Raw genomic sequence first — 56,930 nt, forward strand, 5'->3', positions numbered from 1 at the left:
TCGGGCGGCCAGCGCCAGCGCGTCGCCATCGGCCGCGCCATCGTGCGCGATCCCAAGATCTTCCTGTTCGACGAACCGCTGTCCAATCTCGACGCCGAACTGCGGGTGGCGACGCGCAAGGAGCTGGCCGCGCTCCATGCCGAGATCGGCGGGACGATGATCTACGTCACCCACGATCAGGTCGAGGCAATGACGCTGGCCGACCGCATCGTCGTCCTGAACGGCGGGCGGATCGAGCAGATCGGCACGCCGCTGGAGCTTTACAACCGCCCGGCCAACCTGTTCGTCGCCGGCTTCATCGGCTCGCCGCGGATGAACCTGCTGCCGACGGAACTGGTGCGGGGCGAGGCGGCCGGCGGTGAGACGGGCCGGGCGGCGACGCTCGGCATCCGGCCCGAACATGTCGAGCCCTGCGGTGAGGCCGACGCCGACCTGACCGTCCGCGTCGATCTCGTCGAGCAGTTGGGCGGCGAAACCTTTCTCTACACGTCCGCCAACACGGGCGGCCCCAACGGTTTGCCGCTCACCATCCGTTGCGACGGCCAGAGCCGCCTTGCCCGCGGCGACCTGCTGCCGGTGCGGCTGCGCCGCGACCATCTCCACCGTTTCGACGCCGCGGGCCTTGCCTGCCGTCCCGACCCCCTTCCCGCCCGGAGCCATTCATGAAGGCCCTGACCCGAGCCCGTTTCCGCGGGCGTGACGGCATCTATGCCCTGTTTGAACTCGACCATGGCGTCGATCTGCGCATCGGTTTCGTCGAGGACGATGTCGGCCGCATCCTGATGCGGCGCGACGGGGGCTACCGCCTCGACCGCGGCTGGTCGGTGGCGCCCGGCGGCGGCGATCCGTCCTATGAGGGCCGTGACCGCGACGATCTGAGCGGCTTCGCCTGTCCGGCAGCCGATGTCGAGGAGGGCGAGGGCACGGTCACGCTGCGGGGGGCAAAGCTCCGCGCCGTCGTGACGCTGGAGCCCTTCGGCGTCGCCTGGTACCGGGCGGGGGAGGAGGTGCCCTTCCTGCAGGACCGCCGCACCCAGGCCTATTTCGTCTCGCGCAAGACCCACGCCTTCTCGCATTTCGTCGAGCGCGGCGGGGACGAGCGGCATTACGGGCTGGGCGACAAGGCCGGTCCGCTGGACCGCACCGGCCGCCGTTTTCGCGTCGATGCGGTCGATCCCTGCGGCTTCGACGCCGAGCTGAGCGACCCGCTCTACAAGATGATTCCGTTCCTGCTGGTCGCCGGGCCGGCGGGGGCGCACGGGGTCTATTACGACAATCTCGCCACCGCCGAGATCGACGTCGGCGCCACCATCGACAATTACCACGGGCTGTTCCGCTCCTACCGCGCCGACGACGGCGACCTCGACGCCTATGTCTTTGCCGGTCCCGGCGTTCCGGATGTGGTGCGCGCCTTCTCGCGCCTGACCGGCGGCCATGCCTTCGGGCCGAAATGGACGCTGGGCTTCGCCACCACCTCGATGGCGATCGCCGACGCCGCCGATGCCGATGCCCGCATCGCCGACTTCGTCGACCGCTGCGCCGAGCATGCGATCCCCTGCGACAGTTTCCATTTCGGCTCCGGCTACACCATGATCGGCGGCCGGCGCTATGCCTTCCACTGGAACCACGACAAGTTCCCCGATCCGGCGGCGACGCTGGCCAAGCTGAACGCCGCCAGGCTGCATCCGGTTGCCAACCTGAAGCCCTGCCTGCTCGACGACCATCCGCGCCTGTCGGAGGTGACCGGGGTCGGCGGGCTGGTGACGGACGGCGAGACCGGCAAGCCGGCGGTGGCACAGTTCTGGGACGGGCTCGGCTACCATCTCGACTTCACCAACCGACAAGCCCGCGACTGGTGGCGCAACGGGATCGAGACGGCGCTGCTGACCCCCGGCATGGTGTCGGTGTGGAACGACAACAACGAGTATGAGATCTGGGACGAGGACGCCATGGCGGCCGGCGATGGCCGTCCCTTCCCGCAGACGCTGGCGCGCTCCGCCCAGGCGCTGCTGATGACCAAGCTGGCCTATGAGACGCAGGCGGCCTGGGCGCCGGACAAGCGACCCTACACCATCACCCGCGGCGGCCCGGCCGGCCTGTGGCGCTACGGCCAGACCTGGTCGGGCGACAACGCCACCGCCTGGAAGACGCTGCGCTTCAACCTGACGCAGGGGCTCAACATGAGCCTGTCCGGCATGTTCGACATCGGGCATGACGTCGGCGGCTTCCACGGGCCGAGCCCCGGGCCGGAGCTGCTTTGCCGCTTCGTCGAGTTCTGTTCCTTCTGGCCGCGCTTCGTGATGAACAGCTGGAACAGCGACGGCATCACCACGCTGCCCTGGATGCATCCGGAAGTCATCGACCCGATCCGCGAGGCGATCCGCCTGCGCTACCGCCTGATGCCCTATCTCTACACCCGGATGTGGCGGGCGGCGGAAGCGGACGAGCCGGTGGTGCGTCCGCTGTTCTACGATTTCCCCGACGATCCCGGTGCCGCTGCGACCGAGGACGCCTTCATGCTCGGCCCCGACCTGCTGGTGGCGCCGGTGCTGGAGCCGGGGGCGGACAGCCGGTCGGTCCGGCTGCCGGATAACCCCGGCGGCTGGTACCTGTTCCATGACGGCTCGCACCATCCGGGCGGAGCGGTCGCGACGGTGGCGGCGCCGCTCGGCCGGGTGCCGCTGTTCGTACGGTCCGGCGCCCTGCTGCCGCTGGCTGCCGCCGGACTGCGCGTCGATCCGGCGACCGACACCGAGCGCGAACTGGTCGCTTACGGCGATGTGGAGGGCGCCACGGCCCTGCTCTATGACGACAACGGCGACACCACCGGCTGGCGCGATGGTGCCGGGCTGGTGACCCGCCTCAGCGCGGTGCGGTCGGGGGATGCCGTGGCGGTCTCCGCCAGGGCGACCGGCGGTTACCAGCCGGCATGGCGCAGCCTGCGCCTGCGCAGCGTGGGCGGGCCGCAGCTGCGGCCCGGCACGGTCGAGGGGGCCGCGCTGACGCTGGAGGCCTGAGCCACCGCTTCGCCGGGGCGGGGCCGATGTCTTACTGCCGGTTGCGGTATTCCACCGGCACCCAGCGGTAGCCGTCACCGTCGCGCCGCAGGCGGCCGAGGCCCGGGAAGCTGAGATGGACGGCGGCGGTCAACTGACCGCTGTCGGCCTCCTCGGCGAAGCGGTCCCGGCGCTGGGCGCGGGCGGCATCCTGGTCGATGTCGAAGGCGACGGTGGCCTCCGGGTGCCGGAACTGCACCGGCCCGACATGGATGATGTCGCCCCAGAACTCGATGGTCTCGCCCCGGCTCGTCACCCGGTAAAAGGCATGTCCGGGAGTGTGGCCGGGGGTGGGGATCGCCGTGACACCCGCCAGGATTTCCGACCTTTCGCTGAAGGGCTTCACCTTGCCGGCCTTGAGATAGGGGCCGACGGTGGCGACGGCCTCGTCATGGAGGCGGGGCTGCAATCCGTTGGCGATGTTGTCGCGGTTGAGGAAGAAATCGAGGTCGGGCTGGCCGACATGGACGGTGGCGTTGGTGAACACCATCCGCCCGTCCAGCGCCAGCCCGCCGGAATGATCGGTGTGGATGTGGGTGAGGAGGATGTCGGTCACCTGATCGGGCCGGTAGCCGGCGGCGGCGAGGCTGAGCGGAAGCTTGCCGCCATAGGGGCCGAACAGCTGGCCGGCGCCGGTATCGACCAGCAGCACGCGTGACCCGGTGTCGATCAGGAAGGCGTTGATGGAGGTTTCCAGCGGGTCGCGCTCGAACCGCTCGGCCAGCAGCGCGTCGATCCGGTCCGGCGGCAGTCCCTTCACCAGCGGCTTGATGCCGAGCGGCAGGGTGCCGTCGCTGAGTGCGGTGATGCGGAGGTCGCCGACGGTGAAGCGGTAGAGCCCGGCTTCCGACGGTTGGGCTGCCGGTTGGGGAATGGCCTGGGCGGTAGCGTGGCCGGCGGGCTGGCCGGCGGGCTGGCCGGTGGCTTTGTCGGCGGCATGGCCCGTCGGGATGGCCGCGAACAGCAGGCCGGCGGCCAGCAGGAGCGTGTGCGGTTTCATTCTGCCTGTCCTTGGAACGGTTCGGGTATCGGGTGCCGCGGCGGTGGAGGTCTTCCGCCGCGGCGCATGCCCACCAGTTAGCACCGGGCGGCGGGCTTGATTACCCGGCAAGCTCGGGCAACATTGTTCCGGAAACCGATCCAATCGCCGGGTTGCGGATGCAGGACCTGAACGACACCATCGCCTTCGTCAAGGTCGTGGAGGAGGGGAGCTTCACCAAGGCCGCCCGGCGGCTGCGGCTGCCCAAGACGACGCTGAGCCGCAAGGTGCGCGATCTCGAACAGCGGCTCGGCATCCAGCTTCTGCATCGGACCACCCGCCGCATCGGGCTGACGGAGGCGGGGACGGTGTATTTCGACCGCTGCCGCCGGATCGCCGAAGAGCTGGAGCAGGCGGAAAGCGCCGTTGCCCAGCTTCGCGACGCGCCGCGCGGCTGGCTGCGGATCACCACCCCGCCATCCTTCGGAATGAAAGTCATCGCACCGCTGCTGCCCGGCTTCCGCAGCCGCTATCCCGATGTCCGAATCGATCTGGTGCTGAGCCACGAGAACCTCGATCTGGTGGCGCGGGACATCGATCTGGCGATCCGCATGGGAACGTTGCAGGACTCCAGCATGGCGGCGCGCAAGCTGGGCGTCCTGCACCGCCATGTCTATGCCGCACCGTCCTATTGTGCCGCCCATGGGCTGCCGGGCCATCCCGACGAGTTGATCAGCCATTCGACGCTGGCGAACATGACTGCCCGCCGTCCGTCGGGCTTCGCCTGGCGGCTGTTCCGCACCGACGGGGGCCAGCCGGGGGAGGTGGATGCGGTCATCGACCCGGTGATGTCGGCCGACGATCCGGAGATGCTGGTCCCGACGCTGCTGGCTGGCGGCGGGCTGGTGCTCGCCACCGACTTCGCCATGCGATCCTACCGGGCGGCCGGCCAGGTGCAGCGGGTGCTCGACGGCTGGAAAGGGTCGGATGTCGATCTGCATGCGGTTTTCCCCGGCGGGCGTATCCAGCCGCCGAAGGTGCGGTCCTTTCTGGATTTCCTGGCGGAACGCATCGATCTCCGGAACGGTGCCGACCATTGGAGTGCGGCGGAGGGCTGAACGGCCCGTGTCGTCGTTCCAGTATTCGCAACAGTCTTCTTTGATGTGCTCTATTTATCGCGATCGGAGGAACGGTTAGCGTCCCTGCATTGACCGGCACGGCATTCCGTTCGCGTCCGGCCTGATCCCAATCTCTCCCCCGGATCAAAGGACGCGGGTCATGAACCGATCCATCTCCCTCTGCGCCGCCTCCGGCGATACCCTGTCGACCTTGGCCTGCAAGCTGCAAAGCGCCGGCTGCTCCGTCGTCCGCGGCGTGCTGGACCTGCTGATGCTGCCTTCGGGCTACCAACGCCTTCTCGGTTGGCTGGCCAGCCATCTGCTGTCGATTGTCGGACAGTTCGGCAACACGGCGCTGGACCTGATCCCGGCTCATCCGACCGCCTCTACCGCCTTTCTGGCCGTCATCGTGTGTGCGGCGCTGGCGCCCCTCCTGCCGACCGCCGCGAATTCGGCCATTTGGATGCCGGCCCGCATGGCGGGAATGCGGTGATGGACCGCTGGGGGGCCGCGGGGGGACTGCCGGCCGGTTACTGACGGGGACGACGTCCGGTGACCGGTTCTCCGGTGCGGATCGGGGGCTCAGGGCGGGTGTCCGGCCAACACGATGTCCGGAATCGTTGGATCTTTGACATTCCAGACAAGCCGGCCGCCGCATAGTCTGGTTCCAGCCACCGGCCATCGGGCCTGACGGCTGCGGACGGGATAAAGGTCGAGCCGGAGAAGAAGATGCTCACCATCGGGTTCGTGGTGTTCGACGATTTCCAGGTGATGGGGATGGCCGCGCTGTCGGCCTTCGAGATGGCGAATCTCGTGCTCGGCCGTCCTGCCTACCGGGTCCATGTCCTGTCGGAGCAGGGTGGACCGGTGCGCAACTCGCTGGGCTTCGCCATCGACACCGCCCCGTTCGGCGAGGATTTCTTCGACACGACCGTCACCATCGGATCGCTGCGGGTCAAGCCGAGCACGCCGGGGCTGCTGACCTATCTGCGCGATGCCGCCGCCGCGTCGCGCCGGGTCGCCGGCATCTGCACCGGCGCCTATGTGCTGGCGGAGGCCGGGCTGCTCGACGGCCGCCGCGCCACCACCCATTGGAACCACGCCCGCAATCTCCAGCGGCTCTACCCGGCGGTGAAGGTGGAAGAGGACCGCATCTTCAGCGTCGACGGCAATGTCTGGACCTCCGCCGGGATGACCGCGGGCATCGACCTCGCCATGGCGCTGGTCGAAGACGATTTCGGGGCGGAGGTCGCCAAGGCGGTGGCGCGCAAGCTGGTGGTCTATCTGCGCCGGCCCGGCGGCCAGTCGCAATTCTCCGCCCTGCTGGAGCTGGAGCCGTGCTCCGACCGTGTCCGGCGGGCGCTGGTCCATGCCAAGGAAAATCTGAGGAACGAGCTGTCGGTGGAAGAGTTGGCGGAAACGGCCAATCTCAGCCCGCGCCAGTTCAGCCGGCTGTTCCGCCAGGAAACCGGCCAGACCCCGGCCAAGGCGGTCGAGCATCTGCGGCTGGAGGCGGCACGTGTGATGATGGAGGAAGGGCGCCATCCGATGGATGTCATCGCCCGCGAGACCGGCTTCGCCGACCGCGAGCGCATGCGCCGCGCCTTCCTGCGCGCCTACGGCCAGCCGCCGCAAATGGTTCGCCGCGCCGTCGAAACCGGCCGCGCCTCAGCACCGGATTAGTCAGCGGCCGTGATCTGCCCCTTTGTCGGGGCCATTAACACCTGGATACGGCTCCATCGGCACGGCGGGTGCGGTGGATTTCCACATCGTCCGGCACCGAGATTCCCCGGGGAATGCTTCCATTCCCCGAACGCCTTCACTTGCCCACTTTCAAACAAGGACGGACATCAGGCCATGCAGCTCACCGGAAACACCATCTTCATCACGGGCTCGACCTCCGGCATCGGCCGCGGTCTGGCCGAGGCGTTCCACAAGCTGGGCAACCAGGTCATCATCGCCGGCCGGCGCAAGGCCCTGCTGGACGAGGTGACCGCCGCCAACCCCGGCATGACGGGCATCGAGCTGGACATCGCCGACCCGGTCAGCATCCAGGCCGCGGCCGAGCGGCTGGTTGCCGAGAATCCGACGCTGAACGTCCTGATCAACAATGCCGGCATCATGCCGTTCGACGACGCTTCCGGTCCCATCGACGATGCGCAGGCGCAGTCGATCATCGCCACCAACCTGCTTGGCCCCATCCGCATGACCTCGGCGCTGATCGAGCATCTGAAGGCGCAGCCGCGCTCGACGATCGTCAACAATACCTCGGTGCTCGCCTACACGCCACTGGCCACCACCGCGGTCTATTCCGCCACCAAGGCGGCGCTGCACAGCTACACGCTGTCCCAGCGCTTCATGCTGCGCGACACCAGCGTCACCGTGCAGGAGATCGCGCCGCCTTGGGTCAACACCGACCTGATCAAGAAGGGCGACGATCCGCGCGCCATGCCGCTGGACGCCTTCATCGAGCAGACGATGGCGGCACTGGGCACCGACGCCGAGGAGGCCATCGTCGAGAGCGCCCGGCCGATGCGCGACAATGCCGGCCCGAACGAGCATGCGCTGGTCATGGGATTCAACAGCTACATCGCCGAGAATCCCATTCCGGTTTGATTGGCCCTATCCGGTCGGGCACGAAGCAGACCAGGCCGCCGGGCTTTCGTCCGGCGGCCTGGTCCGTTGCGGCGATCGTTGGGGTGATCGTTGCGGATACGAGGCGATGCAGGGATCGGTGGTGAACTGCGCAATTCCTACCTGCCCAAGGGTTGCCCCCGCAACGCCGTCCCAGTCCCGGTCCTGCGGGGGCGGGGGCTGGATCAGGTTTTGAAGAAGGCCAGCAGGTCGGCGTTGATCGTTTCGGCATGGGTGGTCGCCATGCCGTGCGGGAAGCCCTTGTAGACCTTCAGGGTGCCCTTCGGCAGCAGCTTGGACGACAGCAGCGCGGAATCGGCGATCGGCACGATCTGGTCGTCGTCGCCGTGCATCACCAGGACCGGAATGTCGATCTTCTTCAGATCCTCGGTGAAGTCGGTCTCGGAGAAGGCCTTGATGCAGTCGTAATGGGCCTTGGTCCCGCCCATCATGCCCTGCCGCCACCAGTTGTCGATAACGCCCTGCGAGACCTTGGCACCGTCGCGGTTGAAGCCGTAGAAGGGGCCGGAGGGGATGTCGCGGAAGAACTGGGCACGGTTGGCGGCGAGTGCCGCGCGGAAGCCGTCGAACACCTCCAGCGGCAGGCCGCCGGGATTGGCCTCCGTCTTGACCATGATCGGCGGAACGGCGCCCAGCAGCGCCGCCTTGCCGGCCCGCGAGGTGCCGTGGCGGCCCAGATAACGCGCAACCTCGCCGCCGCCGGTCGAATGGCCGACATGGAAGACGTTCTTCAGCCCCAGCCCGGCAACGACGGCCAGCACGTCGTCGGCATAAGTGTTCATCTCGTTGCCGGTCGCCGTCTGGGTCGAGCGGCCATGGCCGCGCCGGTCATGGGCGACGACGCGGTAGCCGCGGTTCAGGAAGAACAGCATCTGGGCGTCCCAGTCGTCGGCGCTGAGCGGCCAGCCATGGTGGAACATGACGGTCTGGCCGTCGCGCGGTCCCCAATCCTTGTAGTAGATCGACGCGCCGTCCTTGGCGGTGACGAACCCGTCTTCGGTCTTGCCGCTGGTCATCGTCCGTTTCCCTTCGCTCTTGTTGCCCGCAGCCTCTCCGGCATGGCGACGCTCGGCCGCGGTGGCATCGGCGGCTCCGATCACGGTTGCGCCGGCGACCGCAGCACCGGCGGCAGCCGCGCCGACGATCAGGCTGCGGCGGGTGGCGCCCGGCGCCAGGACTTCTTCGGATGGCATCGTGATGCTCCCTGTCAATGCGTTGGCTGTCAATGCGTTGGTGGTCGGCCGGCCTGGATCCGGTCGCTTGGCGCCGCGGAACGCCGATGCCTGCATTGAGCACCGGAATGAACCGTCTTTCAAAGCTATCCCTAGGTATTAAAGAACCATCCCGAGAAATATCCGCAAATGAACAGGGGTTGAGCGGGGGCGTTCATGTCTTCATTTGCGGAAATGCTGCAAATTGGGATGTGTCCCCCCTCTGTCCGATAGTCCGAATGTGCGGACTCACTTGGCTCGTGAAGTCTAATTGACTGAATTCTCATGAAGGCCTCCGCGCTCTTTGGGACGAAGGAGGACGCCCGCGGCGAGGTCGGAAATCGGTCGCTTGACAGATTTAAATAGGAGTCCTAAGTTAAATTCATGGACCACGCATCGCACCCCGACCCTGTTCCGCACCGCCTTCGGGAGGGCTTCGAGCGCATCGCGCTGGTGCTGCGCGCCGATCTCTGGTCGGCTGCCGGCACGGCGGGGCTCAATCCCACCCAGGCGCAGGTGCTGGCCCTGCTGGCGGCCCGGCCCGCCGGCCTTCGCCCCAAGGAGATTGCCGCCCATCTGGCGGTTTCCGCCGCCAGCATGGCCGACACGCTGGCGGCGCTGGAGCGCAAGTCGCTGCTGCGACGCACGCCCGATCCCAGCGATGCGCGGGCGCAGATCGCCCGCCTGACGGAAGAAGGGCTGGAACTGGGCCGCAGCCTTGCGTCATCCGCCTCCCAGATCGCGGCGGCGCTTGCACAGCTGACCGCCGCTGAGCAGGCCGGGCTGCTGCGGGCGCAGATCAAGATCATCCGGTCGCTGCAACAGGCAGGGGCCATTCCGGTCCAACGCCTGTGCGTCAGTTGCCGCCATTTCCGGCCGAACGCCCATCCGGGCGAGGCCGCTTCCCATCACTGCGCTTTTGTGAACGCCGCCATCGGCGACCGGGATCTCCGGCTCGATTGCGGCGAGCATGAAGAGGCTGATCCTGCCATCCAGGCTGCCACCTGGACGGCCTTTGCCGAAGGATAGCCACCCCTCCAAGCACGTCTTCAGAAAGGAAAGCACCATCATGATCGTCTGCACTCCACGGGGCCTCGGCCTCGTGGCAACGGCGCTCTGCTGCCTTGCGTCCGGTCTCGTGTCCGGCCCGTCTACGGCTGCCGCGCATGGAATAAAGACCGCCCCCGATCAGGCGGTGATGGCCTCGTTCGACATCGTCGAGACGCGCATCGTCACCGATCACGGCCATGCCGTCTTCAGCACCCGCGTCCGCGCCGATGCCGGCAAGGCGACGCCGTCCGCCACCGGCAAGTTCGCGGGATCGGAGGTCTACGCCTATGTCTGGCCGACCTCCCTCAACTCCGCCGATGTCGGCTTCGAGAAGGACCAGGGCATCGTCGCGCTCGCGGTGACCTTCCACCCCGATTTCGACGATGCCGCCTATGGCGGAAAGAACCGCGAACGCTGGCATTCCCACTGGGTCGTCCTCAACGAGGACAAGACCTGTCCGGGAGGATTGAAGGTCAAGGACATTCCGGAGGGCACCAAGCCCAGGCTGCCGGAAACCTGGCCCGGTGCGCCGATCCTGATCGACAGCCCGGACTACCGAACCGACCTCAAGGCCGATCTGGTCGAGGTCCACATCCCGCTCGAAAAGATCGGGGCGATCGCCACCGCGTCCTTCGACGGCGTGACCGCCGGGTTGCGGGTCAATGCCAACCTGCATGCGCCGCTGCTGTGCGTCACCAACATCCACAAGGTCGCCTCCGGCACCCTGTCGCTGCCGGGCAAGGTCGCGCCGGCCAAGTAACGCTGGCCAAGTAACGCCGGCCAAACAGCGTGCAAAAGTGAAAGCGGCCCGGCGACTGCCATCGCCGGACCGCCCGAATACCCCCCTCCAAGCATCAGAGAAGGATAAAACATCATGGCACACGTCAATCTCGTCGATCCAGCCTCGTCTGCCGCAGCGGTCAAGCCGACGCTCGACCGGATCAAGGGCGCCTTCGGCGTCGTCCCCAACATGTTCAAGGCCGTTGCGAATTCGCCGGCCGCACTCGCCAGCATGTGGGGATCGTTCGGTGCGCTCGGCCAGGGCAAGCTCGGGGCCAAGCTGGGCGAGCAGATCGCGGTGGCGGTCGCCGACCGCAACGACTGCAACTATTGCCTCGCCGCCCACACCCTGCTCGGCCAGAAGGCGGGGGCGAGCGGAGCGGAGATGGCTGAGGCGCAGCATGGCCGCTCGGCCGATCCCCGGACGGCGGCTGCACTCGCCTTCGCGGTGAAGCTGGTGGAGAACCGCGCTGCGGTCGATGCCGCCGATGTCGCCGCCCTGCGCGCGGTCGGATTCGACGATGAGGCCATCGTCGAAATCCTGGCGCATGTCGCCCTGAACCTGTTTACGAACTACGTGAACGTCGCCCTCGATGTGCCGGTCGACTTTCCCGGGGTGAAGCTCTCCCGCCGCAGCTGACGGATGGGGTGCGGCCGGAACGACGACGTTCCGGCCGCGTCCGTCACAGGGCCGCCAGCACCTCGTCGAGCGTGCTCAGGAACAGGGTGGCGTCGGCGGCGGAGAAGACCAGCGGCGGGCGGATCTTCAGGATGTGCCCTTCCTGGCCGGTGGCGCTGATCAGCACCCGGCGGCGGCGCATGTCGTTGACCACGCGGCCGGTTTCTTCCGGCGCCGGGGTCTTCGCCTTGCGGTCGCGCACCATCTCGACGCCGATGAACAGGCCGCTGCCGCGCACGTCGCCGATCAGGTCATGCTTGGCGGCGAGTGCCTGGATGCCGTCGATCATCTGCGTGCCGACGGTCAGGGCGTTCTCCTGCAGGCGCTCCGTCTTGATGACGCGCAGCACGGCATGCGCCACGGCGCAGGACACCGGGTTGCCGCCGAAGGTGTTGAAATAGCGCTGGCTGCGGCCGAACGCCTCGATCACCTCCGGGCGGAAGATGGCGCCGGCCACCGGGTGGCCGTTGCCCATCGGCTTGCCCACCGTCACGATGTCGGGCACCAGCCCGTGGCGCGCGAAGCCCCACATGTGGGTGCCGAGCCGGCCGAAGCCGGGCTGCACCTCGTCGGCGATGAAGATGCCGCCGGCCTTGCGCATGACCTCGACCGCCGGGGCCAGGAAGCCGGCCGGATCGGTGAAGACGCCGCTGCTGGAGAAGATGGTGTCGACCAGCAGCGCCGCCGGGGCGATGCCCTTCTCGCGCAGGTCGGCGATGGCCTCCTCGACGGACCGGGCGAAGGCGGCGCCGACCTCCGCGGCCGGAATGCGGTAGCTGTCGGGCGACGGCACGACGCGGACATGGTCGCCCAGCTTCACCGCGGCGCCCAGCGAGGGCGACATCTCCGCCAGCGCCGAGGTGACGCCATGATAGGCGTTGTGGGCGATGACGACGCCGGTACCGCCGGTGTGGACGCGGGCGACGCGCAGCGCCAGATCGTTCGCCTCGCTGCCGGTGCAGGTCATCATCAAGTGCGACAGCTCGGCCGGGAACTCCGCCAGGAAGGCTTCGGCGAACTCGACGATGCCGTCCGTCAGGTAGCGCGTGTGGGTGTTCAGCACCGCCGCCTGCTTGGCCATCGCCTCCACCACCTCGGGCCGCGAGTGGCCGACCGAGGCGACGTTGTTGTAGGCGTCGAGATAGCGGTTGCCGTCGGCGTCATAGAGGGAGGAGCCCTCGCCGCGCACGACATGGATCGGATCGGCGTAGAACAGGCGGTAGGCCGGGCCGAGCAGCCTTTCGCGGCGGGCGATCAGGGCGCGCTCGCGCTCCGGCAGGGAACCGGCGGCGTCGGGGGCGTAGGCGTTGATCATGGTCATGGCGGGTCACACTTCCTGGCAGGCGAGGTGGAGCAGAGTGCGTGCGGTGGCGGCCTCGTCGCCGGTCAGCTTTTCCAGCCCGGCGAAGGCACGTTCGGCATTCCGCAGGATGTAGGCGGCGTTTTCAGGATATTCGGCCGCCCGCCAGCCGGTGATCGAGATGGTCAGGGCGAGGCGGGCGGCGATCAGGTCGGGCAGCAAGTCCTTTTCATCCGCCGTCAGCGGCAGCACGGCGTTGTAGGCGCGGGTCATCTCGACGATGGAGCCGAAGGGCGTCTCGCCGCTGGTGACGTGGTAGGCGAGCGCCGTCGCCAGATCGTTGATCAGCGGCGCCTTCAGCGCGTCGCCGAAATCGATGATGCCGGTGACCGCCTGATGCCCGGCCGGATCGACCACCGCATTGTGCGGGTTGAGGTCGTTGTGGATCACCTGATGGCGCAGGGCGGGCAGGCGCGGGGCGACCCGGTCGGCGAAACGGGCGATGAAGCGCTCCACCATCCGGCGGCGCGGACCTTCGGCCAGATAATGCAGCTTGTCGGCGACGCTGGCGGTGCGCGTGATGTCCCACAGCAGGTCGCGCTGCGAGCCCGGATGCTCGTAGTCGGCCAGCGCGAGGTCGAGCCGGGCCAGCGTCGTTCCCAGCGCCCGCATCAGTCCCGGTGAGGCCGGTGCCGCATGGAGCGGCGTACCGTCGAGATAGGTCAGCAACCGCAGGATCATCGGATGGCCGTCGATCAGGACCGTCGTCTGCGCTTCGCCCTCCCGGGTCGGCACGACGCGCGGCACCGGCAGGGACGGGTCGCGGGAGGCCACATGCTGCATGGCGCCGGTCTGGAAGGCGGTGACCGGTTGCGGTTCGGCCGGGTTGGTGAACTTCAGCACATAGCCCCGCCCGTCGGGCGTGGTGATGTGGAAGTTGCGGTCGCGCTCGCTGCTCAGTTCACGGACGTCGCCGGCCAGCCCGAAATGCCGCAGCATCATGGCGCCTGCCTCGTTCCCGGAGATCGGCGGCGCGACCGTGGTCAGTACGTTACCCTGTGTCATGGCCGCGCTCTCCTCGTCAGTCGAAACGTCAATGTTTGATGCATCATCGTCATGCGGGGGCCCGGCTTCGGGTGCCGGTGGAATGTATCAGGAAACCAGGGTTCCCGGTTGGGCTTGCGGTTGGGCGTCCCGGCGCTCGGCATCGATCCTTTCCAGGATCGGTCCGCTGGCCAGTTGGATGTCGTCCTGGATGGCGCGGGCGGCGGCCGGGCCGTCATGACGGCGGATGGCATCCATCAGCGGGTAGTGATGGTCGATCATCGTGCGGCCGGCTCCGCCATAGACGTCGGCGATCAACGGCCCCATCTGGAGCCAGAGCCGCCGCAGAATGTCGCCCAGCACCGGCATGTCGGCGATTTCCGCCAGCTTGAAGTGGAAGATCTGATTCAGTTCGGTCGCCAGCGCGGTGTTGCCGGCGGCCATCGCCTCCTCGTTGTGCGTCAGCAGCGCTTCCAACTGCTCGATCTGGGCGGGTGTAGCCCGCTCGGCGGCGCGGGCGGCGGCCAGCCCTTCCAGATTGACGCGGATGTCCCGGATTTCCAGATAGGCGGCGCGGGTCAGCATCGGGACGCGGATGTCGCGCGGCGAGCGCAGCACCAGCGCCTGATCCTGCACCAGCCGCAGGATGGCGTCGCGCACCGGGGTGACGCTGGTCCCCAGCCGTTCGGCCAGATCGCGGATCTTCAGCCGGTCGTTCGGCTTGAACACGCCCCGCATCAGCGCCTCGCACAATTTCTGGTAAATTGTGCTGCCGAGATTGTCGTGTTCAAGAAGGCTGAGGTCGAACCCGCTCATCGTCTGCCCGCCACCCGGCCATCTTGTGTTGCTGTATGATGCATCATATTGACCCGGTCGCGGAGGAAGGTCAAGCTGTCCCTGCCGCGCGCCTCCGTGCCCGGCCGTCTTTTCGATCCTTTTGCGCAGGAGTGCTCCCGCAATGCCGCCACCTCCGCCGTCCGCCACGCCCGTTGCCGTGCTTGGCTGCGGGTTGATCGGCGAAAGCTGGTCGGCTCTGTTCCTGGCCCACGGGCTGGACGTGGTCGCCTGGGACCCCGACGGCGCCGTGCTGGCCGCCTTGCCGCAGCGCGTGGAGCGGCTGTTCGGCCAGTTGCAGGCGCTGGGGGCCGCCGCCGCTCAACCCGGCCGCCTGTCCGTCGCGCCGTCGGTTGCGGCGGCGGTCGGCGATGCCGGCTGGATTCAGGAGAACGCGCCGGAAAAGACCGCGGTCAAGCACAGCCTCTATGCCGAGGTGGAGGCGGCGGCAAGGCCGGATGCGGTGATCGCCAGCAGCACCTCCTCGCTGACCTGGAGCGATCTGGCGGCGGGCGTGGTGCGGCGCGAGCGCCTCATCACCGCCCACCCCTTCAATCCGCCGCACCTGATGCCGCTGGTCGAGCTGTTCGCCGCCGATGCGCAGGTTCTGGCGCGGGCCGAGGCCTTCTATCGCGGCCTTGGCCGCGAGACGGTGGCGCTGAAGAAGGATGCGGTCGGCCACATCGCCAACCGGCTGGCGTCCGCCCTGTGGCGCGAGGCGGTCAACATCGTGGCGGAGGGCATTGCCGATGTCGCCGACGTCGATGCGGCGCTGGTCCATGGTCCGGGATTGCGTTGGTCGGTGATCGGCGCCCATATGGCCTATCATCTGGGCGGCGGCCCCGGCGGCATCGCCCATTACCTCGACCATCTCGGACCGAGCCAGGAGCGGCGCTGGGCGACGCTCGGCAGCCCCAGCCTGACGCCGGAGGTCCGCCAACTGCTGGTCGATGGAATCGCAGAGGAAGCCGCCGGCCGCTCCATCGCCGCGCTGGAGGCCGAACGGGACCGCGGGCTGATGCTGGCGCTGGCCGCCCGACAGACTGCAAAACAGGGAGAGGATGCATGACCGCCGAAACGGGTGCCGCCATGCCGGGGCCGCGCATCGCGCTGATCCATGCGCTAGAGGAATCGGTGGCGCCGGCACGGGCCGCTTTCCGGGCGCATTGGCCGGAGGCGCGGATTTTCGACCTGCTCGACACCTCGCTGGCCGTCGATCTGGCGGAGGCCGGCCGGCTCGACGAGGCGATGATGGGGCGGTTCCGGACGCTGGCCGACTATGCCGCCGGCACGGTGGGCGCGAGTGGACGCACGGCGGGCATCCTGTTCACCTGTTCCGCCTTCGCCCCGGCCATCGACGCGGTCAAGCGGCAGCTGCCGATCCCGGTGCTGCGGCCGAACGAATCCGCCTTCGAGGCGGCGATGGCGGTCGGCGACCGGATCGGCATCGTCGTCAGCTTCGGCCCGTCCGCCTTGTCCCTGCGCACCGAGCTGCTGGCGATGGCCGCCGCTGCCGGCCGCCGGATCGAGGTCACCGTCGCGGTTGCCGACGGCGCGCTGGCGGCGCTCAAGAGCGGTGACGGCGAGGGGCATGACGAGCGCGTCGCAGGGACCGTGGAGCAGCTGCGCGGCTGCGATGTCGTCATTCTCGGCCAGTTCTCGATGGCGCGGGCGCAGCCGAGGCTTCAGCCCCTGCTGTCCGTCCCGGTGCTGACCACGCCCGCGGCGGCGGTGGAGGCCCTGCGCCGCCTGACGCAGCCGGCGGGCGTGGTCCCATAACCGGGCAGGTCTTGGTGCAGACCTAGCGCAGACCGATGGCGCGGTCGCGGGCGCTGAGGATGTGGGTGCCGATGGCATCTTTGGCCCGCTCCGGGTCGCGGGCCTGGATGGCGTGGATGATGGCCAGATGCTCGCGCATGGTCGGCACCAGCACGGCGGTGTTCAGCCTGGTCTTCGACTGCTTGATCAGCCGGATCTTGATCTGGTTGACCCGGTAGGCGTCGGAAATGATGGCGTTGCCCAGCGCGTCGATGATCGTCAGGTGCAGCGCCCAGTCGATGTCCTGCGCCTCCTGCAACAGGGCCGGCCGGATGCCGCCGGCGCCCAAGTCGGCTTCCGCTTCGGCGCAGGCGGCGATGATGCGCTCGTGATCGTCCAGCAGCGCGCGGACCGTCGCCTCCGGCGCCTCCCGGGCGAAGACCGCCACCGCTTCGCGTTCCAGGAACAGGCGGAACTGGAAGGCGTCGCGGATGAGGTTCAGGTCGACATGGGCGACCTGCATCCCCCGCTGCGGCACGGTCTTCACCAGCCCTTCGGCCTCAAGCCGGGGGATCAGTTCGCGGATCGCCCCCAGCGGCAGTTCGGTCAACTCGACCAGCTCGCGCTGCGAGATGAACTGCCCGGGGCGGATCTCGTCCGCCAGCAGCCGCTGCGTGAAGCTCTCGTAAGCCCGGCTGCGCAGGTTGACCGAGTCCCGGTCTCGCTTGGCCAGATCCGGTTTGGCCCGGTCGCTGTTGGCGGAGGTCGTCATCCGTGTGCTGTCCCGTCAGGAGGGCCCCATCAGGCGGCCCTATCCGCGAACACCCGGTCGAAGAGATGCCCGAGCGTCGCGGTGTCCGCCACCGACATAGGCAGCAAAGGCGCCCTCACCGTCAACCATGCGCTGTCGCCGGTGGCGTGCGACACCAGCGCCTTGACCGCCGGGGTGACCGGGTAGCGCAGCACGGCGTCCACCAGCTCGACCAATGCGGCGTCGTCGCGGCCCTGATGGACCACCGTCCGCAGCCGTCCCGGCACCAGATTGGCCATGCCGGAAATGGCGCCCTGGCCGCCGTCGCGCACCGCCTGGGCCAGCACCCGCTCGTCGCCGATCAGCACGGCGAGATCGTCGCGGTGGGCGGCGAGAAGCTGCTGGCTGTAGCCCCAGTCGCCGGCCGAATCCTTGACACCGGTGATCGCCTGCGGGAAGGCGGCCTTCAGCCGGCCGATCAACTCGATCGACAGCGGAACCGCGGTGACCGACGGGATGTGGTAGAGGATGATGTCGCGCGCCCGGTCGCCCAGCTTGGCGATGAAGCTGGAGAACCACGCGAACAGCCCGTCGTCCGACACGCCCTTGAAGTAGAAGGGTGGGGCGACCAGCAGCGCCCGCGCGTCCGCATCGAGCAGCTGGTTGGCCTGGGCCAGCGCGTCGTGCAGCGACGCGGCGATGACGCCGCCGACCACATGGCTGCGGAAATCTATGCCGGCGCCTTTCAGCGCGCCGATCATCTGCTCGCGCGCCACATGGCCGAGCAGCGGACCCTCTCCCGTGGTGCCGAACAGGGTCACCGAGTCGCAGCCGCTGGCGAGGCACCAGGCGACATGCCGGGTCAGGCGGGCCAGATCCACGCTGCCGTCCTCATGGTAGGGCGTGGTCAGCGCGCAGGACAGACCGAAGCGGCCAGTGGATTGATTCACTTTGCATTTCTCCCAGGGGCGGCTGGACGGACGGCCGAACGGCCACCGCGTTACGACTAACATGTTACTAGGATGTTTTTCGTTTGCAAGGGGGCTGCGCTGGATTTATACGTTGACCAAGCAATCAAATCGGTGGCGGCGCGGATCCGTGTCGCTCACAGTATCCGCCGGTCAGGACAAGGCCGGGCATCAAAGGCCCGGGCGATAACGGGGAGGAGTGCATGTCGATGTCGAACGGAATGTCTTTGTCGCGCCGCCGGCTTCTGGCGTCGGGCGCCGCGGCCGGTGCGCTGGGCCTCAGCGGTATCGGCTTGCCCGCCTTCGCCCAGACCGGCGGGGTCAACTGGCGCAAATATGCCGGCACCAAGATCGAGGTGAACCTGATCAAGAGCCCGCGCGGCGACACGCTGACCAAGTACCAGAAGGAATTCGAGGAGCTGACCGGCATCACTGTGGTGTCGGAACAGACCCCGGAGCAGCAGCAGCGCCAAAAGGCGGTGATCGAGCTGACCTCCGGACGGCCGAGCTTCGACGTCGTGCACATCAGCTACCATGTCCAGAAGCGCCAGTTCGAGAAGGGCAAGTGGCTTGCCGACCTGACGCCCTTCATCAAGGACCCGGCGCTGACCGACGCCGGCTTCCTCGACGACTTCTCCGAAGCCGGCGTGACCTTCGCCCGCAATCCGGAAGGCGGGATCGGTGCCTTGCCCTTCTCGGTCGATTACTGGATCGTCTATTGGAACAAGGACCTCTTCGCCAAGAAGAACCTGTCCTTCCCCAAGACCTTCGACGAGATGGTGGCCGCCGCCGCGGCACTGACCGACCCGCCGAGCCAGACCTACGGCTTCGTCGCCCGCGGCATGAAGAACGCCAACACGCCGGTGTGGACCAGCCTGCTGCTGGGTTACGACCAGTACAGCGTCGACGCCAACCGCAACCTGCTGACCGACACGCCGGAGGCCATCGAGGCGGCGAAGCTCTACCAGACGCTGATGACCAAGTCGGCGCCGCCGGGCGTCACCGGCTTCAACTGGGCGGAATGCCAGTCGGCCTTCCTCCAGGGCCGCGTCGGCATGTGGTTCGACGGCGTCGGCTTCGCCCCGCCGCTGGAGGATCCGGAGAAGTCGCGCGTCGTCGGCAAGGTCGGTTACGGCCTGATGCCCAAGGGGCCGAAGGCGCATGCCGCCGCCACCACCGGCGACGGCATCGGCGTCACCGCGGCGTCGAAGAACAAGGAAGCCGCCTATCTCTATTGCCAGTGGGCGACCGGCAAGCTGATGGGCGCCCGCCTGTTGCAGGCCGGGGCCGGCGTGCCGTTCCGCACCTCCGTCCTGTCGGACGCCGAGGTGCGCAAGGGCGTCAAGATGCCGGCGGCCTGGGTCGATGCCGTGGTCGAATCGGCCAAGATCAGCCGCCTCGCCTTGCCGGTCATCATCCCGGTCACTGAATTCCGCGACGTGCTGGGCGGGGCGCTGACCAACATGATCTCCGGCAGCGACCCGGCGGCGGAATTGAAGCGCGCCACCGCCGACTTCAAGCCGATCCTCGAGCGTAGCGAGAAGACGTGAGCATCCTGACCTCGTCTGACCGTGTGGTCGGCGCCGCTTCCGTCGGCAGGACGAAGCGGCTCCGGCCTTCCTACTGGCCCTTCGTGGTGCCGGCGCTGATCGTCGTCATCGGGGTCATCGTCTTTCCCTGGGTCTTCACCCTGTGGATGAGCGCCATGGAATGGCGCATCGGCGAGGAACAGCGCTTCGTCGGTTTACAGAACTATGCCCGGCTGTTCACCGACGTGCGCTTCCTGGAGGCGATGCTCCACACGCTGGTCTACACCGCGCTGTCGGTCCTGGCCCCGCTGGTGCTCGGCACCGCGGCGGCGCTGGCCTTCAACACCAAGCTGCCGGCGAGAGGCCTGCTGCGCGGCATCTTCGTCATGCCGATGATGGCGACCCCGGTCGCCATCGCGCTGGTGTGGACGATGATGTTCCACCCGCAGCTGGGCGTGCTGAACTACCTGCTGTCTCTGGTCGGAATCGGACCGCTGCAATGGGTCTACCACCCCAGCACGGTGATCCTGTCGCTGGTGCTGGTGGAAACCTGGCAATGGACGCCGCTGGTGATGCTGATCGTGCTGGGCGGTCTGGCGGCGCTGCCGACCGAGCCGTACGAGAGCGCGCAGATCGACGGCGCCACCGCCTGGCAGCGCTTCCGCTATCTGACCCTGCCGATGATCAAGCCCTTCCTGATGGTGGCGGTCATCATCCGCACCATCGACGCGCTGAAGAGCTTCGACATCCTCTACACCATCACCCAGGGCGGGCCGGGCACGGCGTCGGAGACGATCAACCTGTATCTCTACAGCGTCGCCTTCACCTATTACGACATCGGCTACGGCTCGGCCATCGCGGTGGTGTTCTTCGTGCTGATCATCCTGCTGTCGCTGATCCTGCTGTACCTGCGCCAGCGTAGCGCCTGGAATACGGGAGACGGGCAATGAGCCGGCCGCTGAGAAAGCTCCTGGACAAGGCCGGCATGGCCGTCTGCGTCCTGCTGCTGGTGTCGCCGGCGCTGCTGTTCTTCATCTGGATGCTGTCGCTGTCGCTGAAGTTTGAGATCGACAACGGCGCCTACCCGCCGATCCTGATCCCGGACCGCTTCGCCTGGAAGAACTACACGACGATCTTCGAGGGCAACAGCTTCCTGCTCTATTTCTGGAACAGCCTGATCGTCACCGGGGCGGCCACCCTGTTCGCGCTGGTGGTCGGCGTGCCCGCCGGCTACGGCATCGCCCGGATGCGGGCGCACAAGTCGGCGGTGGTCATCATGATCGCCCGCATGACGCCCGGCCTGTCCTTCCTGATCCCGCTGTTCCTGCTGTTCCAGTGGCTGGGCTTGCTCGGCACGCTGTGGCCGCAGATCATCATCCATCTGGTCGTCACCGTGCCCATCGTGATCTGGATCATGATCGGCTATTTCGAGACGACGCCGATGGAGCTGGAGGAGGCGGCGATGGTCGACGGTGCGACGCGCTGGCAGATCTTCGCCAAGGTGGCGCTGCCGATCGCCAAGCCCGGCATCGTCGTCGCCTTCATCCTGTCGGTGATCTTCTCCTGGAACAACTTCGTCTTCGGCATCGTGCTGGCCAGCCGCGAGACGCGGACCCTGCCGGTCGCCGTCTACAACATGCTGTCCTTCGAGCAGGTGAGCTGGGGCCCGCTGGCCGCCGCAGCCCTGGTGGTGACGCTGCCGGTGCTGATCCTGACCGTGGCCGCCCAGCGCCAGATCGTGGCGGGCCTGACCGCCGGCGCCGTCAAGGGCGGCTGATCCATCCCAAGAAAGAGACGACCCCATGGCCTCCGTCAGCATTCGGAACGTCCGCAAATCCTACGGTCCGGTCGAGATCATCAAGGGCGTATCCATCGACATCCAGGACGGCGAGTTCGTCATCCTCGTCGGCCCGTCGGGCTGCGGCAAATCCACCCTGCTGCGCATGATCGCCGGGCTGGAGGAGATCAGCGGCGGCACCGTCGCCATCGACGACCGCGTCGTCAACGACGTGCCGCCGAAGGACCGGGACATCGCGATGGTGTTCCAGAATTACGCGCTCTACCCGCACATGACCATCGCCGACAACATGAGCTTCGCGCTGCGGCTGAAGAACACCGCCAAGAGCGAGATCGCGGCCAAGGTTGAGCGGGCGGCCGGCATCCTCGGCCTCGGGCCGCTGCTCGGCCGCTTCCCGCGCCAGCTCTCCGGCGGCCAGCGCCAGCGCGTGGCGATGGGGCGCGCCATCGTCCGCGACCCCAAGGTCTTCCTGTTCGACGAGCCGCTGTCCAACCTCGACGCCAAGCTGCGCGTGCAGATGCGCACCGAGATCAAGGAGATGCACCAGCGGCTGAAGACCACCACCGTCTATGTCACCCACGACCAGATCGAAGCCATGACCATGGCCGACAAGATCGTGGTGATGCATGACGGCATCATCGAGCAGATCGGCGCACCCCTCGACCTCTACGACAATCCGGCCAACATGTTCGTCGCCGGCTTCATCGGTTCGCCGGCGATGAACTTCATCCCCGGCAGCATCGGCGGCGACGGCTTCACCACCGACGGCGGCGACCGCCTGCCGCTTGCGGGCCGCGTGCCGGCGGCGTCGGACGGGCGGCTTGCGGTCTATGGCGTGCGGCCGGAGCATTTCCGCCTCGCCGACGAAGGGATGGCCGCCGAGGTGGTGGTGGTCGAGCCGACCGGGTCGGAAACCCAGATGGTGCTGCGCCCGCTCGGAGGGAAGGCCGGTCAGGTGGGAGTAGGCCGGGAGGATCGCAAGCGCGAGCTGACCTGGGTCCTGCGCGAGCGCACCGGCGCCAAGCCCGGCGAGGTGGTGCGCATCGCCCCCGATCCAGCGCTGGCCCATCTGTTCAACCCCGACACCGGGCTGCGCCTGTGATGACACCGATAGCAGAATCCTTGCCAACCAGAGCCCTGGGCCGCACCGGCATCGCCGTTTCGGAGATCGGCTTCGGCGCCGCGCCGCTGGGCGACCTGTACGGCCGTCTCGACGAGGCCGTCGCGGTCGGCACCGCGGTCGCCGCCCTGTCGGCGGGCGTCACGCTGCTCGACACCTCGCCGCTCTACGGCCACGGGCTGGCGGAGGCGCGTTGCGGTGCCGCCCTGCGTCAGGCCGGGCGCGACGGCGTCGTGCTCTGCACCAAGGTCGGGCGCTGGATGGACCCGCGGCAGGGCCGGGGCGACGGGTCGGGCTATGCCGGCGGACTGCCGCACCGGGCGGTGATCGACTATTCCCATGACGGCACGATGCGGTCGGTGGAGCAGTCGCTGCTGCGGCTGGGCACCGACCGCATCGACGTGCTTCTGATCCATGACGTCGATGTCTGGACGCACGGCGCCGACCGCATCGAGGCCCGCTTCGCCGAGGCGATGAACGGCGCCTATCGCGCGCTCGACCGGCTGCGGGCCGACGGCACGGTCAAGGCCATCGGCGTCGGCGTCAACGAGGCGGAGATGTGCGTCCGCTTCGCTCACGCCGGCGATTTCGACGCCATGCTGCTGGCCGGACGCTATTCGCTGTTGGAGCAGCCGGCGTTGGACGAATTCCTGCCGCTGGCCGAGGCCAAGGGCATCGGCGTGATGCTCGGCGGCGTCTTCAATTCCGGCATCCTCGCCAGCGGCGCCGTTCCTGGCGCCAAGTACAATTACGGTCCGGCGCCGGTCCATATTCTGGAGCGGGTGGAGCGGATCGAGGCGGTCTGCCGAGTCCATGGCGTGCCGCTCGCCACCGCGGCGCTGCATTTTGCCCTGGGGCATCCGGCGGTGTCGTCGGTGGTGCTGGGGGCGGTGACGGCCGGGGAGGTGAGCCGCAACCTCGCCGCCATGGCGGCGGTTGTGCCGGCTGCGCTGTGGTCCGATCTGAAGGGCGAAGGGCTGCTGGCGGCGGACGTGCCGGTGCCGGCCTGAACCGATAAGGATAAGAGCCATGCTGAAAGGACTCGACCCGCTTCTGTCCCCCGACCTGCTGTGGGTGCTGGCCGCCATGGGCCACGGCGACGATCTGGCGCTGGTCGATGCCAACCATCCGGCGGAGACCATCGCCCGCGCCACCATCTCGGGCCGGCTGATCGTGCTGCCGGGGGTGACGATGGCACGCGCCGCCCGCAGCATCCTCAGCGTCTTCCCGCTCGACGGCTTCGTGCCCGACCCGGTGCGCCGGATGGAGGTGGTGGGCGATCCCTCCGCAATCCCCATCGTGCAAGAAGAGGTGCAGGCGGAGGTCGACCGCGCCGAGGGCCGTCCGCAGCCCTTGCAGGGGATCGAGCGGTTCGCCTTCTACGACGCCGCCCGCTGTGCCTTCGCCGTCGTGCAGGTCGGCGATCCGCGGCCCTATGGCTGTTTCCTGCTGCGCAAGGGCGTCATCGCCGGCGACGTGCCGTAACCCGACCCAATTTCAAGATTCGGACTTCGACATGATCCAGTTCCCCGTGGATGTGACCCGAACCCTTCCCAACGACGGCTATGCCGGCACCCTGGCCGGGCGGGTCTGGCGGCCGGGCATCGGCCCGTCGGTGGTGGCGGTGCGCGCCGACGGCGTGTACGACGTGACCGCGACCTTCCCGACCATGAGCGAACTGGCCGCCCGGCCCGATCCGGCGGCGGAGCTTGCCGCGGCGGCGGGGGAGCGCATCGGCGCGCTGGCCGACATCCTCGCCAACACGCCGCCGGACACGCGCGATGCGAACGCTCCCTGGCTGCTGGCGCCGACCGACCTACAGGTGCTGAAGGCGGCCGGCGTCACCTTCGCCGTGTCGATGCTGGAGCGGGTGATCGAGGAGCGCGCCCGCGGCAACCCCGACGCCGCCGAGGCGATCCGCGCCGAGGTGCAGCGGCTGGTCGGCGACGATCTGGCGGCGCTGAAGCCCGGCTCCGACGCGGCGATGAGCCTGAAGGAGGTGCTGATCGCCCAGGGCGCCTGGAGCCAGTATCTGGAGGTCGGCATCGGCCCGGATGCGGAGGTCTTCACCAAGGCGCCCGTCCTGTCGTCGGTCGGCACGCTGATGGACGCCGGGCTGCACCCCAAATCGACCTGGAACAACCCGGAGCCGGAGGTGGTGCTGATCGTCGCCCCCGATGGCCGCATCACCGGGGCGACGCTGGGCAACGACGTCAATCTGCGCGATTTCGAAGGCCGGTCGGCCCTGCTGCTGTCGAAGGCGAAGGACAACAACGCATCCTGCGCCATCGGTCCCTTCATCCGCTTCTTTGACCAAACCTTCACGCTGGACGATGTGCGGAGCACCGACGTCGCCCTGACGGTCGAGGGGCCGGAGGGCTTCCAACTGGCCGGCCTGTCCTCGATCTCGCGGATCAGCCGCGATCCGGAGGATCTCGTCGCCCAGACGGTCGGGCCGGTCCATCAGTATCCCGACGGCTTCGCCCTCTTCCTCGGCACCATGTTCGCGCCGACCCAGGACCGCGACAACCCCGGCGGCGGTTTCACCCACAAGGAGGGCGACATCGTCACCATCGCCGCCCCCAAGCTTGGCGCGCTGGTCAACCGCATGCGGCCGAGCGACGCCTGCGAACCCTGGACCATCGGCATCGCCGACCTGATGCGTTCGCTGGCACGGCGGGGGGCGCTGAAAGGCTGAGCAGCGCCCCCGGTCGAGCGCCGTCACATGACGGCGCCGATCTGCCAGGGCACGAACTCGTTGTCGCCGATGCCGTTCTCCTCGCTGCGGGTGCGGTGGCCCGACGCGGTGTCCAGCATCAGGCGGAACAGGGCAGCCCCCGCCTCCGCCACGCTGGTGCCGCCGTCCAGCACGGCGCCGCCGTTGAAGTCCATGTCGTCGCCCATGCGGGCATAGAGCGCGCTGTTGGTGGCGATCTTCAGCGACGGCGTCGGCTTGCAGCCGTAGGTCGATCCGCGGCCGGTGGTGAAGGCGATCAGGTTGGCGCCGCCCGCCACCTGTCCGGTCGCCGACACCGGGTCGTAGCCGGGTGTGTCCATGAAGACGAGGCCGTGGTCGGTCACCGGCTCGGCGTAATCGACCACCGCGTTCAGACGGGTGCCGCCGCCCTTGGCGACCGCACCCAGCGATTTCTCCAGGATGGTGGTGATGCCGCCGGCCTTGTTGCCGGGCGACGGGTTGTTGTTCATGTCGCCCTTGTGCAGGCGGGTGTAGTCCTCCCACCAGCGGATGCGGTCCATCAGCCTGTCGGCGACGGCCGGGGAGGCGGCGCGGGCGGTGAGCAGATGCTCGGCGCCGTAGATCTCCGGCGTCTCGGACAGGATGGCGGTGCCGCCATGGGCGACCAGCAGATCGACCGCGGCACCCAGCACCGGGTTCGCGGTGATGCCGGAATAGCCGTCGGAGCCGCCGCATTGCAGACCGACCGTCAAATAACTGGCCGGCACCGGCTCGCGCCGGACATCGTTGGCGATGGGAAGCATGGCGCGGACCAGGGCGACGCCGCGGTCGATGGTCTCGCGGGTGCCGCCTTCCTCCTGGATGGTCAGGGTGGCGATCAGCCCGTTCGGGCGCGGCGCCAGGGTCTGGGCCAGCGGTGCGATCTGGTTCATCTCGCAGCCCAGCCCGACCAGCAGAAGCCCGGCGAAATTGGCGTGGTCGGCATAGCCGCGCAGCGTGCGGCGCAGGATCGCCATGCCCTCGCCGGTGCCGTTCATGCCGCAGCCGCTGCCGTGGACGATGGCGACCACCCCGTCGACGTTCGGATAGTCGGCCAGCGCGTTGCCAGTGAAGGCATCGGCGATGCGTTTGCAGACGGTGGCGGAGCAGTTCACGCTGGCGATGACGCCGATGTAGTTGCGGGTGGCGACCTGCCCCGACGGCCGGCGGATGCCGAGGAAGGTCGCCTCCTCCGCGCCGCGGTCGGCCTCGACGATGCGGGTGGCGCCGTGGTCCAACCGGGCCTCGCCCATGCCGAGATTGTGGACGTGGACATGCTGGCCGGGTTCGATGGGCTGGGTGGCTGTGCCGATCACCTGCCCGTACTTGACCACCGGCTCGCCCAGCGCCACGGCGCGGATGGCGATCTTGTGGCCGCTGGGGATGGTGGCGGCGGCGGTGCCGGCGAAGCCGCCGACGGCGACCGGGCTGCCCGCCGGGATTTCACGGGTGGCGACCGCGACGCTGTCCGACGGGTTCAGCAGGAGAAGTTCGGGAACGGAAGACGGCATCGGTCTGGTCCTTGAGGATAGAATGGGACGGCGGACGTGGGATCAGCCCAGCCGGTAGAAGGTTGCGGCATTGCCGCCGAACACCGCGTCATGCGCCGCTGCGGGGACCAGCTGGCGGCACATCTCCAGCCAGCCGGGATAGTCGCCGGCCAGCCGCAGGACCGGCCAGTCGCTGCCCCAGAGCAGCCGGTCGGTGCCGAACAGGGCGATCAGGCGGTCCACATAGGGCCGGATGTCGTCGATCCCGGTGCGCTCGCCCGCTTCGGTCAGCAGGCCGGACAGCTTGCACCGGACATTGGGCAAGGCGGCGAGGGCGGCCATGTCCTCCGCCCAGCCGGGAGTGCCGCCGTGGGCAATCTCCGGCTTGGCGGCGTGATCGATGACGATGGACAGGGCCGGATGCCGACAGGCGAAGCGCAGCAGCGACGGCAGGTGAGGCGGCAGGACCAGCGCGTCGAAGCTCAGTCCCCCTTCGGCCATCGCGGTGGCGGCCGGATCGATGGCCGGATTGTCCAGCCAGTCGGCGGCCTCGGTCTGCACCATCGGCCGCAGGCCCTTCAGCTTGGGATGGGCGGCCAGCGCCTGCACCCGCTGCGGGGCGTCCGGTGCCTTCAGGTCGGTCCAGCCGACGACGCCGCGGATGAAGCTGTGCTTTGCGGCGAGGTCGAGCATGAACAGGGTGTCGGCCTCGCTGGACAGGGTCTGCACCAGGACGGTGCCGTCGATGCCGTTTTCCAGCAGCAGCGGCAGCAGGTCGGGCGGCAGGAAGTCGCAGTAAATGGGACCGAGCTCCGGCGGCGGCCATTCGCCCCGGCGGGCGGCCATCAGCCAGAAATGCTGGTGGGCGTCGATGCGCATCGCTTACCCCTCCACCGGAACAGGCGCCGCTTCATTCAGCAGTCCGCGCGCCTTCAATGCCTGCAGGAAGGCGGCGGGGATCGGTGCCTGCAGCCAAACGAGATTGGTCACCAATTCGCCGGCGTTGCGCACCCCGGTGACGCAGGAGGCCACCGCCGGATGGGCGAGCGGGAATTGCAGGGCGGCGACGAGGCGGTTGGCCTCGGCCGGATCGGTCGGGCGGTAGAGCCCGCCAAGCTGCGCGCAGCCCAGCCCGATCATCGGGAGCGACAGGCCGGAGCGTGGCAGGGTGCGGCGGTCGGTCAGGTTCATGCGGGACGCCTCGACTGCGGAAACCAACTGTGAAAACTCGATGGCGAAGAAAATGGCGCGCGCGGCGAGGGACCGGGCGCCGTGCACGCCCAAGGTCAGGAGAAGGGGGCGCTGCTCAGTACAGAACGTTCTGCGCCTCCGGCGTCGCCAGATTGGCCTTGGTCACCAGCACGACGCCGGTGTCGAGCGCCTTTTCGACCTTCTCGCGCTTGGTCAGCTTGACCGCCGTCTGCACCCCCAGATAGCCCATCTGGTAGGAGCCCTGGACGGCGATGGCCTCCAGCGTGCCGTCCTTGACGAAGCCCTGGAGGTCCTGGTTGCCGTCGAAGCCGACCGCGGCGATGTGGCCAGCCTTGCCGTTCTGGGCCAGCGCGCGGCCCATGCCGATGGCGGTCGGCTCGTTGGCGCCGAAGATGCCCTTCAGGTCAGGGTTGGCGGCCAGCACGTCGGTGGTCTGGTTCAGCGCGGTCGCCATCTGCGACTGGGAATAGAAGGGACCGACGATCTCCAGCTTGGAATGGTCCTTGATGTATTTGGTGAAGCCGCCGACCCGGCCGATCTCCGAACCCGCACCGGCGACATAGGACATGACGGCGATCTTGCCGCTGGTGCCGACCTTGTCGATCAGCGCCTTGGCGCACAGTTCGCCCGCCTTGACGTTGTCGGTGGACAGCATGGCCTGGTAATACTGCTTGCCGGCGTCCGAGACGGGTGAGTCGATCAGCACCACCGGGATCTTGGCCTCCCATGCCTTTTTCAGCACCGGGACCAGCGCGTCGGGGTCGGAGGGAGCCAGCACGATGCCGGCGACCTTCCGGTTCACCGCGTTCTCCACCATGTTGACCTGATCGGCGATGGCCGATTCCGCCGCCGGACCCTGGAAGGTCATGGTGTAGCCGTCCGCCTCCTTCTGAGCGGTGGCGGCTCCCTTCTGCACATTCTGCCAGAAGGTGGAGTTCACCGTCTTCACCACCACGGCGATTTCCTTATCCGCGGCGAGTGCCGAACCGGCTGCGAGAGCGATGGCGGACGCCAGACAGGCCGAAACGAAGCGCTTCATGGTTTCACTCCCTGTTGGATTATTGGGGTTGGTTTGTTTGCTTTTCGGGAAACGCCGGTCAGCGCCGGTTGCGGATCTGGTCGATCCAGACGGTCAGCAGGATGACCAGACCGATGATGATCTGCTGGGTGAAGGCCGACACGCCGTTCATGTTCAGCCCGTTGCGCAGGATGCCGATCACGAAGGCGCCGATGGCGGTGCCGGAGATCGTCCCCACCCCGCCGATCAGCGAGGTGCCGCCGATGACGGCGCTGGCGATGGCGTCCAACTCGTACATCACGCCTTCGTTGGGCTGGGCAGTGACGAGGCGGGACATCAGGACGCAGCCGGTCAGCCCGGCCAGCGTGCCGGACAGGACATAGGTGAACAGGGTGACGCCGGCGACATTGACGCCGGATAGCCGTGCCGCTTCCGCGTTCGATCCCACGGCATAGATGTGGCGGCCCAGCGTGGTGCGGCTCAGCATGATCGCCACGGCGATGGCAATGACCACCATCAGCACCACCGGATAGGGAATGCCGGGGAAGACCACGTCGGGGAAACCGTCCTCGCCGATGCGGACGATGCGGAACATGGCGCCATTGCCAAGTTCGCCGAAGGAGTCGCCCAGGCCCGACACGGCGCGCGCGCCGGTGATCTGCAAGGCGACGCCGCGCGCCACCATCATCATGCCCAGCGTGGCGATGAAGGGCGGCAGCTTCAGCCGCGTCACGCACAGCCCGTTCAGCAGGCCGCAGAAGGCGCCGACCAGGATGCCCAGCCCCATGCCGAGCGGCACCGGCGCGCCGGCCTTGACCGCCAGCGCCGCCACCACGCCGGACAGCGCCAGGACGGAGCCGACCGACAGGTCGATGCCGCCGGTGATGATGACGCAGGTCGCGGCGATGCCGAGATAGGCGATGGAGGTCACCTGCAAGGCGATGGTCATGCCGTTGCCGACGCTGAGGAAGGCGTCGCTGGTCGCGGAGAAGACGGCGACCAGCACCAGCAGCCCGGCGAGTGCCGCGAATTTCTGGATCAGATCCTTGCGCCGGTCGTTCATCACCCGGTTGTTCATGGTTTGTGGACCGTCGCTCACCGGCTGGCGCGGTGCGGCGGACGGCGCGGCGTCGAGGGTCTTGGTGGTGGGATTGCTCATGGCGTTCCGGCTCCCGGCGCCGCCGGGCGGCCATGGCCCGAGGCGAAATGCATGATCTCTTCCTGGCTGGTCGCGCGCGTGTTCAGAACGGCGGTGATCCGGCCTTCATGGAAGACGGCGACGCGGTCGGTCAGGCCGAGGATCTCCGGCAGTTCGGAGCTGATCAGCACCACTCCGATCCCCTCGGCGGCCAGCCGGTCGAGAAGCTGGTAGATCGCGAACTTGGCGCCGACGTCGATGCCGCGCGTCGGCTCGTCGAAGAACAGGATGCGCGACTGGCGGAACAGCCACTTGGCGATGACGATCTTCTGCTGGTTGCCGCCCGACAGCAGGCGCGCCACCTGATGCGGCGACGGCGTGCGGATCGACAGCATCTGGATGTAGCGCCAGGCCGCCTGCTCCTCCGCCTTGCGGTCGATGAAGCCCAGCGCGCTGGACACCGCCCCCATGTTGGCGAGCGTCAGGTTCTGGCTGACCGACATCTTGACCGCCAGCCCGTGGCTCTTGCGGTCCTCCGACAGATAGGCGATGCCGTGGGCGATGGCGTCGCGCGGGGTCTTCACCGCGATCTCGCCGTCGCCGAGCCGGATGGTTCCGGCATCCAGCGGGTCGGCGCCGAAGATCGCCCGCGCCACCTCGGTGCGGCCGGCGCCCATCAGTCCGGCGAAGCCCAGGATCTCGCCGCGCCGCAGTTCGAAGCCGACATCGTGGAAGACGCCGCGGCGGGTCAGGCCGCGCACCTCCATCAGCACGTCGGCGGTGGGAACGGAGGTGCGCTCCGGGAATTTGTCGTCCAGCGAGCGGCCGACCATCAGCGCGACGATCTCGTCCACGCAGGTGTCGGCGAAGGCGCGGGTGTCGACGTAACGCCCGTCACGCAGCACCGTCACCCGGTCGACGATCAGCGCCATCTCGTCCAGCCGGTGGGAGATGTAGACGATCCCCACCCCCTGCTCCTTCAACTCCCGGATCACCTGGAACAGAAGGGCGGTTTCGGATTCGGTGAGGGACGAGGTCGGCTCGTCCATGATGACGATCTCGGCGTTCAGCGACAGCGCCTTGGCGATCTCCACCATCTGGCACTGGGCAACCGACAGGGATTTGACCTGCGCGTCGGGGCGGATGTCGACGCCGAGACGATCGAGGCAGGACTGGGCCTGCCGGCGCAATGCGCTGCGGTCGATGAACCAGCCGCGTTTCGGTTCCCGCGCCAGGAAGATGTTCTCGGCCACGCTCAGATGCGGGACGAGGTTCAGCTCCTGGTGGATGATGGCGATGCCGGCCCGTTCGGCGTCGAGGGAGGAGGCGAAGCGCCGCATCTCACCCTTGTAGGCGATGCTGCCCTCGTCGGGATGGTACTGGCCGCTGATGATCTTCATCAGAGTCGATTTGCCGGCCCCGTTCTCGCCGCACAGCGCATGGACCTCGCCGCGGCGCAGGTCGAAGCCGACGCCGTCCAGCGCCAGCACGCCGGGGAACCGCTTGGTGATGCCGTCCAGCCGCAGCAGCTCGGCCCCCGCCACCGCTGCGGGGAACCGGCCGGGGGCCGTGTCGAGCGACGCTTGCTGCATGGCGCCTCCCCATCCGGTGCGGCCCCTCGTACCAGGGCGCGCCGTTTGGCTGCTTTGTCGAGCAAACCACTGATCCTGCCGGCCGCCCCGTTGACCGGGTCACGGCCGGGCTGGTGTCACTCCGCCGCGTAGACCTGCTGGCGCTGGCGGCCGAGGCCCTGGATCTCCAGCTCGATCCGGTCGCCGGGCTTCAGATAGGTCGGCGGCTTCAGCCCCAGCCCGACGCCCGGCGGCGTGCCGGTGGAGATGACGTCGCCGGGATGCAGGCTCATGAACTGCGACAGGTAGGAGACGATGTGGGCGACGCCATAGACCATCGTCCGGGTCGAGCCGTTCTGATAGCGGTGGCCGTTGACCTCCAGCCACATGTCGAGCGCCTGCGGGTCGGGAACCTCGTCCTTGGTCACCAGCCAGGGGCCGATGGGTCCGAAGGTGTCGCAGCTCTTGCCCTTGGACCACTGGCCCTGGCGTTCGATCTGGAATTCCCGTTCCGACAGGTCGTTGACGACGCAATAGCCGGCGACATGGTCCAGCGCCTCGGCCTCCGACACATATTTCGCCGTCTTGCCGATGACGACGCCCAGTTCGACCTCCCAGTCGGTCTTGGTCGAGCCGCGCGGGATTTCCACCGGGTCGTCCGGACCCTGGATGGTGGAGGTCGCCTTCATGAAGATCACCGGCTCCGACGGGACCGTTGCCCCGGTTTCCGCCGCATGGTCGGAATAGTTGAGGCCGATGCAGACGAACTTGCCGGTGCAGGCCACGCAAGGACCCAGCCGGGTCGAGGCGTCGACCGGCGGCAGGCTGTCCACCGGCAAGGCCGCGATCTCCGCCAGCCCTTCCGGCAGCAGCCAGCGGCCGGCGATGTCGTCGACATGGGCGGACAGGTCGCGGATACGCCCTTGGGCATCCAGCAATCCCGGCTTCTCGGCCCCTCGCGGGCCATGGCGCAGAAGCTTCATCGAGCGTTTCCCCAGATCTAGGAGTTTCTTGTCGTTTGCGCGGCCCGGCCAAAGGGGCCGTTGCCGGTCGGAGCCTTGGCGGTCAGGTGCCCGGCGGTCAGGTATTCGTCCAGCCGCCGTCGATGGCGATCGCCTGTCCGGTCATGAAGGAGGACTCGTCCGACGCGAGGTAGACGGCGAGCTTCGCTACCTCCTCCGCCGTGCCCAGCCGGCCCATTGGCTGGCGCGCGATGAAGGCGGCGCGCGCGGTGTCGTAATCGCCGAGCGCCCGCATGCGGTCGTGCAGCGATGGGCTGTCCACCGTGCCGGGGCAGATGGCGTTGACGCGGATGCCGCGGGTGACGTAGTCGGCTGCGACCGACTTGGTCAGGCCGATCACCGCGGCCTTGGTGGTGCCGTAGATGAAGCGGTTCGGCGCCCCGATGATCGACGAGGCGACGGACGACATATTGACGATGGAGCCGCCGCCGGCCTCCAGCATTCCTGGCAGCAAGGCGCGGATCATCCGGTACATCGACCGGACATTCAGCGTAACGGCGAAGTCGAAGGCGTCTTCGTCGCACTCCAGCACCGTGCCGGCATGAACGAAGCCGGCGCAGTTGAACAGAACCGACGGAGCCGGCACCTCGGCGGCAAAGGCGCGGATCGCCGCCGGATCGCAGACGTCCAGGCGGCGGGTGACGATGCCGGGTATCCCCGACAGCTCCGCCAGCAGCCCGTCATTGATGTCCGTCGCCACCACGCTGGCGCCTTCCTCCGCGAAGGCGAGGGCGGCGGCACGGCCCATTCCCTGTGCCGCAGCGGTGACGATGGCGGTCTTGCCCTGCAATCTGCCGGTCATGGCGGTGTGTTCTCCCCAGGCGTTGTTCCCCAGGCGCGATGTCCGGTGCGGTTGCCGATCCGCCGGTTGCATCGCCGTTGCCACAATCCGCAGCGCGGATCGTATATTTTATATACACATCGCCATTGCGCCTGTAAATCGATCCGTCAGTCCAACGAAAAGATTTCCGATATACGCCGGCTGGCTTCGTCGAGCGCGGCCAGGATTTCCGCCGGTTCCTTGGGAACCTGCCGGGTGCGCAGATAGGGACAGGTCAGGGCGGCGGCGGCGCCGCCTTCCCGCCGGTCGATCACGGGACAGGAGAGATCCACAACCGCTTCGGTGATGCCGCTGGGGCGGGCGACATGGCCGGCGGCGCGGACGGCATCCAGGTTGCGGTCCAGCGCATCCAGGTCGATCCACGGATCCTCCCGCCGCAACTCCTCATACAGGCCATGGCGGCGGCGGGCGCCGATGAAGGCCATCAGGCAGTGGCCGGACCCGGTCAGCACCAGGGGCTGGCGGTAGCCGATGCGGACGGTGAAGCCGATGTGGCTGGTGCTTTCCACCCGCGCCACCACCGCGATCTGCGTGCCCGACATCACGGCGAGATGGCAGGAATAGCCGGTCTTCTCGGCGAAGGCGTTCATGAAGGGCAGGGCGATTTCGATCAGGGAGCGGTTGACCGGCCGGTTCATCCCCAGGCGGAACAGCCGGTCGGTGACGCGGAAACGGTCGTCGCCCTCCAGCCGCTCGATGTAGCCGCGCTGTGCCAGCACCGAAACCATGCGGAAGATCTCGCCCTTGGTCCGTCCCACCCCGTCGCCGATCTGCTGCAACGACTGGGGATCGCGGCACTCGGACAGGAATTCCAGGATGTCCAACCCCTTTTCCAGCGCCGGGGCGGAGTATCGCCGCTCGCGGTCCGGTGTGTCCGGCAGATCGGCGGACAGGTCGGTCGGGTCGGCGTCGGTTCCGGTCATGGTGGCGTGCCCTCTTTTGCCGGTGCGGCTTCGTTTTATATATGATTCTCCCACTTCACCGGAAAAACAATGGAGGAGTTGGTCGCCGGCGCCATACTCTAGAAGCAACGGGAGCCTCGGGTCTCCGAGGCTCCCGACTTGCCTGACCGGTGCTCCGTTCCCTTATTTGACGGTGGTGTTGGACACCTTGACCGCTGTCGGCTGTGCCGCCGAAGGCTTGGCCAGATCCTGGCGCAGATCGCTGGGCTTCAGCGGTTCGCCCTTGCGCCAGGAAATGTGGTAGTAAAGGCTCGCGACCTCCGGGTAGGTTTCAAAATTGTCGAGGTTCGCGCGGGCCTTCGTCTGGTTGCGCTGGGCGCACACCACGTCCCCCCGCTCCGTGCACAGTTCGGCACGCAGCGACGGCACCAAGGCGCTGGTCGGATCCCAATATTCGGCATCGTCGAGCGCCGTGATCGCCTGATCGTAGCGGCCCGTTGCCATGAAGGCGCCGGCCCGCACCAGATCCCCGGCGGCGAGCAGCGTGTAGGCGCGCTGATAGCGGGCGGACTCCATCGCCGGCTTCAGATAGGTTTCCACCGACTTCTCATCGTCCTTCACCAGCATGACGAAGGCGCGGTTCACGCGGGGGAAGAGCAGGGCAGGGTCGGTCTGGTCGGCCTCCTCGAACAGGCGGGCGGCCTCGTCGGGCTTCTGTTTGTGAAGGGCGACGATGCCCGCCATGTTCAGAATGCTGGCCCGCTCCCTGTAGTAGGTCTTCGAGGCGTAGGTCTTCAGCTCGCGGGCGATCAGCTCGTCGACCTCGGTGTAGTCGTGCTGGCGGTCGGCGCTCTGGAGCGCGTAGACCACCGTCACATAGGGGGCGAGATGCTCCATCACCTCCTGTGCCGCGCGGCCCATCATGTCGGGCAGCGACTCGCCGTCCTTGCGCTTGACGATCACCGGGAAGGGCGGCTCGTCCGGGTCGCGCACCATGGCGACGAGCTGGAGCTTGCCCTCCTTCTCGTCCTTGGCGAAGCTGCCGTTCACCGTCGCCGTCTTCATGCCGAAGGTGTGCTGAACGGCGGCGGTCATATCCTCCAGCTTCAGCGTCTTGGCCAGGACCGCTCCCATGGTCTTGGCCTTGGTCGAGCGCACGCTCGGGCTGCCGAAATAGGACTTGGTGTCGCCGATCTCCTGCATCTTGGCGATGAACATGTCCTCCATCACGTCGCCCTTGGCGGTTCCCTTGGACAACTCGTCGGGCATGTACAGGCTGACGGAGACGCTGTCGGCATGCAGGACGGCATCGGTCGAGATGATGCCGAAGGCGGCCATGAAGGCGACCGCGAGCGAAATGGGATCCATGGTGTCACCTCTTCCTTGGCGTTTTCGTTGAAATTGTCCGGCGGTGCCGGGTGTCGGTGGTGTCGGTGGTGTCGGCCGGTGTTCGTCAGCCGGTGTTCGCGACCGGGCCGATGGCTGAGCCCTGCCGCCCGACAGGGGCGGGAAACAGGTGCCGCATCTGCCGCAGGGTGTCGGCGACCCGTTCCTCATCCTCGGTGGAGCGGTTGGCGGAACCGGCGACGAGGTTGCGGGCCACGCGCTCCATCGCGCCGGCACCGGCGCCGAACTCCATTCCGCCGGCACCGGCGCCGAACAGGGATTGCAGGGCGTCGGGGCCGAATTCGCACAGCAGGACCGCCGTGCGGCAGCGCACGGTGCTGCCATGGGCTTCGCCGCGCAGGATGGCGGGATCGAACAGGTCGCCGGGGCGCAGCGTCGCCGGCAGCGGATCGCGGACCGACCGGCGCCCGGCATCTGCCGACAACAGCCCCTCCAGCACGAGATAGAGCGAGGTCCCGGCCTCTCCCGCCTGGATCGCCACCTGACCGGCCGGCAGTTCCCGCATCGCCGCGTGGGAGGCCAGCAGGCGCAGCGGCGCATCCCCCACCCCGCGGAAGAGGGCGGTGGCGCGCAGCAGGGCAGTCAAGGCCGCCGTATCGGGGCCGGCGCCCCCCGCCTGCCGGAGCGTGCCGTCCGCAGCGGATGGGCCGTCCGCCAGGACGGTCGCGGTCTCCAGCCCGGCGAAGGCGAGATGGGTCAGCACCGTCTGCAGGATCGTCGGCGATGCGTTGCCCAGATGACGCCATTCCGCCTTGTAGAAGATGGCGTACTCGACGCCTTCCAGCCGGATCGCCTTGACCTCGACCCAGGGGACCGGCGTGTCGGGGCCGGCAAGTCCGGTCATCGCCTCCAGCGCCGCCGCCTGGAGGATGCGGGTGGCGCGGGCGAGCGGGACGCGCGCGTCGAGAGTCAGGGTCACGAAGCGGAAGCTGTTGGCCTCCGGCTGGCTGAAGTTGGTGATGGTGAAGGCGCTGAACTTGCTGTTGGGGAAGATCACCAGATCGCCCATGAAATCGCGCACGCGGGTGGTGCGCCAGCTGATCTCCAGCACCTGGCCGCTGATCTTGCTGTCGCCCGACCGGTGGATCTGGATGTATTCGCCGATGCGGATCGCCCGGTCGATGTTGAGCGCGATGCCGGCGAACACGTCCTGCAGCAACTCGCGCAGGGCCATGCCGAGCACGAGGCCGGCGACGCCGGACGCCGCCCACAGCACCGTCAGATCCTGTTCGAACACGATGCCGGCGCAGGCGGACACGGCGATGCCGAAGATCACCAGACCGGAAATCTGGCTCAGCAGCTTCGGTACCGGCGACCCGGTGGCGGACGCGACGATGCCGTCGAAGATCACATACTGGACGATCCGCTGCACCAGCACGGCCAGCGACAGGAAGGCGGCAACGCCGAGCACGTATTTCAGCACGCGGCGCGTGCTGTCCATCGCGGCCAGCCCGAACCCCTGGAAGCTGTCGCCGCCGAGATAGAAGCCGAACAGCACCACCAGCGTGATGACGAACGGCGCGGTCAGTTTGCCGGCCGCACGGCGCAACCCTTCCTTCATGGCGTTCCCGTTGCCTCCTCTCCGGTGCGGCTGTGGTCAGGCGGTGCGGATGCGGGCGGTTTCCGCCTTCAGGCGCTGCGCCATGTCGGTCAGCGCGGCCATGGTCGCGGAGATCTCCTCCGCAGCGCCGGCCGTTGCCTGCCCGGTCATGGAGAGCTGCTCGACCCGGTCCTTCAGCAGGCTGGCCATGGCGTTCTGCTCGTCGATGGCGGCGGCGATGGACTGGGCGGTGGAGCCGCTGTCGCGCGACGCCTCGACGATGCGTCCGATCGCGTCCGCCGCTTCGCCGGCGGCCCGCACACCGGTTTCCACCCCCGCCGACGCCTCGCGCACCAGCGTGCCGATGTCGCGGGTGGCGGCGGTGACGTCCTCGGCCAGCGACGAGATCTTGGCGGCGATCAGGCCGAAGCCGCGGCCGCTCTCGCCCGCCCGGACCGCTTCCAGCCCGGCGTTGAGCGCCAGCACATAGGTCTTGTCGGCGATCCCGGCGATCAGCGCGCTGATCCGTTCGATCCCCGCCGTCCGTTCGGCGATGCCGTCGACCGCCCGGCTGAGCGAGATCAGCGTCCGCTGCCCGTCCTCGGCAAGGTCGGCTGTGCCGCGCGCCAGGGTGCTGCCGCGTTCGGCGTTGCGGGCGATCTCGCCGATGGCGCCGGCGGTCTGCTCGATGGCGCCCGACACGTCGGCCAGCGTCATCATCTGGCCGGCCGCCTGGCGCGACACGTCGATGGCCGCCGCCGCCGTCTCGGTCGCCGACGTGGCGACCTGCTCTGTCGAGCCGTTCACCGCGCGCAGCACGGCGGCGAGCTGCTCGACCGCGCTGTTCAGGTTGTTCTTGATGGCGGCGAAGTCGCCCTGGTGCGCGCCGTCGACGGTCCGGGTCACATCGCCCTGGGCCAGTGCCCCGGCGAAGCCCGAGATCTCGTCGAGCAGCAGGGCCAGCGCGTCGATGCTGCGGTTGACGTTGCCTTTCAGCGCCCGCAGGTCGCCGTCATAGGAACCGGTCATGCGGCCGCGGATGTCGCCGGAGGACAGCCGCGCCATCACCGACGCCACCTCGAACAGCGGGGTGGTCAGCACCTCCACCAGCTCATTGGCGCCGCGCACCAGAACGGCGAATTCACCGGCATGGCGTTCCGGCTCCACCCGCACCGACAAAGCACCGCCGCGGGCCGCCTCGATCAGGTCGCGCAGGTCGCCGGCCACCGCCTTCAGCGTCGCGGCGATGCCGGCGGTGGCGCGCAGCATATGGCCGATCTCGTCCCGGCGGCCGTCGTCGGTGACGGTGACGGTCAGATCGCCCCGCGCCATGCGGTCGATCACATCGCGGGCCTGGCCGAGCGGCACGGTGATCGAGCGGATGATCGCCACCCCGAGCGCCACCCCGACCAGCACCGCACCGATCAGCAGCCCGATGGTCCGGTGGACCGTGAGGTCGTACAGGGCGTCGTTCTGCTGGTAAACCGACTTGGCGACCGTCAGCTGCAACTCGATCAGGGCCGACATCGCGTCGGACACCGGCTCGATTGCCGGATACAGCTCGTCGATGACGAAGCGGTCGAGCCGTTCGGAACGGCCGGCGGCGAGGATCCCGCGCAGCCGGTCGGCGGCGCGGTCGGCGTCGGCCATCAGCGGTTCGGCCTTCGCCACCAGCGCCTTTTCCTCGTCGACAAGATAGGTTGCCAGATAGGCGCGCCATTTCTCGCGAATGCCGGTGCGGGCGGCGTCGATGGCAGAAAGTGCTGTTTCTGTCGGCACATTTCCGTTGCGGGCCTTGTGCGCCATATCGACGATGTTGACCGCATAGAGGTCGGCGATCACCTTCAGATCGCGCAGCGGCACCACCCGGTCATTGTAAACCGTGTCGAGCGCGTCGTTTCCCATCTTCATGCCATGCAGGGCGATGAGGCCGATGATGGCGGTGAATCCATTGAGGACGACCACCAGGACCGCCAGTTTCTTGCCGATTTTCAGGTTCTTGAACATTGCGCCAGGGCACTCCTGCAGGGTCCGCTCACCAATTTGAAAGCCAGCCGGCGAATGACGCCCGCATGGCCGTCCGCACGACATCTCCGGGGTCCGCCCGCCACGGACGGCGGAAGGCGTCGGGCCGCACCAGACATTCGAGGACCGGCCTGTCGTTACCCAACTTTCCGGTCGCCGGACGGACCGCCCCGGCCAGCACGGCCATCGCATGCGGCAGCGGCGGCGGCGCATACCAGCCGAAGCCGCCATCCGTCGCTTCGATCCGTCCCGTCAGCAGGGCGATGGGGCGCTGGCCGTTGCGCTTCAGCACAACGCAGCCGGCCGGACCGGCCGTGCCGCCGAACGCCGCGTCGATGTCGAAGGCGGGGATCGATCCGACGCGGCGCGCCCGGTGGAGGTCGCCGGGGCTGGGCGTCCCCCTCACCTCCTGCACCATGGCGGCCGGTGCGGCCAGGATCACGGGACCCGCCGCCATGGCGACATGGGTATGGCCCGCCGAAGGCGCAGGCAGGGGCCGGACTGCCGTGCAGACCACGTCGCGCGCCGCCGGCCGGTCTATCGGCAGGAGCCCGCCCGCCCCCGGATGCACGACCTGGATCGGGCGGTTGCCCGCATCGTCCCGCCACCACAGGGAGATTTCGCCGTCGGCATCGACGGCGACCAGATCCCGGCGTGGCAGGCTGTGCAGACCGAACAGTTCGGCGACCGTCAGGGCGATGGTCCCGTCGGCCGTGCGCAGGCGCAATGCCCAGCTGTCATCTTCCGGCGACCCGCCCCCGATCCAGGAGGCAAGGGAGCGGGCCGGCAGCAGGTCGCCGTCCAGCATCACCATCTGACGGGGCACGCTGCCATGTGCGGTCAGAAAGCCATCCGGACGGCCGACGCTGTCGACCAGCGTCGCGGGGATGGCGACACGGTGTCCGCCACCGGCGACCAGCAGCACGTCCAGCTCTTCGGTCGCCCGGTCCATATGATCCGGTGCCGGTTGTGCCGGCTGCGGCCCGCAGGGGGCGAGCCCGTCGAGCAGAGCGTCCGGATCGATGGGCAGGGCCGGGCCGGGGGCCGGTTCCGCCATGTTCGCGTCGGCGGTCTTCACCTCCTCGACCCGCAGCGACAGCGGCCCTGCCGCGTGGTCCAGTTGCAGGCTCCATCGCCCGGCACCCGGTTGCCCGCCGTTCCGGACCCCCAGATCGATCTGCGCTGCGGCCACCCCGTGGCCGAAGACCACGCCTTCATAGCCGGGCGGAGCGAACGGCACCGGTGCGGCGGGGACCGCCAGATCGACGGCCGCCACCTGGCTTGCCGGCACTGCGACATGCCGCCCGGCGACGAGAACGGTCACCGTCGCCGTCCGGGCGACCGGCGGCAGCGCCGTCGGGCCGGCAATCGGGAGCGGGGCGGTCATGATCGTCTCCACCGTTCCGTCAGGCAGCCGAGGCGACGGCGTAGCCGTTGACGCCGATGTATCCGGCGAAGGTCGCCAGACACAGCAACAGGTTGGCGATGCGGGCGAAGCGTGGAGCACGCTTGTGCGTCAACTGCATCAGGACGACGGCAAGCGCCGCCAGCAGGATGGAGGCGAAGGTCGTGCTGACGATCACATCGGCGAGCGTGAAGGTGGAGGCGGGCGGCAGATAGCCGTCCAGCGCGTATTTGTTGCCGACCGCCGCAAAGACCGCCGCGGCGCACAGGCCGATCCGCGATCCCGCCATCGAGTCGAAATCGAGGAAGAAGGTGAGCAGGGCCAGCAGGAACGCGACGCCGAAGCCGACGAACAGGCTGCACAGCAGGCGGATGCCCTGGCGCTTCACCGTGATGGTTGCCACCACCCGCGAATAGACGCTGTCCTCCGACAGGGTGGGGTCGCCGTAGGAGGTGTTGTAGGTCACGTCCTGGGCCGAGAGGTCGAAGCCCTCGATTGTCCAGCCCGGCACGGTTGCGGCCGGATCGATGCGGCTGTTCTTGCTGTCTGCGACGAAGCGGATGCGACCGGTGTCGGACTGGCCGTCCTCGACCATGATGACCAGTTTCTGCCGGTCGAACGGGAAGCGGGTGATTTCCCAATCCTCCGCCAGCACCGCGCCGTGCTTTTCCTGATGCCAGCGGATTCCCTTGCTGGTGTCGAGCGAGGCGAATTTCACGCTGTCCGACTTCGCGTTCGCGACTTCGACCGTCGCATGCGGATCGTAATCGGGGTTGTCGTGCAGGTACCAAAGCCAGAACGAGGCGTAGTAGGACCGCTTCGACATGTCGAAATCGAGCAACTGGGTCAGGTACATGCCCACCTTAACCTCCGTCGGCCCGTCCGGTCGTGCCGGTGCGGCGGCGGGCGGCGTTGTGCCATCGGAGGCCGGCGGCGGCGAGACGGTGCCGGGTGGGGTGGCTGTGCCGGCGGGGGCTGCTTCGGTTGCCGCCCAGGACGGCATGGCGAATTGGGCGAGGGCGACGATCAGCAGCACGGTCAGAATCGCACCGGCCAGTCCGTTCCGCCGGCCGCATGCCTGACCGCGTCTGCGGTCGCGGCATCGACCGTTCCGACCCGGTTCCGTCATTGTTGGGTCTGTCACAGCGCTTCCTCTCCCTCAGGACATCTTTTTCAGCGTGCGGGGAAATTTTTGAATGAGATCGCCGATAACAAATTGCGATCTGAATGAGATAATATTCAGTCGAAACGAAGGTATTCGGCGGTATTCATTCTTCTGCTGTAAAAATGCTTAAGTGATTAAATCACTATGGGGGGGAATTTTATTTATAAAGGAGAGGTTGAGTCAATTCGGACAACCCCTATCAGGCTTCCAATCTTCAGTTTTAAATAATATACAAAGCGCAATTTTTGAATTGATCGTTTTAAAAATGTGCAGAATCACAGGTTACTTCAAATAATGATGCGGGTATTTGCCGATACGGGCAACGGTCGTTGAGTATAGTTTTGTGAAGTATTTAGGAAAATTTCTATGGCTGATGGAGAGGTCTTTCAGGATTTGATCGACCTTGCCGCCTTGGAAAGCGGAGCAACCTGTCGGGAGGGAGGCGGAAGAGCGGTGGGACGGTTGCTCTTCGACGCGCGCAACCGCTTATTGGGCGGCGACCGCGTACGCCCGCTGCACGGAAAGTCCTTTGCGAGGACCTGGGCGGTCGTCTTCCGGGAAGGCCATCTCTGGCGACGAGCGGCCCCGGCCCGGTGGCGTCCGGTCGAGCGCGGGGGGAGCGGAAACCGGCCCCTTGGCGGGCGGTGTCTCGATCGGCTGGGCGCAGCGTTCCCGCCGTTGCTTCAAATAGGCCGTGCGGGTGGCATCGTAGTCCGGCAGGCGGATGTTCTTCGCTTCGATGTCGAATTGCCGGGTCGCGGTGATGTCCGCCACCACCTCGACCGATTCGGCGATGACGATGGTCTGCAAGCTGGCGCCGGTGCCGGCCGCCACCCCGGCGAAGGTCCAAAGCACGGCGTTCATCAGGACGATGTCGGCGATTGCGTCGCGACCGGTGCGCGGACCGATGAAGGGCAGGACCACATACCCCATCTCACCCACGCCGGAGCGGCACAGGCTGAGGCCGAGGTCGGTGTGGGTCGGGGTGAATCCCCATTGGCTCGCGGTGTCGTAATAGCCGAGAACGCCCACCGTGCTGTTGATGCCGAAGCGTTCCACCGACCGCCATGCGTTGCCGAACTCGCCGATCATCGTGCTGGTGACGGCGGTCAGCGGCTCGTTCACCAGGTTGGTGACGACGTTCTGAACGCTTCCGGCCGCCGGATCCGGCGGTGCGGCGGGCGCCCCGCCCCGCATCCAGCCGCCGACCGCATCGATGCCGTCGTAAAGATGCCGATTGAAATCGAAGACGGCGCGGCTGTAGCTGTCGAGCCAGCCACCTTGTTCAGCAGCATCCTTTGCCGGACCCGCCGGAGCCGCGGTGGCCGGCGCGGCGGTGCCCTGGGGCGACGCCGCCGTCGGGGGGCTGGCGCAGGCGGCCGAAGCGGTCCAGAGCGACGCGGCGATCACCGAGCCGAGCAGGCGAGACACGAGAAGGTCGCAACTCATCCAGCCATACCTTGCCAGCCATATTTTGCCAGTTGGACCCTGACGCCCGGAGCGTGAAACCACCGCCCGAGCATGGGCCCCGCACGGATCCCGATGCAGTCCTGTCAGGATTTCGGAGACATCCGCCCGGCCGCCGTCACCACCATCTCGGCGATGCGGTCGACCGCCTGGTTCGCCGCGATCCGCGCCCGTGCATCCTCCATCCAGGCCCGGGCCGGAGAGGTGGAGCCGAGGTCGATGGCGCTCAACTGCGCCATGGCGGCCGGCAGATTGCCTTCGGCCAGCAGCGCCTGGGCCTGTTCGGCAATCGTCACCGGCCGGATCGCCTCCGGTTCGACCGCGACCGGCGTCCAGCCGGTGACGTTGGACAGCCATTTGATCGGCGTCGGCCGGGGGTCGGTGCGGCCCGCAGCCTCGGTGACCGCCGCGAAATCCTGCCGGAGCTGGCTTTCCACCGGAATGCCGTTTGCGGCATAGGCCTCCACCGCGGCCAGCAGCGGCTCCAACTCCTCCATCTTGCCACCCAGGGCACGGACTGCCTTCAGCTCCGCATCGAAGGGAACCGGCCGGCGCAAGGTCGCGCGCAGCTGCAGAAGCGCCACCATCCGGAGCCTGGCATCGGCGTTGGCAAGCACCGCATTGGCCGACATGCCCTGTTCGGTCGTCCTGACCAGTGTCGCCGACAGATCGCTGACCTTGCGGTCCAGCTCCGCGACGGACCGGGCGAGGCGGCCGGTTTCGACCTCCTGCCGCGCCTGCCATTCCAGTCCGGCCGGCTGAAGCCGGAGAAGCCGGTAGAGCGGCGGCGACCAGTAGGGGGCCGACACCGTGGCGACGAGCGCTGCGACGGACAGGATCAGCGGCAGCGACGAGTTCCGCCCGTCCGAAGCCGGCGCCTTCAAGGGCGGCAGGTCGGGCGGGGGCGCCGGCGGAATCGCCTGGCCGGAGGATTGCCAGGGTTCCGGTTGGCTTCCCGCGGCCTTGGCATCCTGTGCCGCGGCCCGCTGTTCGATGTCCGCATCCGTGATCATGATCCGCTTCCCCGTTTCACGGCGTCCATTCACCGCAATGTTACCCCAAAAGAGTTCCCGCGCTATCGGGAAATATCCGAAGGGGAGATGTGTCAGAGTGTCAGAATTGAAATGACGGCGTGGACCAGCAGGGTCAGAGTCACCCCGACAATGATCGAACGCGCAATCGCTGCGTTTATTTCAAGAACCGATTCTTTCTTTCCACAGCCGATAACGATCGCTGCGCCGCCGGCAAGCAGTGAACTGAGCGCCACCTTCAAAAGAACCCAGACCATGCTGAAGGCGGGATGCAGGCCGTCGGGCAGCAGCTTGCGGAAGAAATGGCTGCGCCACAGCTCGAAGCTCTGCATCGGAAACTGGATATGCCAGGTCTGCATCGACGCCCAGCTCGCCATTCCCAGCGAGATGACCAGCAGGATCAGCGACCCGACCACCATGTTGATGAGGATGGCCGAAAAGATGTAGCCGCGCGCGGTGATGCGCAGGTTCTGCATGGCGCTGAACTGCGACGACAGGACCCTGTTGCCGATGTCGGCGGCGATGATGGCGTTGTTGCGCGCCACGAACAGGATGCTGCTGATCAGCGGAACCGCCACGGTGCCCTGGACCAGCCCCAGCCCGACCAGCGTCTCGTCGTGCAAAAGGGATTTCAGGTAGCCGCCGAAGGAGTTGTAGTGGAAGCCGAACCACATCGACACGAAGCCCATGATCAGGGCGCCGGCTCCCATATAGATCAGCATCAGCGGCGAGACGCACAGTTCCCAGAAATATTCGGCGAGATAGCGCAGGAACCAGTGGAAGCGGGAGCGGTGGCCGATCTCCTGCCGCCAGTCCCGACCCTTGCCGGCGCCCGGCAGAGTTCCGGCTTCGGCCAAGCCGGTTTCGTTGAGCCCGGCCTGTCCGCCATTGGGAAGGACGCTTTCGTCCAAGGCCAGCAGGGCCGCCTCGATGGCTTCGGCATCGCGCGGCACCTCGACCAGCCGGTGATTGCGCGTATCGAACAGCAGCACGCGGTCGGCCACCGGAAGCAGATCCTTGACATGGTGGGCGACCACCAGCGCCGGCTTGTTCATTGTCCGGCACAAGTCGCGGATCAGCTCGCCCAGCCGCCGCGCCATCGCGACGTCCAGACCCGAGTTCGGCTCGTCGAACAGCAGGACCGGCCGGTCGGCCAGCAGGGTGCGGGCGATGGCCAGGCGCTGCCGCTGCCCGCCGCTGCAGGAACTGACGGTCTGGGTCGGCTCGATGCCGTCCAGCAGGGCGGTGGCGTCGGCAATCAGCACGGAATCCGGCGGGTGCGCCGCATGGTCGGCGGCGATGCGCAGATTCTCGACGGCGCTCAGATCGTTGAACAGCGCATGGTCCTGGAAGACGATGCCGCCGACCGGACTGCGCTCCGTCGCCAGATCCATCGGCTGTCCGCCGCAATGCAGGTGCCCCGACACCCGCCATTCCCCGGGGCCGTTCTCCAGAAGGCCGCCGAGCAGCTTGACGATGGTGGATTTGCCGGACCCGCTCGGCCCGACCAGCAGCACGACCTCCGCGCGGTCGATGGCGAAGCTGGTGTGGCGCAGCAGCGGCTGGCCGTTCGGCCGGTCGATGGTCAAGCCATCGATGACGAGGGCATGGGATGTCTGGGTCATTGCGGCACGGCATGCAGGAGGATGCGGGGCGAGTAGCGGTCGAGCGTGAGGATGTCCTCGCGCTGCCGGGCGCTCATCATGACGATGAGCGGGCCGCCGCGGCCGGTCAGGAAGCCTTGGAAGGTGTGGGCGGCAAGCGCGTTGAGATCGGCGCCGGCCTGGACGCCGAACAGCAGGTCGGGAGCGAGCCGGGCCAGATCGCCGGCCGGGCCGGAAACCGGCTTCAGATAGGCGCCCAGCCGGGGATCGTTCACCATCCGGCCGGCGACGTCGCGCAGGCGCTGCTGATGGGCCAGCGCATCGACGACATTTCCGGCGAAGGTCTTCAGGAAGGCCTTCGCCTGCCAGCTGTCGGCAAGCTGCCGTGCCGCGCGGTTGACCAGCCCGGCCTCCCGCGCTTCGCGCAGGATGGCGTCGACGGCCTGATCGACGGGGCCGAGATCCCAGGACTGGCTGCGGAACGGGTCGAGCGCCATGCCGACATTGGCACCGATCAGGTTCCACACCAGCGGCTCGACCTGCTTCATCGCGATGGCCTTCAGGTCGCGGCCGACGGTGTCGTGCAGCATCGGTTCGGCGCTGCGCAGGAACTCCTCGTAGGTGGCGCGGGTCGACGGAGCCCGCCAGGCCTCCTCGATCGCCATCCGGCCGATCTCCTGCAGGGCGTCGCGGTATTCCCCGGTGAATTCCGGGGATTCGAGGATGCCGTCCATGGCGGTGCGCAGCCCGCGCCCCACCTCCTCGATGCCGCGCCACAGCCGGGCCCGCTCCTCGTCGGTGGCGAGCAGCCAGAGGACGCGGAACTCGGTGTTGAACAACAGGGCCTCGCTGCCGTGGATCAGCCGCGGGTCGGACGGATCGAACAGCGTGATGTCGACCCGCCCGTCCGGCCGCAGCAGGCCGGTGCCGCTGCGCATGGTCGCGTGGTCGGGCTGCATCAGGAAGACCGGCACCGGAATGGGCGTTGCGGCAGGCGCCGCAGCGGAGGCCGCCGGCGTTCCGTCCATCGGTGCGGCGAGCTGATAGCTGACGGTGGCGGCGGCATGGCGGGTCGGCAGCGTCGCCCAGCCCGCCGACAGGAAGAGGGCGCCGAGAGCCAGGCTTGCGGCGACGGCGGCGGGCTTGCCGAAAAGGGCGTTCACGGGCGTCATCTCAGCCGATCCATCGCGATGCGTCATTCCGGCACAGGGAGCGGGATGGGGAAACGGTGCGGCAATTGCGGGATCTTCCCGACATTGACCGGGCAAGGGGGGCGGCGTACGGTTTCCGGACGGGAAAAACCGAAAATTTGTGCAGAGCCGCCGCCATGATGACGACAGCGGGTTTCATCGTCCGGATCATCTTCGCGGTCCTGCTGGTCTTCGGCATCTACAACCCGTCCGGCTATTCCTATTACGACTGGCTCGTCGGCGATCAGGGGCACTGGACGGTCAAGCTGTTCGGCGCGTCGGTGCTGGCCTTCCTGTTGTTCATCCATGCGCAGGCCACGTGGCGTTCGATGAAGCTGATCGGCATTTTGCTGGTGCTTTCGGTCGTGTCGTCGTTCGGCTGGGTCCTGTGGGATTTCGGCGTGATCGATCTGGCCGATCCCACCACCCGTTCGCTTGGCCTGCTTGGCACCGTCGCCATCGTGCTGGGGGCCGGGCAATCCTGGTCGCTCGTGCGCTATCGCCTGAGCGGTCAGGTCGATTCGCAGAACCTGATCGCCTGACCGGCCGGATGACGCCATGAAGAGCTTCGGCTATCTGATCCGCACCGTAACCTGCTTCCTCCTGCTGTTCGCCACCTGGAACCCGACCGGCTATTCCTATGCCGCCTGGCTCGGCACCGACGACGGCAGCCGCCTGTCGGTGAAGATCGCCGTCGGCCTGCTGCTCCTCGCCCTCTATGCCGCCTATCTGCGGATCGCCTGGGTCGCGCTGCGCCTGCCGGGGGTCCTCACCGCGGCGACGATCCTCTACAGCGGCTATCTGTCGCTGCGGCACCTCGGCGTGCTCGCCGTCGATGCGCCGTTGTGGAGCAGCTATCTGGCGCTGGTGCTGGCGGGGCTGGTGCTGGCGTCCGGTGTGTGCTGGTCGCATTTCAAACGCCGAATTTCCGGCCAGTCGCACGTCCTGACCCCTCCGCCCTGACCCGTTTCCGCCGGGGGTTTCCGGTCTCGCCGCTGACCGGCGCGCCCAGGGGCAGCATCGATTTGGGCGCGCGGAAATGGCGCTGCTTCTGGAACAGGCCCAGCGTATTGTAGCGGTACTCCTGCATGACCAGCACCGCGACCGCCAGGGCCCAGAAATTCAGGCGGTTGAGCAGCCAGAGGCCGAGAAGCATGGCGTAGAGCGTCGCGACCGACGCAAGCGCCGCCAGCGTCAGATCCATCGCCAGGGTCAGCAGGGCCACGCGCCAATAGGTCCGGTAGAAGCCCCAGGCCCCCCGCCCGGCCAGCAGGGCAAAGGCGAAACCGACGACCAGGGTCAGGTTGAGGCGGTCGTCCCGCTCGGCCAGCCACGCCGCCAGCCGGTCCGGAGCGTCGGCCAGCGTGTCGAGGACCAGGGCCTCGAACGCCGGAGGATCGAGGGCCCAAGGACCGTCGACGCCGAACAGCAGATCGGCATTCAGGCCGCCGCCCGGAAGCGGCGTGGTCAGGATGAAGCAGATGCCGATCAGGAACCCGCACAGTTCGACGATGCCGGCGCGGCCGGCACCGTACGCATGCCAATGCCGCGCGGTGTCGAACAGCGCCCGGTAGAGGATCAGCGGTGCCGCGATCAGAAGTGTCCCGATGAGGATGACGGTTCCCGACGCGAACAGCTCTAGGATATCCATGGGCGTCGCTCCCCGTCGCGGGCCTCGGCCTTGCTGGTGTCAGGGCAGGTGTCAGGTTTCGATCTTGCGGTACCAGCGCTTGGTCGGGATCAGCCCGGCCCGCTTCGGCTGCCATCCGTTGTCGGTCATGATGCGCTTGATGTGGCGCCGCGCCTCTTCCTCGCTGATGCTGTCGTTGGAGAAATCGCGCAGGATCGATGCAGTCTGGTTGAACTGCTTCTTGCCGATCTTTCCCTTCTTCCCGGCGTGCTTGTCCAGCACCTGCCGGATCCGACGATCGGTTTCGCTTTCGAAAACGAGATCGTAATCGTCGGCAACGCAACGCATGACACCGCGTGCTTCCTCCAGCGTCAGGCCGCAACGGACAACCCCATCCTCCAGGATCCGCCGCTCGGTGTCGCGTTCGATATACTTGCTTGAAATCCCATTCAGCTTGACCAGATCGGCGAATTTACGGCGGCAATCCTCGACTGCTTCGGTCATTTGAAATCCAACCCATTGCGTTGCCAAGTCTACATCGCACCCTGCGAACGAACAGCGCGTCCGCCTGTCCCCACGGTCCCATCCGGCCTTCCCGCCATGCGCAGAGAGCGCATCGAGCGGCAATTTTTGCGTACCTCTTCAGGAAAGCGCGTGCAACATAGTCTCACCGTCTGATTCTTTCCACAATAGACACGCTATATCCATCGGGAACACTCCTACTGGTTTCAGCCGCGCCTTGACTGGAAAAAGGGTTGGTTTATGTTATCCCTGCCAATAACAAATTACCGAATCGGAGAAATGTTTAGATTCCAGACTTTTTGATTTGTTTCAAAGAAAGGTTGTGGCATTCATTAAGACTCTAACACTTAAAGATGAGAAGGCAGGCATAATCGGAGATTTCCCGGACTTGACCGCGCGCACCGCGCGTAAGGCTTGATCCTTGCCGGGCCGTCGGGCCTACTGGACCTGCGTAGATCGCCGTCGTCCGGCGCCTGAGCGCCGCCTTCCTGCCGCCTTCCCGCCGAAGTGGAGTCCTGGGGTTGCCCTACCGATGCGCTTGATCGCCATTCTCCTGTTTTTGGCGGCATTGCTTGCCGGAGGATTGGCGGTGCCATCGCTGACGTCGCGATCCGCGATTCGGGAAACCGCCGGCACGGTCCGCATCGCCTATGCCGGAAACCTGTCGGAAGGCGGCCAGGACATCGTAAAAGCGTTGGGGCTTCTGGCGGACGGCATCAACGCCGCCGGCGGAATCGACGGGTTGCAGCTTCAGTTCGTGCCGTTCGACGATCACGGCGTTTCCCCCAGCGCCCGCAAGGTCGCGGCGGAGATCGTGGAGGACGACAGCATCCTGGCGGTGATCGGCCACGACAGCTCCGCCACCTCCCTTGCGGCCGCCCCGATCTATGCCGCCGCCGGCATTCCCGCCCTGTCACCGATGGCAAGCGAGACCAGCCTGACGCGGAACAATGCGTGGTATTTCCGCATCGGGCATTCGGACGAGCGGGAGGCCGCCTTCATGGCCGATTACGTCCGGCTGGGATTGCTTGCCGATTCTGTGGCGCTGCTGCGCACGCCGCAGACGGTCACGGAGCGGCTCGCGGGCCCCCTGCGCGACGTCATGCCGCAGCGTGGTGTCGGGTTGCGGCTGGATGCGGCGATCAGTCCGGCGGCGAGCGGCTTCGCCCGCGACATCGCCGATTTCGTCGGCACTCTGCGCGGGCTGCCTCCCGAGACCGTCGTCGTCCTTCTGGCGACGGAGGAACCGGCGGTCATGCTGATCCAGGCGCTGCGCGACGCGGGTGTGACCAATCGCATTCTCGGTCCCAACTGGCTGGGAGCGCCCTCATTCGGCAAGCAGCTGTCGCGTCTGCCGCGCGAATCGTCCCATCCCGGCCTCTACACCGGCAAGCTCTTCGTCATCAGCTCCTTCCTGCCGGACATCGCCAACCAGCAGGCGAACCGCCTGCTCGCGGCTTACGATGCGCGGTTCGGGCCGCTCGGCAACTGGGCGGCGCTCTACGCCTACGACGCCGGGCAGCTTCTGATCGCCGCCGTGCGGCGGGCGGGCCTGGCGGGCAGCTGGAGCACGCGCGCATCGGCGCGGCGCATGGTGCGCGACCAGCTCGCCGCCATCCGTTCGGTGCTGCATGCCGTGCCCGGCGTCACCGGGCCGCTGTATTTCGGCGAGGACGGAACGCCGGAACGGGCGCTCGGCATCGGCCAGTTCACCACCGGCGCCGGGCCGGAGGACGGGCTGACCACGGCGCTGACCCAGCTGCGCTATGCGGCCGATGCGGACGGAAACGGCAACCGCGGCGCGATGAGGCCGCTGTCGGTGGTTCATGTCGGCATGTCGGTCAGCCGCATCTCCGACATCGATCCCGTCAACCGTTCGGCGCGGATCGAGTTCGACCTGTGGTTCCGCTACCGCAACGTTCCCGGCAGTCCGCCGCCGGAAGCGGTCACCGACATCCAGTTCCTCGACACCGTGGAGCCGGTGATCCTGGGCGTTCCCGTCGAACAGGTGCGCAATGGCGACGAGGACTACCGGCTCTACCATGTCACCGGCCGTTTCCTGATGGATGCGTGGCAGGACGCCCGTCCGCCGCTGGGCGGACATCGGGTCGGCCTGCGGTTCCGCAGCCGCGACCTCAATCATGAGCGGATGATCTTCGCCGCCGACGAAGGCGACGGCTCCGCCCACCGCGACCTCGCGCGTGTGCTCGCCGGGCGCAAGGTGGCCGGGGCCGGCTGGGCGGTGACGGACGCGGTTCTCACCGCCGACATCCCGGCGGCGGTGCCCGGAGCCCAGCTCCGGCCCGAGGAGCGGCGCGCCGGGCGCGATGCCCCGACGGTCCGCTTTGAATTGTCGATCGAACCGCAGGATCGCGGGTTGCGCCGGCAGATCGGCGGGCTTCCGGCGCTCATCGGGGTGTGGGGCGCCTGTCTGCTGCTGCTGGCCTTGCGCGGGGCCGAGGCATGGCAGTCCGACCGCCGCTTCCCCCGCCTGTTCCTGCTGGCCGAGTCGGCGGCGACCGGGGTCGGCCTGCTTGCCGCCGAATCGGCACTGATCGACGGCTTCGCGCGGATCGATGCCGAACGGGCGATGGCCGCCACCGTCACCGTGTTCGACGTGGCATGGTGGCTTGTCCCCGCCCTGTTCATCAATCTGGCCCTTCACCGCTTCGCCTGGGACCCGCTGGAGGCGTCCAGCGAGCGGGCGATCCCGCAGGTGGTCAAGAGCACGGTGTCGCTGCTGATCCTGATCCTGGCGGTCTTCGGCGTGATCGCGCAGGTCTTCCAGAAGGACCTGACCAGCCTGCTCGCCACCTCCGGCGTGCTGGCGATGATCATCGGCCTGTCGCTGCAAAGCAACCTGTCCAACATCTTCTCCGGCATGGTGCTGAACCTGGAGCGGCCGTTCCGCCGCGGCGACTGGATCAAGGTGGGGGACGCGCCCATCGGTCAGGTGATCGACATCTCCTGGCGTTCGACCAAGATCCAAACCTTCAACAACACGGTGGTCAGCATTCCGAATGCGGTCGCGGCGGGGACGCGGATCGAAAACTGCTCGCACCCCAACAACCGCTTCATCGCCCAGATGCTGCTGCATGTGACGCTGGGCCACGATCCCGACCGGATCGTCAACCTGCTGACCGACGCGCTGCGGCTGGTGAAGAGCGTCGACGGGCGCAAGCATCTCGGCCTGGTCTGGGTGAAGTTCAACGGCATCGACGAATTCGGGATGCGCTTCCTGGTTTCGTTCGACCTGACGGACCGCTCGCTGCTGCAATCGCAGGAACATGCGGTTCTGATCAGCATCCATTCCGTTTTCCGCCATGCCGGGGTGACGCTGGCGCAGCGCCACGCCAACATCCGGCTGGTGGAGGGAGGAACCGACGCGGCCGACGCCCATCCGGACGCGGCATCGCTGATTGCCGCCGCTCCCCTGTTCCAGCCGCTGGACAATCTGGCCCGCGAGCGGCTGGCTGCCGGCGCCCGGCCGCAGCGGGTCGCCATCGGCACGCCGCTGTACCGCCAGGGCGATGCCGGGCGGTCGCTGTTCCTGGTGGCGGAGGGCATCGTGGCGCTCAGCACCACCGGCCTGGACGGCACCGAGATCGAGCTGTCCCGGCTTGGACCGGGTGCCTTGTTTGGGGAGGGCGCCCTGCTGGACGGGGCCGCGAGGACGAGTTCGGCGCGGACCCTGGGCCCGGCGCTGCTGTACGAGATCGACGAGACGGTGCTGGCACAGGCGCTGGACGGCCAGCCGTCGCTGCGCGACCTGCTGGGCCGCATCGCATCCACCCGCTCGGCGGACGGGCACAACGGCGGCCGCCCGGACGAGGACGACCGTCAGCGCGGGCAGGGGACCGGCATGCTCGCCCGGCTGCGCGACGCCTTCGGCTTCAGCGATGTCAACGCGTGACGATGTGACCGAGAAGTCTATCCAGACCGCGTCCGCGCCCTGATGCGGTCGACGAGGCAGCCGGGAACCGGGGGGGCGAAGCGGACATGGCCGGCCGCGGCACCTTGCGGCCAGCCGATCCATCCCCGCGCCATCAGCTCCAGCTGACGCCGCAGGTCCATCAGCGCCACCATTTCCCCGCCATCGGGAATCTCGCCGTCGCCCGGCGTGATGCGGAACAGGGTATGGCGCAAGTGGCCGTCGAATTTGGGAGCGGCCCAGACCATGGCGAAGCCGCAGGCCAGCATGCTGCGCAGGCTGGGCGGATTGTCGGCGCGCACGGTGACGAAGCCGTAGTCATGCGGGGACTGAGGGAACAGCCGCCAGTCGACCGCCGCGACCAACCGCTGCTGCAACCGCTGCCCCCGGAAGGCGGGATCGACGATCACCGCGGTCCAGTGGACCACCGCGTCCAGCTCCTCCTCCACAAGCCCGAAGGGAAGGCCCATCGACTCGGGCTGCCGGCCGGGAAACAGCAGCGAGAAGAAGCCGACCAGCCGGTCGCTGGCCAACGCCCCCACCGTCAGGCCGCGGGGGCCGAGCATCTCGGCGATCTGGCCGCCGTTGACCGGATACATGCGGTCGCCGATAGCCGCATTCTGCAACGCGGCGATGGCCGGCGCCCAGCTGCCGTCGAGAACCGCCAGGCGCAGCGGACTGCCCTCTGTCCGTGCCTGTGCCGCCATCTCCCTCATGCCGTCTTGGCCATGAACGGGCGCCGGCGCAGGGCCAGGACGGACAGTCCCAGATGAAGCAGCAGCGCCGCCGCCAGCCCCAGGCCGATCAGCGTCGCGCCCGCCCCGCCGGCGACCGCGGCGGCACTGAACAGCATCGGGCCGATGACCTGACCGATCTTCCGGGCGTTCAGATGATAGGATTGCGGAACCGCGAGCCCATGGGTGCCCACGACAGGCAGCCGCTCGAGATAGCGCTGCTGTGCGGTCAGACCGAAACTGTCGCTGAGGCCGAGAAGCAGGATCGCCAGGAACGCCCCGACCAGGCTTCCGGTCAGCGCGAAGGTCGTCAGCCCCGCCGCCATGATGAGGCCGGAGGCGAGGACCGGCAGGCCGGGTGCGACGTTGCTCGACCGCATCAGGCGCGACAGCAGCGGACCGAGATAGACGATGCACAGGCCGTAGAGCAGGAAGGCCTGCCCGACCGTGGAGGCCGGCTGTCCCAACCCGCTGGCGAACAGGGGGAAATAATAGATCAGGAACATGCTGCAGGCGGAGGTCGGAACCGACACCAGCAGCAGGAAGGCGAGGAAGGAACCGTCGCTCCACACCCGCCGGGCGGGGGCCGTGTCGCCGTCCGGCTTCGCCACGGTGGGGGCGGCGGCAGCGATGGTGGCCGCTCCCTCCGGTTCGGGCGTCAGCAGCAGCAACTGCGCGATGCCCAGCGTCAGCACGACGGCGGCGATCAGGAAAACCGCGTGGGGGCCGATCGCGTCCGCCAGCAGGCTGCCGACGACCGCGCCGCAATTGACGCCGACATACATGCCGGAGAACAGGTCGGAATAGGCTCCCGTCGCCGGATCGATCCGGCGGATGCGGTCGATCAGGCGATACAGCCCCATCAGTGCCGTCATCGTTCCGGCACCCACCAGACCGCGCGCCACGATGAACAGGACCGGGTCGCCGGTCACCCCGGAGATCAGGGCGCCCAGCACGGCGACTGCCAGACCGGCGGCGGTCATCGTCCGCCAGGGCAGGCGCGCGCTGATCCGTCCCGCCAGCAGGATCGCCAGCGCGCCGCACAGCATCTCCACCGACACCGGAATCGCCGCTGCCTGGGGCGGAGCCAATCCGAACAGGCCGCGGTCGAATGTCTGCATGATGACGGGAACGAAGGAGGCCGACAGGAACATGCCGAAATAGAGCATGAAGGTGAGGAAGCGGAGGCCGGCCAGGGACCGGCCGGTCGCGGCGGCAGCAGCGACGCCCTCTACCACTGCCTCTGTCTCGGCTACCGTCTCCACCGTCGGCCGCATCCGCCGGCTGACGAAGGCATGCAGTTCATAGATGAACATCAGCGAGATGATCAGGATCGTCACGTTGTTGGCGACGACCTCCAGCATGTTGCGCTGGATGAAGTCGCTGTCGATGACGATGCGCAGGGTCGGCGTCAGGAAGTCCGCGTCGGTCGCCAGCGCCCGTCCTGTCACCAGATCCCCCTTGGCCGCCGGTTGGCCGAAGCCGAGCGAGCCCGACAGATCCGCCCCCTCGGGGACAGCCAGCGACATGCCCTTGAAGTGGGGAACGATGGCGACGATCTCGCGGAAGTAATAGTCGATGCCCGAGAAGGAGCGGTAGGTCGCCCCGCGCCCGATGACGGAGCCGATGTCGGTCGCCACGATGTTCTCGACGATCCCGGTGGTGTTCTCCACGGTGCGCAGGTAGGCGTCGCTGAAGGCGCCGTAGCCGGTCACGCCGACCGCGATCTGCACCAGCGCCGCCACCGTGAGCGCCGCCCGCCCGGAGCGGGGCCGTCCGAGCCCGCCGCGCCTGCGTTCCGGCAGCAGGGCAAGGCCGCCCAGCAGGAGGATCGCGACCCCACCCAGCGCGCCGACGAGGATCAGCGTGTGCCGTTCAAAGGCGCGGACGTAATCGTCGATCACCGAATCGCTGGCCGCGATCATCAGGGTGCCGATCCAGCGCCCATCGCTGGGATCGCGGATCGCCAGATACAGTTCGTACGACCGGTTGTCGGTATCGTGATAATTGAAGGAGGTGTTGCGCTTGAATTCCTCCGCTGACCGGCGCTGTTCATAGCCGGTCAGCCGGTCGCCGACGCGATCCTTGAAGCCGTAGGTGCCGATGGCGTAGGCGACCTGTCCGCTCGGCAGTGCCACCGCGACCCCGTCCGCCTGCGGCAGATAGGTCCTCAACTGGTTGAGCGCCCGCTCCATGCCGAAGAAATTGTCGATGGTCTTGCCGTACTTCACCGCATATTCGATGCTGGTGACCACCTTTCGGCCGGCAACGCTGAAGGTGGAGAACAGCGCATCGCCGCAATCCCGCCGGAAGGTGCCGAGATTGACGCCGGCGCTGAAGACCAGCGCCGCCACGATCAGCAGCACGGATGGCAGGAAGGTCGCCAGGAAACGGCCGGTCTTGAGTTGCACGGTGCGGGTCCTCTCGGCTGATGGCGGGCCGCTCAAGGCATGGCGCCGAGGCTGGTGTAGATGTTGTCGGCGGCCAGCAGCGCCGACATCGCCGGGCGGTAGCCCATCCGGTTCGCAACCGCCAGGTTCCAGGCGATGGTCGGGGTGTCGAAATAGATCTGGCGCATCTCCGCCAGCCTCTCGCCATTGGCCAGCCGGGCGATCACCGACGCGCCGAACTGGCCGATTCCGTCGAAATCGCTGCGGGCGACGCTCATCAGGGCGCCCTGCGCCACCTCCTCCGGTCCAAGCTGCGAGAAGGTTGGGA

51 protein-coding genes (2 of these 51 running past the window's edge) are annotated in these 56,930 nt (G+C 67.7%); 21 read left to right on the top strand and 30 right to left on the bottom strand.

The window, feature by feature from the left end; genetic code table 11:
* Both ugpC (TSH64_RS32965) and TSH64_RS32970 read left to right on the top strand, forming a co-directional pair.
* Positions 1–666, top strand: the 3' portion of a protein-coding gene (gene ugpC, locus TSH64_RS32965; protein WP_109451527.1) for a sn-glycerol-3-phosphate ABC transporter ATP-binding protein UgpC. Its footprint begins 402 nt before the window's first position; the window shows 666 of its 1,068 coding nt (coding positions 403–1,068); the start codon falls outside the window, past its left edge; its stop codon occupies positions 664–666.
* Positions 663–3,017, top strand: a complete 2,355-nt coding sequence (locus tag TSH64_RS32970) for a TIM-barrel domain-containing protein (RefSeq protein ID WP_109451529.1) — start codon at positions 663–665, stop codon at positions 3,015–3,017. Before ugpC (TSH64_RS32965) ends, TSH64_RS32970 begins: the two co-directional genes overlap by 4 nt.
* 31 nt (positions 3,018–3,048) lie before the next feature.
* On the opposite strand, the gene TSH64_RS32975 is transcribed toward TSH64_RS32970, so the two are convergent.
* Positions 3,049–4,056, bottom strand: coding sequence for an MBL fold metallo-hydrolase (locus TSH64_RS32975; RefSeq protein WP_109451531.1), 1,008 nt, complete (start codon positions 4,054–4,056; stop codon positions 3,049–3,051).
* Between the two features lie 158 nt (positions 4,057–4,214).
* Between TSH64_RS32975 and TSH64_RS32980 the strand changes: the two genes are divergently transcribed.
* The 4 genes from TSH64_RS32980 (at position 4,215) to TSH64_RS32995 (ending at position 7,769) form a co-directional block, all read left to right on the top strand.
* On the top strand, positions 4,215–5,153 hold the full coding sequence (locus tag TSH64_RS32980) for a LysR family transcriptional regulator (RefSeq protein ID WP_247873288.1): 939 nt from the start codon (positions 4,215–4,217) through the stop codon (positions 5,151–5,153).
* 160 nt (positions 5,154–5,313) lie between these two features.
* Positions 5,314–5,646 carry a hypothetical protein gene (locus tag TSH64_RS32985; RefSeq protein WP_109451535.1) on the top strand — a complete coding sequence of 111 codons (333 nt, stop codon included), beginning with the start codon at positions 5,314–5,316 and terminating at the stop codon, positions 5,644–5,646.
* Positions 5,647–5,882: 236 nt separating this feature from the next.
* The gene (locus tag TSH64_RS32990) at positions 5,883–6,836 is read left to right on the top strand and encodes a GlxA family transcriptional regulator (protein ID WP_109451537.1); all 954 of its coding nucleotides are present in this window, start codon (positions 5,883–5,885) and stop codon (positions 6,834–6,836) included.
* 174 nt (positions 6,837–7,010) lie between these two features.
* Positions 7,011–7,769 (top strand): SDR family NAD(P)-dependent oxidoreductase, encoded by a 759-nt coding sequence (locus tag TSH64_RS32995; RefSeq protein WP_109451539.1) that lies wholly within the window; start codon positions 7,011–7,013, stop codon positions 7,767–7,769.
* A 203-nt stretch (positions 7,770–7,972) separates the two neighbouring features.
* Here the strand turns inward: TSH64_RS32995 and TSH64_RS33000 are convergent, their stop codons facing one another.
* Positions 7,973–8,824, bottom strand: coding sequence for an alpha/beta hydrolase (locus TSH64_RS33000; RefSeq protein ID WP_109453269.1), 852 nt, complete (start codon positions 8,822–8,824; stop codon positions 7,973–7,975).
* 579 nt (positions 8,825–9,403) lie between these two features.
* On the opposite strand from TSH64_RS33000, the gene TSH64_RS33005 reads away from it, so the two are divergent.
* From TSH64_RS33005 to TSH64_RS33015, 3 genes are all read left to right on the top strand, one after another.
* The gene (locus TSH64_RS33005) at positions 9,404–10,048 is read left to right on the top strand and encodes a MarR family transcriptional regulator (protein WP_109451541.1); all 645 of its coding nucleotides are present in this window, start codon (positions 9,404–9,406) and stop codon (positions 10,046–10,048) included.
* Positions 10,049–10,088: 40 nt separating this feature from the next.
* Positions 10,089–10,829, top strand: coding sequence for a hypothetical protein (locus TSH64_RS33010; RefSeq protein ID WP_199237724.1), 741 nt, complete (start codon positions 10,089–10,091; stop codon positions 10,827–10,829).
* 114 nt (positions 10,830–10,943) lie between these two features.
* Positions 10,944–11,489 carry a peroxidase-related enzyme gene (locus TSH64_RS33015; protein ID WP_109451544.1) on the top strand — a complete coding sequence of 182 codons (546 nt, stop codon included), beginning with the start codon at positions 10,944–10,946 and terminating at the stop codon, positions 11,487–11,489.
* A gap of 43 nt (positions 11,490–11,532) precedes the next feature.
* On the opposite strand, the gene TSH64_RS33020 is transcribed toward TSH64_RS33015, so the two are convergent.
* From TSH64_RS33020 to TSH64_RS33030, 3 genes are all read right to left on the bottom strand, one after another.
* Complete coding sequence (locus TSH64_RS33020) at positions 11,533–12,849, bottom strand: aminotransferase class III-fold pyridoxal phosphate-dependent enzyme (RefSeq protein ID WP_109451546.1); 1,317 nt, start codon at positions 12,847–12,849, stop codon at positions 11,533–11,535.
* A 6-nt stretch (positions 12,850–12,855) separates the two neighbouring features.
* Positions 12,856–13,893 (bottom strand): phosphotransferase, encoded by a 1,038-nt coding sequence (locus TSH64_RS33025; RefSeq protein ID WP_109451548.1) that lies wholly within the window; start codon positions 13,891–13,893, stop codon positions 12,856–12,858.
* An 87-nt stretch (positions 13,894–13,980) separates the two neighbouring features.
* Positions 13,981–14,688, bottom strand: a complete 708-nt coding sequence (locus TSH64_RS33030; protein WP_109451550.1) for a GntR family transcriptional regulator — start codon at positions 14,686–14,688, stop codon at positions 13,981–13,983.
* A gap of 142 nt (positions 14,689–14,830) precedes the next feature.
* Here TSH64_RS33030 and TSH64_RS33035 point away from each other — a divergent pair, with 142 nt between their 5' ends.
* Both TSH64_RS33035 and TSH64_RS33040 read left to right on the top strand, forming a co-directional pair.
* Complete coding sequence (locus TSH64_RS33035; RefSeq protein WP_109451552.1) at positions 14,831–15,775, top strand: 3-hydroxyacyl-CoA dehydrogenase NAD-binding domain-containing protein; 945 nt, start codon at positions 14,831–14,833, stop codon at positions 15,773–15,775.
* Positions 15,772–16,485 (top strand): aspartate/glutamate racemase family protein, encoded by a 714-nt coding sequence (locus TSH64_RS33040; protein ID WP_247873289.1) that lies wholly within the window; start codon positions 15,772–15,774, stop codon positions 16,483–16,485. The genes TSH64_RS33035 and TSH64_RS33040 overlap by 4 nt, the downstream gene beginning before the upstream one ends.
* A gap of 22 nt (positions 16,486–16,507) precedes the next feature.
* On the opposite strand, the gene TSH64_RS33045 is transcribed toward TSH64_RS33040, so the two are convergent.
* Together TSH64_RS33045 and TSH64_RS33050 are read right to left on the bottom strand one after the other, a co-directional pair.
* Positions 16,508–17,236: a GntR family transcriptional regulator gene (locus TSH64_RS33045; protein WP_109451554.1), complete on the bottom strand. Its 729-nt coding sequence runs from the start codon at positions 17,234–17,236 to the stop codon at positions 16,508–16,510.
* A gap of 29 nt (positions 17,237–17,265) precedes the next feature.
* On the bottom strand, positions 17,266–18,165 hold the full coding sequence (locus tag TSH64_RS33050) for a dihydrodipicolinate synthase family protein (protein ID WP_109451556.1): 900 nt from the start codon (positions 18,163–18,165) through the stop codon (positions 17,266–17,268).
* Positions 18,166–18,392: 227 nt separating this feature from the next.
* Between TSH64_RS33050 and TSH64_RS33055 the strand changes: the two genes are divergently transcribed.
* From TSH64_RS33055 to TSH64_RS33085, 7 genes are read left to right on the top strand one after another with little or no spacing between them, the layout of a single operon-like run.
* Positions 18,393–19,733, top strand: a complete 1,341-nt coding sequence (locus tag TSH64_RS33055; protein WP_109453275.1) for a sugar ABC transporter substrate-binding protein — start codon at positions 18,393–18,395, stop codon at positions 19,731–19,733.
* Positions 19,730–20,662 (top strand): sugar ABC transporter permease, encoded by a 933-nt coding sequence (locus TSH64_RS33060; protein ID WP_109451558.1) that lies wholly within the window; start codon positions 19,730–19,732, stop codon positions 20,660–20,662. Before TSH64_RS33055 ends, TSH64_RS33060 begins: the two co-directional genes overlap by 4 nt.
* The gene (locus TSH64_RS33065; RefSeq protein ID WP_098738250.1) at positions 20,659–21,489 is read left to right on the top strand and encodes a carbohydrate ABC transporter permease; all 831 of its coding nucleotides are present in this window, start codon (positions 20,659–20,661) and stop codon (positions 21,487–21,489) included. Before TSH64_RS33060 ends, TSH64_RS33065 begins: the two co-directional genes overlap by 4 nt.
* Positions 21,490–21,514: 25 nt before the next feature.
* A complete protein-coding gene (ugpC, locus tag TSH64_RS33070; RefSeq protein ID WP_109451560.1) occupies positions 21,515–22,612 on the top strand; it encodes a sn-glycerol-3-phosphate ABC transporter ATP-binding protein UgpC in 1,098 nt (365 codons plus the stop codon).
* A gap of 20 nt (positions 22,613–22,632) precedes the next feature.
* Complete coding sequence (locus tag TSH64_RS33075) at positions 22,633–23,640, top strand: aldo/keto reductase (RefSeq protein ID WP_247873290.1); 1,008 nt, start codon at positions 22,633–22,635, stop codon at positions 23,638–23,640.
* Positions 23,641–23,659: 19 nt separating this feature from the next.
* Positions 23,660–24,115 carry an RbsD/FucU domain-containing protein gene (locus TSH64_RS33080; RefSeq protein WP_109451565.1) on the top strand — a complete coding sequence of 152 codons (456 nt, stop codon included), beginning with the start codon at positions 23,660–23,662 and terminating at the stop codon, positions 24,113–24,115.
* 31 nt (positions 24,116–24,146) lie between these two features.
* Positions 24,147–25,328 (top strand): fumarylacetoacetate hydrolase family protein, encoded by a 1,182-nt coding sequence (locus TSH64_RS33085; RefSeq protein WP_109451567.1) that lies wholly within the window; start codon positions 24,147–24,149, stop codon positions 25,326–25,328.
* 23 nt (positions 25,329–25,351) lie between these two features.
* On the opposite strand, the gene TSH64_RS33090 is transcribed toward TSH64_RS33085, so the two are convergent.
* From TSH64_RS33090 to TSH64_RS33175, 18 genes are all read right to left on the bottom strand, one after another.
* Positions 25,352–26,878 (bottom strand): altronate dehydratase family protein, encoded by a 1,527-nt coding sequence (locus TSH64_RS33090; RefSeq protein ID WP_109451569.1) that lies wholly within the window; start codon positions 26,876–26,878, stop codon positions 25,352–25,354.
* Between the two features lie 42 nt (positions 26,879–26,920).
* Complete coding sequence (locus tag TSH64_RS33095; RefSeq protein WP_109451571.1) at positions 26,921–27,736, bottom strand: amidohydrolase family protein; 816 nt, start codon at positions 27,734–27,736, stop codon at positions 26,921–26,923.
* A gap of 3 nt (positions 27,737–27,739) precedes the next feature.
* Entirely contained in the window at positions 27,740–28,048 is a 309-nt protein-coding gene (locus tag TSH64_RS36070; RefSeq protein WP_199237726.1) for a hypothetical protein, read from the bottom strand.
* A gap of 115 nt (positions 28,049–28,163) precedes the next feature.
* On the bottom strand, positions 28,164–29,108 hold the full coding sequence (locus TSH64_RS33105; RefSeq protein WP_109451573.1) for an ABC transporter substrate-binding protein: 945 nt from the start codon (positions 29,106–29,108) through the stop codon (positions 28,164–28,166).
* Positions 29,109–29,166: 58 nt separating this feature from the next.
* Positions 29,167–30,246 carry an ABC transporter permease gene (locus TSH64_RS33110; protein WP_247873291.1) on the bottom strand — a complete coding sequence of 360 codons (1,080 nt, stop codon included), beginning with the start codon at positions 30,244–30,246 and terminating at the stop codon, positions 29,167–29,169.
* A complete protein-coding gene (locus TSH64_RS33115) occupies positions 30,243–31,817 on the bottom strand; it encodes a sugar ABC transporter ATP-binding protein (RefSeq protein ID WP_109451575.1) in 1,575 nt (524 codons plus the stop codon). Before TSH64_RS33115 ends, TSH64_RS33110 begins: the two co-directional genes overlap by 4 nt.
* A 116-nt stretch (positions 31,818–31,933) precedes the next feature.
* On the bottom strand, positions 31,934–32,779 hold the full coding sequence (locus TSH64_RS33120) for a fumarylacetoacetate hydrolase family protein (protein ID WP_109451577.1): 846 nt from the start codon (positions 32,777–32,779) through the stop codon (positions 31,934–31,936).
* A gap of 97 nt (positions 32,780–32,876) precedes the next feature.
* Positions 32,877–33,620: an SDR family oxidoreductase gene (locus TSH64_RS33125; protein ID WP_109451580.1), complete on the bottom strand. Its 744-nt coding sequence runs from the start codon at positions 33,618–33,620 to the stop codon at positions 32,877–32,879.
* Positions 33,621–33,766: 146 nt separating this feature from the next.
* On the bottom strand, positions 33,767–34,582 hold the full coding sequence (locus TSH64_RS33130; protein WP_247873292.1) for an IclR family transcriptional regulator: 816 nt from the start codon (positions 34,580–34,582) through the stop codon (positions 33,767–33,769).
* Between the two features lie 162 nt (positions 34,583–34,744).
* Complete coding sequence (locus TSH64_RS33135) at positions 34,745–35,929, bottom strand: hypothetical protein (protein WP_109451584.1); 1,185 nt, start codon at positions 35,927–35,929, stop codon at positions 34,745–34,747.
* A gap of 85 nt (positions 35,930–36,014) precedes the next feature.
* Positions 36,015–37,529 (bottom strand): mechanosensitive ion channel family protein, encoded by a 1,515-nt coding sequence (locus TSH64_RS33140; protein WP_109451586.1) that lies wholly within the window; start codon positions 37,527–37,529, stop codon positions 36,015–36,017.
* 36 nt (positions 37,530–37,565) lie between these two features.
* Positions 37,566–39,515: an MCP four helix bundle domain-containing protein gene (locus TSH64_RS33145; RefSeq protein ID WP_109451588.1), complete on the bottom strand. Its 1,950-nt coding sequence runs from the start codon at positions 39,513–39,515 to the stop codon at positions 37,566–37,568.
* A gap of 28 nt (positions 39,516–39,543) precedes the next feature.
* A complete protein-coding gene (locus TSH64_RS33150; protein ID WP_109451591.1) occupies positions 39,544–40,920 on the bottom strand; it encodes a chemotaxis protein CheW in 1,377 nt (458 codons plus the stop codon).
* A 19-nt stretch (positions 40,921–40,939) separates the two neighbouring features.
* The gene (locus TSH64_RS33155) at positions 40,940–41,974 is read right to left on the bottom strand and encodes a hypothetical protein (RefSeq protein ID WP_247873293.1); all 1,035 of its coding nucleotides are present in this window, start codon (positions 41,972–41,974) and stop codon (positions 40,940–40,942) included.
* A gap of 615 nt (positions 41,975–42,589) precedes the next feature.
* Positions 42,590–43,552, bottom strand: a complete 963-nt coding sequence (locus TSH64_RS33160) for an MlaA family lipoprotein (protein WP_109451593.1) — start codon at positions 43,550–43,552, stop codon at positions 42,590–42,592.
* Positions 43,553–43,656: 104 nt separating this feature from the next.
* Positions 43,657–44,583, bottom strand: a complete 927-nt coding sequence (locus tag TSH64_RS33165) for an MICOS complex subunit MIC60 (RefSeq protein WP_247873294.1) — start codon at positions 44,581–44,583, stop codon at positions 43,657–43,659.
* 92 nt (positions 44,584–44,675) lie between these two features.
* Entirely contained in the window at positions 44,676–46,226 is a 1,551-nt protein-coding gene (locus TSH64_RS33170; RefSeq protein WP_109451596.1) for an ATP-binding cassette domain-containing protein, read from the bottom strand.
* Positions 46,223–47,377 (bottom strand): hypothetical protein, encoded by a 1,155-nt coding sequence (locus TSH64_RS33175; RefSeq protein ID WP_109451598.1) that lies wholly within the window; start codon positions 47,375–47,377, stop codon positions 46,223–46,225. The genes TSH64_RS33170 and TSH64_RS33175 overlap by 4 nt, the downstream gene beginning before the upstream one ends.
* Positions 47,378–47,532: 155 nt before the next feature.
* Here TSH64_RS33175 and TSH64_RS33180 point away from each other — a divergent pair, with 155 nt between their 5' ends.
* Together TSH64_RS33180 and TSH64_RS33185 are read left to right on the top strand one after the other, a co-directional pair.
* Positions 47,533–47,937 carry a DUF6524 family protein gene (locus TSH64_RS33180; RefSeq protein ID WP_109451600.1) on the top strand — a complete coding sequence of 135 codons (405 nt, stop codon included), beginning with the start codon at positions 47,533–47,535 and terminating at the stop codon, positions 47,935–47,937.
* 16 nt (positions 47,938–47,953) lie between these two features.
* Complete coding sequence (locus TSH64_RS33185; RefSeq protein WP_109451602.1) at positions 47,954–48,358, top strand: DUF6524 family protein; 405 nt, start codon at positions 47,954–47,956, stop codon at positions 48,356–48,358.
* Here TSH64_RS33185 and TSH64_RS33190 read toward each other — a convergent pair.
* On the bottom strand, positions 48,309–49,046 hold the full coding sequence (locus TSH64_RS33190) for a hypothetical protein (RefSeq protein WP_109451604.1): 738 nt from the start codon (positions 49,044–49,046) through the stop codon (positions 48,309–48,311). The genes TSH64_RS33185 and TSH64_RS33190 overlap by 50 nt on opposite strands.
* 51 nt (positions 49,047–49,097) lie before the next feature.
* Positions 49,098–49,652: a hypothetical protein gene (locus TSH64_RS33195; RefSeq protein WP_247873295.1), complete on the bottom strand. Its 555-nt coding sequence runs from the start codon at positions 49,650–49,652 to the stop codon at positions 49,098–49,100.
* A 484-nt stretch (positions 49,653–50,136) separates the two neighbouring features.
* On the opposite strand from TSH64_RS33195, the gene TSH64_RS33200 reads away from it, so the two are divergent.
* Positions 50,137–53,460, top strand: coding sequence for an ABC transporter substrate-binding protein (locus TSH64_RS33200; RefSeq protein ID WP_247873296.1), 3,324 nt, complete (start codon positions 50,137–50,139; stop codon positions 53,458–53,460).
* Between the two features lie 17 nt (positions 53,461–53,477).
* On the opposite strand, the gene TSH64_RS33205 is transcribed toward TSH64_RS33200, so the two are convergent.
* The 3 genes in view from TSH64_RS33205 to TSH64_RS33215 are tightly spaced (at most 32 nt apart) and all read right to left on the bottom strand, a layout consistent with a single transcriptional unit that may run on beyond the window.
* The gene (locus tag TSH64_RS33205; RefSeq protein WP_199237727.1) at positions 53,478–54,185 is read right to left on the bottom strand and encodes an N-acetyltransferase; all 708 of its coding nucleotides are present in this window, start codon (positions 54,183–54,185) and stop codon (positions 53,478–53,480) included.
* Positions 54,186–54,190: 5 nt separating this feature from the next.
* A complete protein-coding gene (locus TSH64_RS33210) occupies positions 54,191–56,623 on the bottom strand; it encodes an MFS transporter (protein WP_247873297.1) in 2,433 nt (810 codons plus the stop codon).
* Positions 56,624–56,655: 32 nt separating this feature from the next.
* A protein-coding gene (locus tag TSH64_RS33215; RefSeq protein ID WP_247873298.1) for an ABC transporter substrate binding protein crosses the window boundary here: on the bottom strand, positions 56,656–56,930 show its final stretch. 841 nt of this gene lie beyond the right edge of the window; only the last 275 of its 1,116 coding nucleotides appear in the window; its start codon lies off the right edge, out of view; the stop codon is at positions 56,656–56,658.

This window comes from Azospirillum sp. TSH64 (assembly GCF_003116035.1).
GTDB lineage: Bacteria > Pseudomonadota > Alphaproteobacteria > Azospirillales > Azospirillaceae > Azospirillum.

Excerpts from the sequence above, each read along its gene's own strand:
- TSH64_RS32990 (WP_109451537.1), top strand. The coding sequence starts at position 5,883 with ATGCTCACCATCGGGTTCGTGGTGTTCGACGATTTCCAGGTGATGGGG.
- TSH64_RS33160 (WP_109451593.1), bottom strand. The coding sequence starts at position 43,552 with ATGAGTTGCGACCTTCTCGTGTCTCGCCTGCTCGGCTCGGTGATCGCC.
- TSH64_RS33000 (WP_109453269.1), bottom strand. The coding sequence starts at position 8,824 with ATGACCAGCGGCAAGACCGAAGACGGGTTCGTCACCGCCAAGGACGGC.
- TSH64_RS33110 (WP_247873291.1), bottom strand. The coding sequence starts at position 30,246 with ATGAGCAATCCCACCACCAAGACCCTCGACGCCGCGCCGTCCGCCGCA.
- TSH64_RS36070 (WP_199237726.1), bottom strand. The coding sequence starts at position 28,048 with ATGAACCTGACCGACCGCCGCACCCTGCCACGCTCCGGCCTGTCGCTC.
- TSH64_RS32985 (WP_109451535.1), top strand. The coding sequence starts at position 5,314 with ATGAACCGATCCATCTCCCTCTGCGCCGCCTCCGGCGATACCCTGTCG.
- TSH64_RS33135 (WP_109451584.1), bottom strand. The coding sequence starts at position 35,929 with ATGGATCCCATTTCGCTCGCGGTCGCCTTCATGGCCGCCTTCGGCATC.
- TSH64_RS33140 (WP_109451586.1), bottom strand. The coding sequence starts at position 37,529 with ATGAAGGAAGGGTTGCGCCGTGCGGCCGGCAAACTGACCGCGCCGTTC.
- TSH64_RS33080 (WP_109451565.1), top strand. The coding sequence starts at position 23,660 with ATGCTGAAAGGACTCGACCCGCTTCTGTCCCCCGACCTGCTGTGGGTG.
- ugpC (WP_109451560.1), top strand. The coding sequence starts at position 21,515 with ATGGCCTCCGTCAGCATTCGGAACGTCCGCAAATCCTACGGTCCGGTC.
- TSH64_RS33120 (WP_109451577.1), bottom strand. The coding sequence starts at position 32,779 with ATGAAGCTTCTGCGCCATGGCCCGCGAGGGGCCGAGAAGCCGGGATTG.
- TSH64_RS33005 (WP_109451541.1), top strand. The coding sequence starts at position 9,404 with ATGGACCACGCATCGCACCCCGACCCTGTTCCGCACCGCCTTCGGGAG.
- TSH64_RS33145 (WP_109451588.1), bottom strand. The coding sequence starts at position 39,515 with ATGTTCAAGAACCTGAAAATCGGCAAGAAACTGGCGGTCCTGGTGGTC.
- TSH64_RS33095 (WP_109451571.1), bottom strand. The coding sequence starts at position 27,736 with ATGCGCATCGACGCCCACCAGCATTTCTGGCTGATGGCCGCCCGCCGG.
- TSH64_RS33035 (WP_109451552.1), top strand. The coding sequence starts at position 14,831 with ATGCCGCCACCTCCGCCGTCCGCCACGCCCGTTGCCGTGCTTGGCTGC.
- TSH64_RS33180 (WP_109451600.1), top strand. The coding sequence starts at position 47,533 with ATGATGACGACAGCGGGTTTCATCGTCCGGATCATCTTCGCGGTCCTG.
- TSH64_RS33115 (WP_109451575.1), bottom strand. The coding sequence starts at position 31,817 with ATGCAGCAAGCGTCGCTCGACACGGCCCCCGGCCGGTTCCCCGCAGCG.
- TSH64_RS33040 (WP_247873289.1), top strand. The coding sequence starts at position 15,772 with ATGACCGCCGAAACGGGTGCCGCCATGCCGGGGCCGCGCATCGCGCTG.
- TSH64_RS33030 (WP_109451550.1), bottom strand. The coding sequence starts at position 14,688 with ATGAGCGGGTTCGACCTCAGCCTTCTTGAACACGACAATCTCGGCAGC.
- TSH64_RS33055 (WP_109453275.1), top strand. The coding sequence starts at position 18,393 with ATGTCGAACGGAATGTCTTTGTCGCGCCGCCGGCTTCTGGCGTCGGGC.
- TSH64_RS33185 (WP_109451602.1), top strand. The coding sequence starts at position 47,954 with ATGAAGAGCTTCGGCTATCTGATCCGCACCGTAACCTGCTTCCTCCTG.
- TSH64_RS33090 (WP_109451569.1), bottom strand. The coding sequence starts at position 26,878 with ATGCCGTCTTCCGTTCCCGAACTTCTCCTGCTGAACCCGTCGGACAGC.
- TSH64_RS33190 (WP_109451604.1), bottom strand. The coding sequence starts at position 49,046 with ATGGATATCCTAGAGCTGTTCGCGTCGGGAACCGTCATCCTCATCGGG.
- TSH64_RS33045 (WP_109451554.1), bottom strand. The coding sequence starts at position 17,236 with ATGACGACCTCCGCCAACAGCGACCGGGCCAAACCGGATCTGGCCAAG.
- TSH64_RS33015 (WP_109451544.1), top strand. The coding sequence starts at position 10,944 with ATGGCACACGTCAATCTCGTCGATCCAGCCTCGTCTGCCGCAGCGGTC.
- TSH64_RS33175 (WP_109451598.1), bottom strand. The coding sequence starts at position 47,377 with ATGACGCCCGTGAACGCCCTTTTCGGCAAGCCCGCCGCCGTCGCCGCA.
- TSH64_RS33065 (WP_098738250.1), top strand. The coding sequence starts at position 20,659 with ATGAGCCGGCCGCTGAGAAAGCTCCTGGACAAGGCCGGCATGGCCGTC.
- TSH64_RS33165 (WP_247873294.1), bottom strand. The coding sequence starts at position 44,583 with ATGATCACGGATGCGGACATCGAACAGCGGGCCGCGGCACAGGATGCC.
- TSH64_RS33130 (WP_247873292.1), bottom strand. The coding sequence starts at position 34,582 with ATGACCGGAACCGACGCCGACCCGACCGACCTGTCCGCCGATCTGCCG.
- TSH64_RS33125 (WP_109451580.1), bottom strand. The coding sequence starts at position 33,620 with ATGACCGGCAGATTGCAGGGCAAGACCGCCATCGTCACCGCTGCGGCA.
- TSH64_RS33020 (WP_109451546.1), bottom strand. The coding sequence starts at position 12,849 with ATGACCATGATCAACGCCTACGCCCCCGACGCCGCCGGTTCCCTGCCG.
- TSH64_RS33105 (WP_109451573.1), bottom strand. The coding sequence starts at position 29,108 with ATGAAGCGCTTCGTTTCGGCCTGTCTGGCGTCCGCCATCGCTCTCGCA.
- TSH64_RS32995 (WP_109451539.1), top strand. The coding sequence starts at position 7,011 with ATGCAGCTCACCGGAAACACCATCTTCATCACGGGCTCGACCTCCGGC.
- TSH64_RS33205 (WP_199237727.1), bottom strand. The coding sequence starts at position 54,185 with ATGGCGGCACAGGCACGGACAGAGGGCAGTCCGCTGCGCCTGGCGGTT.
- TSH64_RS33085 (WP_109451567.1), top strand. The coding sequence starts at position 24,147 with ATGATCCAGTTCCCCGTGGATGTGACCCGAACCCTTCCCAACGACGGC.
- TSH64_RS32980 (WP_247873288.1), top strand. The coding sequence starts at position 4,215 with ATGCAGGACCTGAACGACACCATCGCCTTCGTCAAGGTCGTGGAGGAG.
- TSH64_RS33150 (WP_109451591.1), bottom strand. The coding sequence starts at position 40,920 with ATGACCGCCCCGCTCCCGATTGCCGGCCCGACGGCGCTGCCGCCGGTC.
- TSH64_RS32975 (WP_109451531.1), bottom strand. The coding sequence starts at position 4,056 with ATGAAACCGCACACGCTCCTGCTGGCCGCCGGCCTGCTGTTCGCGGCC.
- TSH64_RS33025 (WP_109451548.1), bottom strand. The coding sequence starts at position 13,893 with ATGACACAGGGTAACGTACTGACCACGGTCGCGCCGCCGATCTCCGGG.
- TSH64_RS33170 (WP_109451596.1), bottom strand. The coding sequence starts at position 46,226 with ATGACCCAGACATCCCATGCCCTCGTCATCGATGGCTTGACCATCGAC.
- TSH64_RS33010 (WP_199237724.1), top strand. The coding sequence starts at position 10,089 with ATGATCGTCTGCACTCCACGGGGCCTCGGCCTCGTGGCAACGGCGCTC.
- TSH64_RS32970 (WP_109451529.1), top strand. The coding sequence starts at position 663 with ATGAAGGCCCTGACCCGAGCCCGTTTCCGCGGGCGTGACGGCATCTAT.